The following is a 55,022-nucleotide window of genomic DNA, read 5'->3' as shown; positions in this document are numbered from 1 at the left end:
GTGCTGGACCTCGGCGCTGCTGCCCTGGACGACGTCGATGCCCCGGTCGTCGGTGGTCTCGGAGGTTTCGAGGGCGGCGATGTCGTCGGCGGAGAGGCCTCGGTAGGCCACGTCGATCTGGTCGTCGGCGAGGGCCTTGGCGAGGGCGGCGCGGTCGCCCCGGTAGAGCTTGAGGGTGACCGCGTCGCTCTTGCGCTTGGCGGTGCCGTGGTAGCCGGAGTTGGCGGAGAAGGTGGCCTCGGTCTCGCTGAGGGAGTCCAGCTTGTACGGGCCGGAGCCGGTGGCCTTGCCGTCGGTGCGCAGCGCGTCGGCGGGGTACTCGCGGTGGTCGACGATGGAGCCGGCGCCGGAGGCGATCTTGCTGGGGAAGGTGGCGTCGGGCACCTTGAGGCGGAAGACGACGGTCTTCTCGTCGGGGGTCTCGATGCTCTGGATGCTGGAGAGCAGGGGGGCCGGGCCGTTCGGGTCGGCGATCTTGATGGCCCGCTCGAAGGAGTACTTGACGTCCTCCGAGGTGAGCTTGTTGCCGTTGGAGAAGGTGAGGCCGTCGCGCAGGGTGCAGGTGTAGACCTTGCTGCCGGCGGAGAAGGCGCACTCCTCGGCGGCCTCGGGCTCGGGTTCGAGGCCGCCCTTGGGGAAGGCGAGGAGGGACTGGAAGACGTTGTTGAACAGCAGCCAGGAGCCGGGGTCGTAGCCGGCCGCCGGGTCGGTGGCGAGGATCTCGTCGGACATGCCGACGCGTATGCCGTCACCGGAACCGCCGGAGCCGCCGCCCTGTTCGGTGCCGCAGCCGCTGAGGAGGGCGGCGGACAGGCCGGCGGCGAGCGGGGCCGTCAGCCACTTGTTGTGTGCCTTCACAGTCGTGCCTCTTGATCTCTTGCCATGACCGGCCGCGCGGGCGCGCGGCCGGGACAACGAAGGGGTCAGGCGGTGCCGCGACCCAGTTCCCAGAGCAGCAGGTCGGAGGAGGTGTTGAGCGCGTACTCGACTCCGCTGAGGTCGTTGCGGGCGGCAACGTACTGCTTGCCCTGCCACAGGGGCAGGACGGGGACGTCCTCGGCGACGATCTTCTGGATCTGCGCGTAGACGGGGGCCGCGGCGGTGCGGTCGGCCTGGCGGCGCGAGCGCGGGATGAGCTGGTCGCGGACGACCTTGTTCACGTACGGGGTGTTGAGGAAGTTGTCGCTGTCCAGGAAGGGCGCGATGTAGTTGTCCGGGTCCGGGTAGTCGGGGAACCAGCCGAGACCGTAGACGGCGTAGTCGCCGCGCTTCTGGGCGGTGCGGAAGGTGGACCACTCGGCGCCCTTGACGGTGACGTCGAAGAGTTCGCTGGCGGTGAGCTGCTTGCCGAGCGCCTCGAACTCCTGGGCGGTCTCGGCGCCGTAGTGGTCGGTGGTGTAGTTCAGGGTGACCTTGACCGGGGTCTTGATGCCGGCCTTCTTGAGGATCTGGGCGGCCCGGTCGGCGTCGGGCTCGCCGTACGCGTCGAAGAAGGGGGTGGCGTGGCCGGTGATGCTGGAGGGGATCAGCGAGTAGAGCGGCTGGGCGGTGGGGCCGTAGACGAGGTTGACCAGGGCGCCCCGGTCGACGACGGCGGCCATCGCCTGGCGCACGGCCTTCTGCTCGACGGAGGGGGCCTTGGTGTTGAAGCCGAGGTAGCGGATCTCCAGGCCGGGGACCTCGACCATCTTGAGGCCCTCCTTGGGCTTCTCGGTGAGGTCCTTGATCTGCTTCTGCGACAGGGAGCGGGCCATCATGTCGATGTCGTCGCTCTCCAGGGCCTTGCCCATGGCGGTCGAGTCGGCGAAGGGGCGCAGTTCGACCTTGTCGTTGCGCGTGGTGATGTCGCCCTTGTAGTGCGGGTTCTTGGTGAAGACGAAGCGGTCGACCTTGTCGCCGTCGCGCTCGACCTTCATGGTGTACGGGCCCGAGCCGTCGACGTCGAAGCCGTCGCGGAGGGCGTCGACGGCGTACTTGTCCTTGCTGAGGATGCCGGCGACCGGGGTGGAGAGCTTGTACGGAAAGGTGGCGTCGGGGGTCTTGAGGTGGAAGACGATCCCGTCGGTGCCCTGGGTCTCGACGGTGTCGATGTTCGCGAGGAGGGCGGCCGTTCCGTTGTCCGACTTGATCTTCAGGACGCGCTCGATGGAGTACTTGACGTCCTCGGCGGTGATGGGGGTGCCGTCGGCGAAGGTGAGGCCGGAGCGGAGCGTGCAGCGGTAGCTCTCGCTGGCCTTGTCGGAGAAGGAGCAGTTCTCGGCCGCCTCGGGGACGGGCTCGCCGCCCTCCCGGGGCACGTGCAGCAGGGTCTGGACGGTCTGCCGCAGGACGTTCCAGGCGCCGGTGTCGTAGGCGTAGGCCGGGTCGAGCGGGGCGGGGGCGTCCTCGGTGGCGATGAACTGGTCCGTGGTGCCGACCACGATGGCCCGGTCGCCCTCGGATCCGCCGCAGGCGGCGAGCAGGGGGGCGAGCAGGCCGGCCACGGCCGGGAGCACCAGGGTCTTGCGGTTCATCGGGGACGATCTCCTCATCCGGCACTGGATTGCAGCGGTCTGTGACACTCCGCCGCCTGCCGCCCGGTCGGGGCGGGAGCGATCGGGCCGGGTGTTGCGATCGGTCCTGTGTTCACGGCGACTTGGGTGTGCGCCGGTGTACGCGGTTATGCGGCGAAGTACTCGCGAAAGATTAGTGGGCCGCGCCCCTATTGCCGGACCACCTCCGGGGGCGGGGGTAATCGCACAGTGATCATGAATGCGGGGGGTTCGATAGTCATGCGTCGGACGATGCGGACGGGCACGAGCGAATCGGGGCACATGGGGACGCCGAAACCGCGCATTCCGGGCCCCGGACGACGACAGGCCACCTGCCGTCCGGCACTCTGGGTGACCAACGTCACGCGGAGCCCTTTTCGGCAAATGGCCTGATCGTTTTCCCGGGGGAAAGCTCAGTGAAAGCTCAGATTCCCGTGATCAATGTGCGGAGAAAGGGCACGTCGACCTCTTCGAGGGAGCGCACGACGACCCGGCCCGGCGAGGGCGCGATCGGGGTGACGGAGGGCACGGCGACGACCCGGCAGCCCGCCGCCTCCGCCGCCGCGACGCCGGTCGCCGTGTCCTCGACGACGGCGCAGAGCGCGGGGTCGGCCCCGACCCCCCGGGCGGCCGCCAGATAGGGCTCGGGGTGCGGCTTGGTCCGTGCGACCTCGTCGCCCGCGACGGTGAGGGAGAAGCGGTCGCGGCCGAGCGAGGCGAGGACCCGGTCGATGATCCGGCGGTGCGAGGCGGAGACCAGGGCGGTGGGGATGGAGTGCCGGGCCAGCTCGGCGAGGAGCCGTTCGGCGCCGGGCATGAGCGGGACGCCCCGCTCGATGCGCTGCTCGAACTTCTCGTTGAGGAGGACGGTCAGCTCGGGGAGGGTGATGTCGGCGCCGGTGGACTCGATGAGGTAGCCGGCGCTGCGGGTCATCGGCCCGCCGACCACCACGTCCCGCCAGGCCTCGTCGAGCCGGTGCCCGAGGTCGGCGAAGACCTCGACCTCCGCGTCCCACCAGAAGCCCTCCGTGTCGACGAGGGTCCCGTCCATGTCAAGGAAGACCGCCTGGAGGGCGGAGCTGCCGTTCGTACGGAACAGGGACGCGGGAACCGTACTGGTCATCCGGCACACCTCCAGGAAGGGACGAGAAGGCCGGTCTTCCTCGCCGTGCGGGAGGAGGACCGGCCTGCTGGACGGACAAGTGTACGTCCCGATCACCGGAAACGCGCCCTTTTACGCGCCGGGCGGCGACGCCGGGTCAGCTCGCGGTCACCGTGCGTTGAAGTACTTCGCCTCCGGGTGGTGGATGACGATGGCGTCGGTGGACTGCTCGGGGTGGAGCTGGAACTCCTCCGAGAGGTGCACGCCGATGCGCTCCGGCCGCAGCAGGTCCGCGATCTTCGCGCGGTCCTCCAGGTCGGGGCAGGCGCCGTAGCCGAGGGAGAAGCGGGCGCCGCGGTACTTCAGCGCGAACATGTCCTCGACGTCGGCCGGGTCCTCGCCGGCGAAGCCCAGCTCGGAGCGGACGCGGGCGTGCCAGTACTCGGCGAGGGCCTCGGCGAGCTGGACGGAGAGGCCGTGGAGCTCCAGGTAGTCGCGGTAGGAGTCGGACTCGAAGAGCTTGGCGGTGGCCTCGCCGATCCTCGATCCGACGGTGACGACCTGGAGGCCGACGACGTCGGTCTCGCCGGACTCCTCCGGGCGGAAGAAGTCCGCGAGGCAGAGGCGGCGGCCCCGGCGCTGGCGCGGGAAGGAGAAGCGGGTGCGCTCGTTGCCGTCCTCGTCGAGGATGATCAGGTCGTCGCCCTTGGAGACGCAGGGGAAGTAGCCGTGTACGACGGCCGCCTCCAGGAGGTTCTCGGTGTGGAGGCGCTCCAGCCAGCCGCGCAGCCGGGGCCGGCCCTCGCTCTCGACCAGTTCCTCGTACGCCGGTCCGTCGCTGGCCCGGTTCTGCTTGAGGCCCCACTGGCCCTTGAAGAGGGCGCCCTCGTCGAGCCAGGACGCGTAGTCCTTGAGCGGGATGCCCTTGACGACGCGGGTGCCCCAGAAGGGCGGGGTCGGGACCGGGTTGTCGACGGCGACGTCGGAGCGGCCGCCGGGCTCCGGCTCGTCGATCCGCAGGGCCTCGGCGTCCCGCTTGGGGACCCGGCGCTGCTTGAGTTCGGGGAGGGAGGCTCCCGGGACTCCGCGCTTGACGGCGATGAGGGCGTCCATGAGGCGCAGGCCCTCGAAGGCGTCGCGGGCGTAGCGGACCTCGCCCTGGTAGATCTCGTGGAGGTCCTGCTCGACGTAGGCCCGGGTGAGGGCGGCGCCGCCGAGGATCACGGGGTACTTGGCGGCCAGCTCGCGCTGGTTGAGCTCCTCCAGGTTCTCCTTCATGATCACGGTGGACTTCACCAGGAGACCGGACATGCCGATGACGTCGGCGTTGTGCTCCTCGGCGGCCTCCAGGATCGCGGAGACGGGCTGCTTGATGCCGATGTTGACGACGTTGTAGCCGTTGTTGGACAGGATGATGTCCACGAGGTTCTTGCCGATGTCGTGGACGTCGCCCCGGACGGTGGCGAGGACGATCGTGCCCTTGCCCTCGGCGTCGGACTTCTCCATGTGCGGCTCCAGGTGGGCCACCGCGGTCTTCATGACCTCGGCGGACTGGAGCACGAACGGCAGCTGCATCTGGCCGGAGCCGAACAGCTCGCCGACCACCTTCATCCCGTCGAGCAGGATGTCGTTGACGATCTCCAGGGCCGGACGGGCCGTCAGGGCCTCGTCGAGGTCGGCCTCCAGGCCGTTCTTCTCGCCGTCGATGATGCGCCGCTTGAGGCGCTCGTCCAGGGGCAGGGCGAGGAGTTCCTCGGTCTTGCCGGCCTTCATCGACTTGGTGGTGGCGCCCTCGAAGAGGGCCATCAGCTTCTGCAGCGGGTCGTAGCCCTCGGCGCGCCGGTCGTAGATCAGGTCGAGGGCGGTGGTGACCTGTTCGTCGTCGAAGCGGGCGATCGGCAGGATCTTGGACGCGTGCACGATCGCCGAGTCCAGGCCGGCCTTCACGCACTCGTCGAGGAAGACCGAGTTGAGCAGGATGCGGGCGGCCGGGTTGAGGCCGAAGGAGATGTTCGACAGGCCCAGGGTGGTCTGGACGTCGGGGTGGCGGCGCTTCAGTTCGCGGATCGCCTCGATGGTGGCGATGCCGTCCTTGCGGGACTCCTCCTGACCGGTGCAGATCGTGAAGGTCAGGGTGTCGATGAGGATGTCCGACTCGTGGATGCCCCAGTTGCCGGTCAGGTCGTCGATGAGGCGCTCGGCGATGGCGACCTTGTGCTCGGCGGTGCGGGCCTGGCCCTCCTCGTCGATGGTCAGCGCGATGAGGGCGGCGCCGTGCTCCTGGGCCAGACGGGTGACCTTGGCGAAGCGGGACTCGGGTCCGTCGCCGTCCTCGTAGTTGACCGAGTTGATGACGGCCCGGCCGCCGAGCTTCTCCAGGCCGGCCCGGATGACCTCCACCTCGGTGGAGTCGAGGACGATCGGGAGGGTGGAGGCGGTGGCGAAGCGGCCGGCCAGCTCCTCCATGTCCGCGACGCCGTCGCGGCCGACGTAGTCCACGCAGAGGTCGAGCATGTGCGCGCCCTCGCGGATCTGGTCGCGGGCCATCTCGACGCAGTCGTCCCAGCGGGCCTCCAGCATGGCCTCGCGGAACTTCTTGGAGCCGTTGGCGTTGGTCCGCTCGCCGATCGCCATGTAGGAGGTGTCCTGGCGGAACGGCACGGTCTGGTAGAGCGAGGCGGCGCCGGGCTCGGGGCGCGGTTCGCGGGCGCCGGGGCTGAGGTCCCGGACCCGCTCGACGACCTGGCGCAGGTGCTCCGGGGTCGTACCGCAGCAGCCGCCGATGAGGGAGAGGCCGTAGTCCCGGACGAAGGTCTCCTGGGCGTCGGCCAGCTCGGCCGGCGACAGGGGGTAGTGGGCGCCGTCGGAGGTCAGGACCGGCAGGCCCGCGTTGGGCATACAGGAGAGCGGGATGCGGGAGTGCCGGGCGAGGTAGCGCAGGTGCTCGCTCATCTCGGCGGGGCCGGTGGCGCAGTTCAGGCCGATCATGTCGATGCCGAGCGGCTCCAGGGCCGTCAGGGCGGCGCCGATCTCGGAGCCGAGGAGCATGGTGCCGGTGGTCTCGACGGTGACGGACACGATCAGCGGCACGTCGGCGCCCAGGGCCTCCAGGGCGCGGCGGGCGCCGATCACGGAGGCCTTGGTCTGGAGGAGGTCCTGGGTGGTCTCCACGAGCAGCGCGTCGGCGCCGCCGGTCAGGAGGCCCTCGGCGTTCTGCTGGTAGGCGTCGCGCAGCAGGGTGTACGGGGCGTGGCCCAGGGTCGGCAGCTTGGTGCCGGGGCCGACGGAGCCGAGGACCCAGCGCTGGCGGCCGGTGGAGGCGGTGAACTCGTCGGCCACCTCGCGGGCGATGCGGGCGCCCGCCTCGGAGAGCTCGTGGACGCGCTCGGGGATGTCGTACTCGCCCAGGGCGGCGTGGTTGGCGCCGAAGGTGTTGGTCTCGACGCAGTCGACGCCGGCGGAGAAGTACTCCCGGTGGACCGAACGGACGATGTCGGGCCGGGTGACGTTCAGGATCTCGTTGCAGCCTTCGAGGTTCTGGAAGTCCTCGAGGGTGGGGTCCTGGGCCTGGAGCATGGTGCCCATGGCTCCGTCGGCGACGACCACCCGGGTCGCGAGTGCCTCGCGGAGGGCGGCGGCGCGGTTCCGGGCGTCTCCGGAGGCGGGGGCGCTCTCTCCGGGGACGGAGGCGGAAGGGGACGGCAGCGGGGCCATGGGCGATCTCCCTGGGATGCGACGGCTGTCGGCTTTGCACGCTCGGTGGAGGGTGCACGGAGCCAGCGTAACCGCGCTCGGGCCGGGGTGGACACGGCGTCCCAGGGGGCGGACGGCATCCTGTGTCCGGGGACTCCCGGTCCTGCCCCTCCTTGACCGACACTGTGGGATGTGACGCAAGGTCGGCATCGACCGATAGTGTTCAGCATTGTCGAACAGCGTGAGAGGGATAGGGGCCGGGCGATGGCTAAGAACATCCAGTCGCTTGAAAGAGCGGCGGCCATGCTGCGACTGCTCGCGGGCGGCGAGCGCCGGCTCGGTCTGTCCGACATCGCGTCCTCGCTCGGGCTCGCCAAGGGGACGGCCCACGGGATCCTGCGCACCCTCCAGGCGGAGGGCTTCGTGGAGCAGGAGGCGACCTCGGGCCGCTATCAGCTGGGCGCGGAGCTGCTGCGGCTCGGCAACAGCTATCTGGACGTGCACGAGCTGCGGGCGCGGGCCCTGGTCTGGACGGACGACCTGGCCCGGTCCAGTGGCGAGAGCGTGCACCTGGGGGTGCTGCACCAGCGGGGCGTGCTGATCGTGCACCACGTCTTCCGGCCGGACGACAGCCGCCAGGTCCTGGAGGTGGGGGCCATGCAGCCGCTGCACTCCACGGCCCTGGGCAAGGTCCTCTCGGCGTACGACCCGGTGGCGCACAGCGAGGTCGTCGAGGTCGAGCGGGAGGCGTTCACGCCCCGGACGACGACGGAGCTCGGGGAGTTCGAGAAGCTGCTCGACACGGTGCGGGCGCGGGGCTGGGCGGCGGACGTGGAGGAGACCTGGGAGGGCGTGGCGTCGGTGGCGGCGCCGATCCACGACCGGCGGCGGATGCCGGTGGGGGCGGTGGCGGTGACGGGCGCGGTGGAGCGGCTGCGTCCGGGCGGCGAGCTGCGTCCGGAGCTGGTGGCGGCGGTGCGGGACTGCGCCCGCGCGGTCTCCCGGGACCTGGGGGCCGGCCGCTTCTGAGCCCTCGGGGACCCCTCCGCACCCCTTTCCGACCCGCCGGTAACGATCGCGTTATCGGCGGGTTTTTCACTTCCCAGACCCTTGACGTGCTGTTAACCCCGGGGCAAAACTTCCGTTCACCGGTCGGCATTGCCGAACACCTAACGGCAATACGCGTTAGAGTGTGGCAGTGCCAAGGGCCGGCAACGCCCTCAACACGAGGGTGCGGACCATCGGAGGGACCCGTGGTTCGCCTTCCCCTGGACGAAGGACAAAGGAGTCGCGGGTGTCCAGCTCCGACATCTTCCTCGGCGAGACCATCGGTACCGCCGTACTCATCCTGCTCGGCGGCGGCGTGTGCGCCGCCGTCACGCTCAAGAGCTCCAAGGCCCGCGGCGCGGGCTGGCTCGCGATCACCTTCGGGTGGGGCTTCGCCGTCATGACGGCCGTCTACATGACGGCTTCCCTCTCCGGCGCCCATCTGAACCCCGCCGTCACGGTCGGCATCGCGATCAAGGACGGGGCCTGGGGCGACGTGCCCGTCTACTTCGCCGGCCAGATACTCGGCGCGATGATCGGCGCGGCGCTGGTCTGGGTGGCCTACTACGGCCAGTTCCGGGCGCACCTCACGGACCCGGAGACCATCGGCGAGAAGCCGATCGAGGGCCCCGGCCCGGTGCTCGGGATCTTCTCCACCGGCCCCGAGATCCGCAACACCTGGCAGAACCTGGCCACCGAGGTCATCGGCACCGTCGTGCTCGTGCTCGCCGTGCTCACCCAGGGCCTCAACGACAGCGGCAAGGGCCTCGGCGTCCTGGGCGCCCTGATCACCGCCTTCGTCGTGGTCTCCATCGGCCTCTCGCTCGGCGGTCCGACCGGCTACGCCATCAACCCGGCCCGCGACCTGGGCCCGCGCATCGTGCACGCCCTGCTGCCGCTGCCGAACAAGGGCGGCTCCGACTGGGGCTACGCCTGGATCCCGGTCGCCGGTCCGCTGATCGGCGGCGCCCTCGCCGCGGGTATCTACACCATCGCGTTCGCCTGAGCCGTCCTTCTTCCAGACTTCCCTTGGAGCACACCGTGACCGACGCCCACACCTCCGGCCCCTTCATCGCCGCCATCGACCAGGGCACCACCTCCTCCCGCTGCATCGTCTTCGACAAGGACGGCCGGATCGTCTCCGTCGACCAGAAGGAGCACGAGCAGATCTTCCCGAAGCCGGGCTGGGTGGAGCACGACGCCGCCGAGATCTGGACCAACGTCCAGGAGGTCGTCGCCGGCGCCCTGGAGAAGGCGGAGATCACCGCCGCCGACGTCAAGGCCATCGGCATCACCAACCAGCGCGAGACCACGCTGCTGTGGGACAAGCACACCGGCGAGCCCGTCCACAACGCCCTCGTCTGGCAGGACACCCGCACCGACGCCCTCTGCCGGGAGCTCGGCCGCAACGTCGGCCAGGACCGCTTCCGCCGCGAGACCGGCCTCCCCCTCGCCTCGTACTTCTCCGGCCCCAAGGTCCGCTGGCTGCTCGACCACGTCGAGGGCCTGCGCGAGCGCGCCGAGCGCGGCGACATCCTCTTCGGGACCATGGACTCCTGGGTCATCTGGAACCTGACCGGCGGCGTCGACGGCGGCGTGCACGTCACCGACGTCACCAACGCCTCCCGCACCATGCTGATGAACCTCCACGAGATGGCGTGGGACGAGCGCATCCTGCAGTCCATGGAGGTCCCGGCCTCCGTCCTGCCGGAGATCCGCTCCTCCGCCGAGGTGTACGGCACGGTCAAGGGCGGCGTCCTCGACGGCGTCCCGGTCGCCTCCGCGCTCGGCGACCAGCAGGCCGCCCTGTTCGGCCAGACGTGTTTCGCCGAGGGCGAGGCCAAGTCCACGTACGGGACCGGCACCTTCATGCTGATGAACACCGGCGAGAAGATCATCAACTCCTACAGCGGCCTGCTGACCACGGTCGGCTACCGGATCGGCGACGAGAAGCCGGTCTACGCCCTGGAGGGCTCGATCGCCGTCACCGGCTCCCTGGTGCAGTGGATGCGCGACCAGATGGGCCTGATCAAGTCCGCCGCCGAGATCGAGACCCTCGCGTCCTCGGTCGAGGACAACGGCGGCGCCTACTTCGTCCCGGCCTTCTCCGGCCTGTTCGCCCCGTACTGGCGCTCCGACGCGCGCGGTGTCATCGCTGGCCTCACCCGGTACGTCACCAAGGCGCACATCGCCCGCGCCGTCCTGGAGGCCACCGCCTGGCAGACCCGCGAGATCACCGACGCCATGACGAAGGACTCCGGTGTCGAGCTGACCGCGCTCAAGGTCGACGGCGGCATGACCTCCAACAACCTGCTGATGCAGACCCTCTCGGACTTCCTGGACGCGCCCGTCGTGCGTCCCATGGTCGCCGAGACCACCTGCCTCGGCGCCGCCTACGCCGCCGGCCTGGCCGTCGGCTTCTGGCCCGACACCGACGCGCTGCGCGCCAACTGGCGGCGGGCCGCCGAATGGACCCCCCGCATGGACGCCGACAAGCGCGACCGCGAGTACAAGAGCTGGCTGAAGGCCGTCGAGCGTTCCATGGGCTGGCTCGAAGACGAATCCGACGAGCAGTAAGAGCGAGCAGTAAGAGGAGTAAGCGACATGACCACCCTGCAGAGCGTCCCCGCCCTGGGGACGCGCCCGGCTGCCGGTTCCCTGCCGAGCCGCGCCGAGACCCGGGAACAGCTCTCCAAGGCGACGTACGACCTCCTGGTGATCGGCGGCGGCATCCTGGGCATCTCCACCGCCTGGCACGCCGCGCAGTCGGGCCTGCGGGTGGCCCTGGTGGACGCCGGCGACTTCGCCGGCGCCACCTCCTCCGCCTCCTCCAAGCTGCTCCACGGCGGACTGCGCTACCTGCAGACCGGCGCGGTGAAGCTGGTGGCGGAGAACCACTTCGAGCGGCGCGCGGTCTCCCGCCAGGTGGCCCCGCACCTCGCCAACCCCCTCACCTTCTACCTGCCCGTCTACAAGGGCGGCCCGCACGGCGCGGCCAAGCTGGGCGCGGGCGTCTTCGCGTACTCCGCCCTCTCGGCCTTCGGCGACGGCGTCGGCCACCTGCTCTCCCCCGCCAAGGCCGCGCAGGACGTGCCGGAGCTGCGGACCGACAACCTCAAGGCCGTGGCCGTCTACGGCGACGACCAGATGAACGACGCCCGGATGGCCCTGATGACGGTCCGCGCCGCGGTCGACGCCGGCGCCACCGTCCTCAACCACGCCGAGGTCACCGGTCTGCGCTTCACCCGCGGCCGGGTCACCGGCGCCGAGCTGAAGGACCGCACCAGCGGCGACGAGTTCGGCGTGAGCGCCCGTCTGGTCCTCAACGCGACCGGCCCGTGGGTCGACCACCTGCGGAGGATGGAGGACCCGAACGCGGCCCCCTCCATCCGCCTCTCCAAGGGCGCCCACCTGGTCCTGAAGCGGACCTCGCCGTGGAAGGCCGCGCTCGCCACCCCGATCGACAAGTACCGCATCACCTTCGCCCTCCCCTGGGAGGACATGCTGCTGCTCGGCACCACCGACGAGGAGTACGAGGGCGACCCCGGCCAGGTCGAGGTCACCGAGAAGGACACCGCCCAGATCCTGGACGAGGCCGCCTTCTCCATCCGTGACCAGCAGCTGTCGCGCGACCTCATCACCTACGCCTTCGCCGGTCTGCGGGTGCTCCCCGGCGGCCCCGGCGACACCTCCAAGGCCAAGCGCGAGACGGTCGTGACCGAGGGCCGCGGCGGGATGCTGTCGGTGGCCGGCGGCAAGTGGACGACCTTCCGGCACATCGGCCGCACGGTCATGAAGAAGCTGGAGCAGCTTCCGGGGCACCCGCTGGGCGAGGACTACGAGCCGGTGTCGGCGCTGCCGAAGCGGCTGCCGCTGCCCGGCATAGCCAACCCGAACGCGGTCGCCCACCGGCTGCTCGTCGACGGCCCGGCGCCCGGTCCGCGCATGGCCGCCGACACCGCCAAGCACCTGGCGACGCACTACGGCTCGCTCTCCTTCGAGATCGCCCGCATGGCGAACGAGAACCCGGAGCTGGCCCGCCGCATCCACCCGGACGCGCCGGAGATCTGGGCGCAGGTCGCCTACGCGCGCGACCACGAGTGGGCCGAGACGGCCGACGACGTGCTGCGCCGCCGCACGACGCTGACCATCCGCGGTCTGGCGACGGACGAGGTCCGCGCCGGGGTCGAGTCGATGCTGGGCGAGTAACTCGCCTTCCAGCGGGGGCGGTTCTCCTTCGGGGGGCCGCCCCTTCGGCGTGCCATATCGCGTCCACACGCCCGCAACACTCCGCGCGCAGAGTTGAAGCATGAAGTTTCAAGTGCTCACGATCGTCCACCACTCCCCGCACCCGCTCACCGGTGAACTGCTCTCCGCCGCGGACCGCTTGGAGCAGGTCGTCGCGCTCGGCGAGACCGCCGAACGGCTGGGCTTCGACGCGTACGCGGTCGGCGAGCGGCACGCGGGCGCGTTCCTCTCCTCGGCCCCGACCGTGCTGCTCGCCGCGCTCGCCGCCCGCACCACCCGGATCCGGCTCCTCACCGGCGTGACCGTGGTCGCGATCCTCGACCCGGTCCGGGTCGCCGAGGACTACGCCACCCTCGACCAGCTCTCCCGGGGCCGGCTCGAACTCGTCGTCGGCAAGGGCGCGGAGGCCGGCCACTTCGACCTCTTCGGCCTGGACGAGGAGCGGCAGTGGGACCTCCAGAAGGAGAAGTACGAGCTGCTCCGCCGGCTCTGGACCGAGGAGGGCGTCGACTGGGAGGGCGAGTTCCGGCCCGCCCTGAAGGGCGTGACCACGGTGCCGCGCCCGTACGCCGGTCCGCCCCGGATCTGGCACGGCTCGGCCACCAGCCTCAACTCCCCCGAGCTCGCGGCCAAGCACGGCGACCCGCTCTTCACCGCCAACGCGATCCAGCCCCGCGAGGCGTACGCGCGGCTCATCGCCCACTACCGCGAGAAGTTCGAGGAGTACGGGCACGACCCGGCCCACGCGCGCGTGGCGGCCGGTTCCGGCGGCCTGCTCATCGCCGACACCCCCGAGCAGGCGGTCACCCGCTACAAGGACCTGTACGAGGCGAGGATCCGGCAGAGCTTCCGGCCGCACCTGGAGGGGAAGGCCGGCTACAACACCCCGTTCCGCACGATCGAGGACGCCATCGCGGACGGCCCGCAGCTGATCGGCTCGCCGCAGCAGATCGTCGACAAGATCCTCGGCTACCACGAGCACTACGGGCACGACCTCCAGTCCGTCACGGTCGACGCCTTCGGGCAGTCGACGGCCGAGCAGGCCGAGACGCTCCAGCGGTTCGCCGAGGAGATCGCGCCGGTGGTCCGGAGGGAGGCGCCCAGCACGCTCTGGGAGGAGTGACCCCGCCGTGTGCGGAGGCGAGTTCCTGGGTAGTCGATCAAGGCCGCACGGGTTTTCGGGGATGTCCGGAGGCTGCGGACGGACCGCCGGAAAGCCGTAAGGTTGGTCCGTACGACAGGAACTTCGTGAAGGAGGCGCTGGGTGATCGAGCTCGAGGGGGTGCCCGAGCTGATCGACCCGGTCATGGTGGCCGCGTTCGAGGGCTGGAACGACGCCGGGGACGCCGCCTCCACCGCGGTCGATCACCTGGACCGGGAGTGGAAGGGCGAGGTGTTCGCGGCGCTCGACGCCGAGGACTACTACGACTTCCAGGTGAACCGGCCCACGGTCTTTCTGGACAACGGCGTGCGGAAGATCACCTGGCCGACGACCAGGCTCTCCGTGGTCCGGGTGGGCGGCGACAAGCCCCGTGACCTGGTGCTCGTGCGCGGGATCGAGCCCTCGATGCGCTGGCGCTCCTTCTGCAACGAGCTGCTCGCCTTCGCGCACGAGCTGGGCGTGGAGATGGTGGTGATCCTGGGCGCGCTGCTCGGCGACACCCCGCACACCCGGCCGGTGCCGGTCAGCGGAGTGACCTCCGATCCGGACCTGGCGCGCACGATGGACCTGGAGGAGACCCGGTACGAGGGCCCGACGGGCATCGTGGGCATCCTCCAGGAGGCGTGCACGCACGCGGGCGTGCCGGCGGTCAGCCTGTGGGCGGCGGTGCCGCACTACGTGTCGCAGCCGCCGAACCCGAAGGCGACGCTGGCGCTGCTCAACCGTCTGGAGGACCTGATCGGGCTGCGCATCCCGCTGGGCGAGCTGCCCGAGGACGCGCGGGCCTGGCAGCTGGGCGTGGACCAGCTGGCCGCCGAGGACAGCGAGGTCGCCGAGTACGTGCAGACCCTGGAGGAGGCGCGGGACACCGCGGAGCTTCCGGAGGCGTCCGGCGAGGCGATCGCCCGCGAGTTCGAGCGGTACCTGCGGCGGCGCGAGCCGGGCGCGGGGCCCGGGCCCGGGGTGGCGACGGAGGGCGGGGACTCCCCGTTCCTGCGGGACCCCGGCAGCGGCCGCACCCGCCCGCCGAAGCCGGAACAGCCGGGACCGGAGTCGGTCCCGGGCGCGGAGCCGGTTCCGGGTCCGGAGGGCGGCGAGGGTTCTTCCGGTGAGAACCCGCCCGGCGAGGCCGCGTCCGAGGAGGCCCCGTCCGAGGAGAATCCATCCGGCGAGAACCCGCCCGGCGCGAGCCCGGAGCGCGGCGAGGACCCGGAGGACGGGAACGGCTCCGCCACGTAACGAGCGGTCAGCAGTACGGGAGGGGCGTCCGGAACCGGGCGCCCCTCCCTCGTGCCGTCACGTCGTGCGGACCTCTCCGAGGCCCTACAGGGCGACGCCCAGGAGCGCGTCGACGGTGCGGGAGACGAGTCCGGGCGCGGAGTCGTCGGTGCCCCCCTCGGCCTCCTGGAGCGCGGCCCAGCGGTCGACCGCGGCGAGCGCGGCCGGCGCGTCGAGGTCGTCGGCGAGGGCCTCGCGGACCTCCTCGACGAGCGCGTCGGCGGACGGCCCGTCGGGGCGGGAGACGGCGGCGCGCCAGCGGCCGAGGCGCTCCACGGCGTCCTGGAGGACCTGGTCGGTCCACTCCCAGTCGGCGCGGTAGTGGTGGGAGAGGAGCGCGAGCCGGACGGCGGCCGGGTCGACGCCGTCGCGGCGCAGCTTCGAGACGAAGACCAGGTTGCCCCGGGACTTGGACATCTTCTCGCCGTCGAGGCCGACCATCCCGGCGTGGACGTACGCCTTGGCCATCGGGAACTCGCCGGTGAGGGCCTGGGCGTGCGAGGCGCCCATCTCGTGGTGCGGGAAGATCAGGTCGGAGCCGCCGCCCTGCACGTCGAAGCCCATGCCGAGGTGGTCGAGGGCGATGGCGACGCACTCGATGTGCCAGCCGGGGCGGCCCGCGCCGAGGCTGCCGCCGTCCCAGCTCGGCTCGCCCTCGCGGGCGGCCATCCAGAGCATCGGGTCGAGCGGGTTCTTCTTGCCGGGGCGCTCGGGGTCGCCGCCGCGCTCGGCGGAGAGGTGGCGCATCAGCTCCGCGTCGTAGTGCGAGACCCCGCCGAAGTGCGGGTCGGCGTCGACGGAGAAGTAGACGTCGCCGTCGAGCTCGTAGGCGGCGCCGGAGTCCCGCAGGCGCTCGACGAGCGGGACGATGCCCGGTATGGCCTCGACCGCGCCGATGTAGTGCTTCGGAGGCAGCATCCGCAGGGCGGTCATGTCCTCGCGGAAGAGGGCGGTCTCGCGCTCGGCGAGGCCGACCCAGTCGACGCCGTCGCGGATCGCGCGCTCCAGGAGGGGATCGTCGACGTCCGTCACGTTCTGGACGTAGTGGACCTGCCGCTTGGTGTCGAGCCACACGCGCTGGACGAGGTCGAACGCGTTGTAGGTCGCCGCGTGACCCATGTGGGTCGCGTCGTACGGGGTGATGCCGCAGACATAGATGCGGGCGACGGGGCCGGGGACGAGGGTGACTCGTCCGCCGGTCGCGGTGTCGTGGATCCGGAGGTCGCGGCCCTTGCCGGGAAGGGCGGGGACCTCAGAAGCGGGCCAGGCATACATGACCCGAGCGTAACCGGACAGGTGTTCCGGATACGAACCGGATCCGGGATCTTGACCGATTAGGCGGTCTTGCGGGGCGAATGCACGCGTGCGTACCCCTGGGGGGTGCCTTTTCCAGGGGCGCGGCTTGGCCGAAACCTTTCGGTCGAACCTCTGGGACGCCGGAGCCGTACGGGACCGGAAGCGGGCCCCGGGACAGCGGTTCTCAGACAGGCGGCCAGGGGATGGCGGGCCACAGGCCCGAGGGCTCCGGGTGGCGTCCGGCCGTCCGCAGGGCCGCCACGCGGGCGCGTACCGCCGTCACCTCGGCGGCGGTGAGCAGTTCGGCCAGTCGGGTGGCGAGCGGCGCCCCGGGCGCCAGGTCCCGGTCGAGGCGGGCGAGGACCTCGACCGCCTCGGCGGGCAGCTCCTCGCCCGCCCATCCCCACAGCAGGGTGCGCAGCTTGTCCTCGACGTGGAAGGTGACCCCGTGGTCGATGCCGTACAGGTGACCGCCGGGGGCCGGCAGCAGGTGGCCGCCCTTGCGGTCGCCGTTGTTGATGACGGCGTCCAGGACGGCGAGCCGCCGCAGCCCGGGGGTGTCGGCGTGGACGAGGAGGGCGGTGCGGCCCTCGCCGACCTCGGCCTCCCCGACGGCCTTCCAGCCCTCCCCCGGCTCCTCGTCTTCGGTGAGGGCCAGGAGCCGCGCCCCGGGGTCGGCCTCGATCCACAGCTGGACCATGCCCTCCCCGTGCGGGCCGTCGCGGAGCACGGTCGGCGGGACGAGGCCCCAGCCGGTGGCCTCGGAGACCTCGTACGCGGCGACCTCGCGCCGGGCGAGGTTGCCGTCGGGGAAGTCCCACAGCGGCCGCTCCCCCGCGACCGGCTTGTAGACGCAGGCCGCCTCCAGGCCCTCGTGGGCGACGGAGCAGTACAGCACGGCGTTGGAGGCCTCGCGGATCCTTCCGCGTACGGTCAGCTCACCGCGGGCGAGCAGTTCCGCGCCCGGCAGGGTCTGGGGGCTGCTGCTCATGCTCCGCGGCGGTATCCGTTCTGGCGGGGGCAGACGTGCCCCTCGGGGTCGAGCGGCAGGCTGCACAGCGGGCACGGCGGGCGGCCGGCGTTGACGACGTCCAGGGCCCGCTTGGCGAAGGCCCGGGCCTGGGCGCCGCTGAGGCGGACCCGGAGCATCGGCGGGCCGTTCTCCTCGTCCTGGAGCAGCCGCTCCTCGGCCTCGGCGAGGTCCTCCTCGGAGTCCGCGTCGAGCTCCACGAGGGCCTGCGCCTCGACGATCATGCGCTGTTCCTCGCCGTCCCAGGCGAGCGCCATGGTGCCGACCCGGAACTCCTCCTCGACGGGCGCGTCGAGGGGGGCGGTGTCCGCGATCTCGGCGGGGGCGACGGCGGGCACGGGCGCGTTGCCGCCGGTGCGCCGCACGACCTCGTCGAGGAGTTCGTCGATGCGCTCGGCGAGGGCGGCGACCTGCATCTTCTCCAGGGCGACGCTGGTGACCCGGCCGCCGGCGGACGCCTGGAGGAAGAACGTACGGCGGCCAGGCAGCCCGACCGTACCGGCCACGAAACGCTCCGGTGGGTCGTAGAGGAACACCTGACGGGACACGTTCCCGGCTCCCTTGAGTCTCGACGGTCGTACTACAACGGCGCGTCCACCCTACTGCGCGAAGGGATCACGGTGCGCCCGCACCACCACCGACCTCGGCCGTCCCGGCGCCTCCGGGGTGCTCGCGGGGGGCGAATCCGGCGAAGTCCCCCGTGTCGCCGAGCCGGAGGAGGAAGGGACGCACGCGCGTGTAGCGGATGACGGTGACCGAGCAGGGGTCGACGTGGACGCGCTGGAAGAGGTCGAGGTGGAGGCCGAGGGCGTCGGCCACGAGCGACTTGACGATGTCGCCGTGCGAGCACATGAGGTAGCAGGCGTCCTCGCCGTGCTCGGCCTCGATCCGCGCGTTCCAGTCCCGTACGGCCTCGACGGCGCGGTTCTGCATGGCGCGCATGGACTCGCCGCCGGGGAAGGCGGCGGCGGAGGCGTGTGCCTGGACGACCTCCATCAGGGGCTCGTCGTTGAGCTCGGCGAGCTTGCGGCCCGACCAGTCGCCGTAGTCGCACTCGTTGATCCGGTCCTCGACGTGCAGCGGGAGGTCCGGGCGGGCGTCGAGGAGGGGGCGCAGGGTCTCCCGGCAGCGCTGGAGGGGGCTGGAGACGGCGGCGGCGAGCGGGACGTCCGCGAGGCGGCCGGGGAGGGCGGCGGCCTGCGCGGCCCCGCGCTCGTCGAGCGCGATCCCGGGCGTGCGCCCGGCGAGGACCCCGGAGGTGTTGGCGGTGGAGCGTCCGTGCCGGACGAGGATCAACGTGGCCATGGCGGCCAGCCTAGGGGGTGTCTTGTCGATCGGGCCGGATCAGGGAGCGGGGTCCGGTGCCGTGCATCGCAAGGCGGAGGAGGGAGTCGACGCGGAGCGTCGGCGAGTGACGACAACGCGGCGAGGTGCGGTGCCGGGCGCCGCGAGCCCGGCCCGATCGACAAGACACCCCCTAGGGGGTGCCCGGCGCGGACCCGGCGGCTCGGGGGACGTCGGTACGCGCGCGTGGGCGATGCGCGGCCGGGGCACGCGCGTGTAGGCGCGGGGATGCCGGTCGAGCAGGGCCTCGGTCGTCGGGTGGGCGAGCACGCGCGCGTGGGCGCGGGGATGCCGGAGGCCCGCGCGGGTCGTACACATGCATGGCCCGGCCGTTCGGGGGGAGAATGCGCCCCGTGATCGTGGACTCTGCCATCTACCGGGACGGGCACCGCATGGACGGCCCCGCCGACCTCTCCGACGCCCTGGAGGAGGCGCGGTCGACGGGTGACGACGCGTTCCTGTGGGTGGGGCTGCACGAGCCCACGGAGGAGGAGTTCGACCACGTCGCCTCGGAGTTCGCGCTGCACCCGCTGGCCGTCGAGGACGCCCTGAAGGCCCACCAGCGGCCCAAGCTGGAGGTCTACGACGACTCGCTCTTCATGGTGCTCAAACCGGTCGTGTACGAGCCGGAGAGCGACCGGGTCTCCTCGGGCGAGCTGATGCTGTTCGTGGGCGACTCGTTCGTGGTCACGGTCCGGCACGGCGAGGGGGCCCCGCTGGCGGAGGTGCGCCGGCGCCTGGAGGCCGACCCGGAGGTCCTGAAGCACGGGCCCACGGCGGTCCTGTACGCGGTGAGCGACGCGATCGTGGACCACTACCTGGAGATCGCGGGCGAGCTCCAGGTGGACCTGGAGGAGCTGGAGGCGGACGTCTTCGCGCCCAGCGGGGACGCGGCCTCCAACACGGCGGCGCGGATCTACACGGCGAAGCGGCAGGTCCTGGAGTTCCGCCGGGCCAGTGGTCCGCTGGCCGGTCCGATGGCCCGGCTCACGACCGGTTCGGTGCCGTTCGTGAACGAGCACTCCCAGCCGTTCTTCCGGGACGTCAACGACCACCTGATGCGCTCCAACGAGCAGGTGGAGGGCCTGGACCGGCTGCTGTCCGACGTGCTCTCGGCCCATCTGGCGCAGATGGGGGTGCGGCAGAACGACGACATGCGGAAGATCTCGGCGTGGGCGGCCATGGCCGCGGTCCCCACCATGGTCGCGGGGATCTACGGCATGAACTTCGAGCACATGCCGGAGCTGCGTTGGGGAATGGGGTACCCGGCGGTGATCCTGGTGATGACGGGCATCGTCGTCGTCCTGTACCGGATGTTCAAGCGGCGCGGCTGGATGTAGGGCCCGTCCCGCCGCGCCGGTCGTCGGCTCAGAAGGCGGGGGCGGGGGTCGCCGGGCCTCCGAGGGCGTCGAGCCGCTCGGGCGTCCTGAGGTCGATCATCTTGTGCCACCCGGCGAGGCGCTCGTACGCGTACATGCCTTGGATGCCGGCGGCGAGGGCCAGGGCCTTGGGCTTCGGCCACTCCAGGATGCGGCCCATGTGGCGCATCACGGCGAGGCTGACGTCGCGGTAGACCTGGATCTCGACGAGGGCGGACTCGCGCAGGGTCCGCTGGATCAGCCGGCCGTGGCCCAGGCGGGCGAGCCGGAGCAGTTCCTCGTGGCAGTAGGCGAGGTGGTTCGCCTCGTCGTTGTCGATCATGTGGATGGCCTTGCCCAGTTCGGGGTGGTCCCCGAAGTACGTGACGAGCATGTCCATCTGGTCGGCGGCCCGCTGCTCGGTGACCCGGCTGTGGGCGAGGTAGACGATGATGTCCCGCTCGGTCAGCGGTTCGTCGCGGCGGAGCTTGTCGTGCGCGAGGCCGATGCCGCGCTGTTCGAGCAGCATCGTGTAGTCGGTGTCGGGGGGCACCGGGACGGGTTCGAGGCCGCGCTTCTTCATCAACGCGTTGAAGATCCGGCCGTGCTTGTCCTCGTCGGCGCCGTGCCGGACGATCTTGGGCGCGAGTTCGCGCATCCCGGGGGCGACGAGGGCCGCAATCCGGGCGTTCTCCCAGCCGCCCTGGGTCTCGCCGCTCGCCGCGATGGAGCAGAAGAGCCGGAAGGACTCGTCGTTGTCGATGATTTCCTGGAACAGGCCCTTGGCCGTGAGCATCGCCGCCACCTCCGTGCGGACGTTCGCACTCCGGTACGTCCGGGGAGCACCCCGTCCGGGGAGAACGAGTCAAGTCCGGTCCGGGACGGCGGGCAACACGGGGGCGGGCGGGACTCGGCCGAAAGAGTGACCCCCGGGGGCGTAACCAGGGGCCCTCCGCAGCCGTTGTGCTGCGTGACGGCCGTGGCGGGGAAGACCCCCGAGCCCCCACCACGGCCGCAGACCTCTCCGGTGGCTCCGTGCGGGACGTCCCGTACGGAGCCACCGGCGCGTCACGCGAGTCCGGCCCGCTCCAGCGCCTCGACGCCCGCCCGCAGGGCGGCCACCCGCTCGTCCAGGGTGAAGCCGGCCGGGGCGACGGTGAGGGTGGTGACCCCGGCCGCCGCGTAGGCCGCCATCCGGTCCGCGATCCGCTCGACGGAGCCGAGCAGGGTGGTCCGGTCGATCAGCGAGTGCGGCACGGCGGCCGCGGCGCCCGTCTTGTCGCCGGCCAGGTACTTGTCCTGGACCTCGGCGGCCTCCTTCTCGTAGCCCATGCGCCGCGCGAGCTGGTTGTAGAAGTTCTGCTTGCGGCTGCCCATGCCGCCGACGTACAGGGCGGTGTACGGGCGGAACACGTCCGCGAGCGCGTCGACGTCGTCGCCGAGGGCGAGCGGCACGGTGGGACAGACGTCGAAGCCGTCCATGGTCAGGCCGGCCTTCTCGCGGCCCGCGCGGATGTGCCGCAGGGCCGTATCCTCCAGGTGGTCGGCGGAGGGGAAGATCAGCAGGGCGCCGTCCGCGATCTCGCCGGTCTGCTCCAGGTTCTTGGGGCCGATCGCCGCGATGTAGAGCGGGATGTGCTCGCGCTGCGGGTGCACGGTGAGCTTGAGGGGCTTGCCGGGGCCGTCCGGGAGCGGGAGGGTCCAGTGCTCGCCCTCGTAGCTCAGGCGCTCGCGGGTCATGGCCTTGCGGACGATCTCGACGTACTCGCGGGTCCGGGCGAGCGGCTTGTCGAACTTCACGCCGTACCAGCCCTCGGAGACCTGGGGTCCGGAGACGCCGAGGCCGAGGCGGAAGCGGCCGCCGCTGAGCGAGTCGAGGGTGGCGGCGGTCATCGCCGTCATGGCGGGCTGCCGGGCCGGGATCTGCATGATCGCGGAGCCGACGTCGATCCGCTCCGTCTTCGCCGCGACCCAGGCGAGGACGGTGGGCGCGTCGGAGCCGTAGGCCTCGGCGGCCCAGCAGACGTCGTACCCGAGGCGGTCCGCCTCCTGCGCGACGGCGAGGTTGTCGCCGTCCATACCGGCGCCCCAGTAGCCGAGGTTGATGCCGAGCCGCATTCCACACACCCCTTACCCATCGGTAACGTCTCTCTGGGCCGGACTCTAGCGCGCGGTCGGCGCCTCCGACAGGACGTGGTTGTCCACAGGCTCTCTCCGCGCGCTGCCCCGGCCAGTAATCTCGCGCCCATGGAGCAGAGGCATCTCGGACGTACGGGCCTGCGCGTGTCGCGCGTCGGACTCGGCACCCTCACCTGGGGCCGGGACACCGACGAGCACGACGCCGCCGAGCAGCTGAAGGCGTTCTGGGACGCCGGCGGGACGCTGGTGGACACCGCCGACGTGTACGGCGGGGGCGAGGCGGAGTACCTGCTCGGCCGCCTCATGGAGCGGCTCGTGCCCCGGCAGGACCTCGTCCTGTCGACCAAGGCGGGCAGCGTCCCCGATCCCGACCGGCGCACGGACGGCTCGCGCGGCCACCTGCTCGCCGCGCTCGACGCCTCCCTCGCCCGGCTCGGCACGGACCACGTGGACCTGTGGCAGCTGCACGCCTTCGACCCGCACACGCCCCTGGAGGAGTCCCTCCAGGCGCTCGACATCGCCGTGCGCAGCGGACGGGCCCGGTACGCGGGCGTGGCGAACTTCTGCGGCTGGCAGCTCGCCAAGGCGGGCACCTGGCAGCTCGGCGGGGACCGGACCCGGCTCGCGGGCGCGCAGCTGGAGTACTCGCTGCTCCAGCGGGGCGTGGAGCGCGAGGTGCTGCCGGCCGCCCTGGACCTCGGGATCGGGCTGCTGCCCTCCTCGCCGCTGGGGCGCGGCGTCCTGACGGGGAAGTACCGGAACGGGACGCCGTCGGACTCGCGGGGCGCGTCGGAGCGGATGGCGCCGTTCGTGGAGCCGTACCTGGACGACGCGGCGAGCCGGATCGTGGACGCGGTGACGACGGCGGCCGACGGCCTCGCGACGACCCCGCTCCACGTGGCGCTCGCCTGGGTCCGCGACCGGCCCGGGGTGACCGCCCCGATCGTCGGCGCGCGCACGGCGCGCCAGCTCGCGGCCGCTCTGTCGGTGGAGACCCTTAGTCTTCCTGACGAGATCTGTCGGGCGCTGGACGACGTGTCGGCGCCCGTGCACCGCTATCCGGATCACGACTGGAGCACCTTGTGACCGAGCCTTCCGGGGAGACCGCGCCCGAGGCCCCCGAGGACGTGGAGCCCACCGCGGACGTGGAGCCCACCGAGGACGTACGGGAGGGGACCGGGGCGGCCGAGGCCGCCGGGGGGACCGGGGAGACCTCCGAGAAGCCGGACGGGGGCGGGGACGCCGACGACGCCGACGCGCCCGGGGAGGCTGACACACCCGGGGAGACCGATGCGCCCGGGGAAGCCGACGTGCCCGGAGAGACCGGCGCGCCCGGGTTGAGCGAGGCGCAGGCCGAGCTGGCCGCGCAGCGGGAGCTGCGGGCGAGGATCGAGGCGCGGAAGGCCGGGAAGGACGGCCCGGTGGTGGCCGGCGCCAAGCTGAGCGGCACCGCGGCGGACCTCCTCGCGGCGGTCCGGGCCGTGGAGGGCGGCGCGGCCAAGGGCAGTGCCTTCTACGAGGCCGCCGAGCCGGTGCCCGGACCCTCCGCCCCCGGACCGGCCCCGGTGGCCGCCCCCCGGCCCCCCACACCGGACCGGACGACGGTCCCGGCCCCCGGCACCACGGCCGCCGTCCGCGAGGTCCTCGCGCGGGGCGGCGCCCCGGAGGCGCTGGCCGGGCAGGTGGCCGCCGCGCTCGGCGAGGGCGCGGCGACGGCGCTGGCCGACGACCCCTGGCAGCTCCTCGCGGTGGCGGGGGTGCGGCCGGAGCAGGCCGACGGCTTCGCGCGGGCGCTGCTCGGCCCCGACTGCGGCCCCGGCGACCCGCGCCGGACGGTCGCCCTCACCGTGTGGATCCTGGAGCGGGCCGCGCTCCGGGGGGACACCGCCCTGGAGGCCGGGGCGGTGCGCGCCGGGCTCGCCGCGCACTCCGTGCCCGACCCCGACGAGGCGATCGGGACGGCGGTCTCCGAGGGCGCGGTCCTCCTCTTCCAGGAGGAGCGGGAGGCCCCGGAGGAGACGGCGGAGGACGCAGAGGAGCCCGGCGGGGGCGGGGAGAACGGCGAGCGCGGAGAGGAGCCGCCCGCGCTGCTCGGCCTCGACCGGTACGCGCTCGCGGAGGAGAGCCTCGCGGAGGGTCTCGCCCGTCTCGTCAGGACGGCCACGGCCGACGCCTGGGAGGGCTCCGAGCTCGCACGCGCCGCCGGGGCCCACGGCCTCGTCCTGCACACCGGCGGCGAGGCCGCCCGCGCCGAGCCGGTGGCGCTCGCCGCGGCGGCCCGCGAGCGGGGCCTGCGCGCCCTGGTCGCGGTCCACTCCGACGAGGGGCGGCGCGCGCTCGGCGCCCCGGGGACGGAGGCCGTGACGGTCGCCGCCCTGCTGTCCGGGGCGGCCGGACCGGGCCGGGACGAGGACGGCGCCTTCGCCCTGGACCTCCTGGTGGTGCTGGACGCGCCGCAGCTGGACGTGGAGACGGCCGCGATCCTCGTGGAGTCGCTGCCGGACGGCTGCCGTCTGGTCCTGAGCGGCGACCCGGAGGTCCTCGGGGCGCCGGGCGCGGGCCGGGTCTTCGCCGACGCGCTCGCGGCCCGGGTGTGCCCCCGGATCGCCTCGCGCGTCCCCGACCCGGGGCCGCTCGGCGAGCTGGTGTCGGGCATCGGCGCCGGCGAGCTGAACCAGGTCGAGGCGCCCGGCAAGGAGATCGTCATCGTCCCGGTGCGGGACGCGGGCGAGGCCGTGCACCGCACCGTCCAGCTGGTGGCCGACTCGGTGCCCCGGGCGTTCGGGGTGCCGCCGGAGCGGACGCAGGTCGTCACGGTCGGCCACGGCGGCTCGGCGGGCACGCGCGCGCTGAACGCGGCCCTCAAGCAGCGGCTCAACCCCGGGCCCGGCCGGTTCGGCGGCTACGACCCCGGGGACCGGGTGGCGTACGCGCCCGTGCCCGGGCGGACGGTCACCGGCACGGTCCTGTCGGCCGACGCCGAGGGCCTGCGGCTGCGGTGCGGGGACGACGAGGTCCTCGTACCGAAGGAGCGGGTGGAGCCGGCGCTGCGGCACGGCTGGGCGCTCACCGCGCACCAGGCGGCCGGGACGCGCTGGCCCGCGGTGGTCGCGGTGCTGCCCGGGGACGCGGCCGGGGGTCTGAGCCGGTCCTGGGTGTACACGGCCTTCGGCCGGGCGGAGCGCCATCTGTCGGTCGTGCACGGGGTGGACCAGGCGCTGCCGCGCGCGGTGGCCGAGGGGGTGGCCCCGGAGCGCACGACACGGCTGCGGCCGCTCCTGGAGGCGCTGCTCGCCGCCTCCGAGGAGTAGGGAGCAGGAAGAACGGCGGGAGGGCCGGGACGCCTCGTACGGCGTCCCGGCCCTCCCGTGTCTCCGTCCCGTGTCTCCGTGCCGGCCCGGGGGGTCAGGCCCGGGTCCTCCCGGACGGGCCGCGGCCGTCACCGTCGTGGCCGTCGTCCCCGTCCGCGTCCGCGTCCTCGTCCTCGTCGAAGACGGCGCTGACGTCGAAGCGGCAGACGATCCGCTCCGGATCGGCGTGCTCGAAGGGGGCGTTGAGCCACTCCCCTGGTTCGGGGAGTTCGTCGGCCGCGACGACCCAGAGCGTGGAGTCGCCCTCCTCCAGGCCGAAGTCCTTGTGCCGGGAGGCGATCTCGTCCGGTTCGTACTCGCCGAAGAGCACGCCGAGCGCGGCGAGGGGCGAGACCCCGGCCTTGGCGGCCGCCCCGGTGACGTCCTCGCCGCCTCTCTGGGCGACGCGGCGGGCCTGGGCGAGCAGGCGCCGGGGCTCCGCCACGGCGTAGTCGCGGCGGATCAGGAGGCTGAGGGCGTGGGGCTCGTCGGGCCCGGTGTACGGCGGCAGGGAGCCGTCCGCACCGGGGATCTCGAAGGGGGTGACCTCGTCGTAGTGGTCGTAGAGGAGTTCGTCGTAGGTCTCGGCCGCCGAGGCCAGGGCGTTGAAGGCCTCGTAGACGGCCGGGTCGTCGTCCCCCGTGCGGCGTTCGACCGCCGCGAGGTGACGGTCCAGTGCGGCTTTGACCGCCTCGGCGGCGGCACGTACCTCGGCAGCGGTGGGCTGCGCAGCATCAGACATGGGACAGACGCTATCCGTACCGGGGCCGTGCCCGCACAATAGATGCGATGCCGGAATACGAATTTGTCGACGTGTACGTGCCGCGCGGTGTCTCCCGCAAGGAGGCGACGCGGCTGCTGACCGATCATGCCGAGTACGGACACTGGGAGTTGGACCGTCTGAGCCTGCACCGGGACGGGAGCCGCAGAGTGCGGCTGAAGCGGCGGATCATCCGCCAGGTCAGGGCGACCTGGTAGCCGGGAGAGCGACGAGAAGGGGCCCCGCGGTGTGCGGGGCCCCTGTGCGTGGCGCGTGTCACACGGCCTCGGGCCGTACGCCGGTCCTGCGGGCGGCGCGGCCCGGAACGGCGCGGTCCCAGGCGGCGCGGTCTCAGGCGGCGCGGCGGGCGCGGCGGTAGATCAGCGAACCGGCGAGCAGCAGTCCGGCGCCGGCACCGGCGGGGGCGATCACGCCGAGCGGTCCGGAGCCGGTCTCGGCGAGCTCCTCGACGGCCCGGGGCGGCGCCACGACGTGCGTGCCGGGGGTGTTCGACCCGCCGTCGGTGCCGGGGGGCTCGGGGGTCTCGGGAGTGCCCGGGGTGCCCGGATTCCCGGGGTTCCCCGGGTTCTCCGGAGTGCCGGGGTTCCCGGGGTGCGTCGGCTCGACGCCGTTGCCGCAGTCGTTGCCCGCGACCGGGTTGAGGAGCCCGACGACCGAGACGCTGTTGCCGCAGGCGTTCACCGGGACGTCGATCGGCACCTGGACGTTGTTGCCGGAGCCCACGCCGGGCGAGCCGCTGGTGTGGCCCCCGGCGGAGGAGCCGCCGCCGGGCTTGCCCGGCTTCCCGGAGTCGGAGACGTTGGCGCACTTGTTGCCCATCGCCGGGTTCAGCAGCCCGACGACGCTGACGGTGTTCCCGCAGGCGTTCACCGGCACGTGCACCGGGACCTGGACGGAATTCCCGGACGCGACGCCCGGGGAATTCGTGGCCGCACCGTTCGCACCGGAGTCGGCGTGCGCATAACCGCCGCCGACCGCGGCGAAGACGCCGCCGGCGGCCGCAACGGTGATGAGGCCCTTGCGCGTGACCTGTCGCATAGCTTGTTCCCTGCCTGCTCGGCTTCGAAGAAGTGCCACCGGGCGAAGGGCCCGGGGCGGAAATGGCCACCGGCCCCGGAGTGCATGGCACGCACTCCGGGGCCGGACCGGCTCACGCCCTCAGGGGGCGGGGCACAGCGTCAGGCGTTGACGCAGGTGTTGCCGAAGGCGGGGTTCAGCAGGCCGATCACGGAGACCGTGTTGCCGCACAGGTTCACGGGAACGTGAACCGGCACCTGGACGACGTTGCCCGAGAGGACACCGGGGGAACCGATGGCCGCACCCTGGGCACCCGCGTCGGCAACGGCCATGCCCGCACCCGCGAGAACGAGACCGCCAGTGGCAGCCGCAGCAGCGACGACCTTCTTGATCATTATTCCTCCTAGTTGGCAATGCGGCCCCAGCCGCGGACCGCACACCTGTAACGAGGGGGAAGGGTGGGGGCTACGAGCCCCCGGGTTCATTCACTCTTTTCGGGCAAAGGCAAACGCGCGGACGAATTCGGCGCACATCGGCGGCGGGCGGTCTCAGCAGGCGTCCAGGAAGCGGTCCAGGACGCGGGCGCCGAACTTGAGGCCGTCGACCGGGACCCGCTCGTCCACGCCGTGGAACATGCCGGCGAAGTCGAGCTCCGGCGGCAGCTGGAGCGGGGCGAAGCCGAAGCAGCGGATGCCGAGGTCGTCGAAGGACTTGGCGTCGGTGCCGCCGGAGAGCATGTACGGCACGGCGCGGGCGATCGGGTCCTCGGCGCGCAGGGCCAGCTGCATGGCGTCCACCAGGGCGCCGTCGAAGCTGGTCTCCAGGGCCTTGTCGCCGTGCACGTCCTCGCGCTTCACCCGGGGGCCGAGGATCCGGTCGAGGTCGGCCAGGAACTCCTGCTCGTACCCGGGCAGGAAGCGGCCGTCGACGTGCGCCGTGGCCTGGCCGGGGATCACGTTCACCTTGTAGCCGGCGCCGAGCATGGTCGGGGCGGCCGAGTTGCGCAGGGTGGCGCCGATCATCTTGGCGATGCCGCCGAGCTTGGCGAGGGTGGCGTCCATGTCCTCGGGGTCGAGCGGGGTGCCCAGGGCGTCCGAGAGCTCGTCCAGGAAGGACCGGACGGTCTTGGTGACCCGCACGGGCCACTGGTGGCGGCCGAGGCGGCCCACGGCCTCGCAGAGCTCGGTGATGGCGTTGTCATTGTTGGTCATCGAACCGTGGCCCGCGGTGCCCTCGACGGTCAGCCGCATCCAGTGCATACCCTTCTGGGCCGTCTCCACCAGGTACAGCCGCAGGTTCTCGTTGACCGTGAAGGAGAAGCCGCCGACCTCGCCGATCGCCTCGGTGACCCCCTCGAAGAGGTCCCGGTGCTCGTCGACCAGGTACCGGGCGCCGTAGGTGCCGCCGGCCTCCTCGTCGGCGAGGAAGGCGAGGACGACGTCGCGCGGGGGCTTGCGGCCGCTGCGCAGCCGGTCCCGCACGACCGCGAGGGTCATCGCGTCCATGTCCTTCATGTCGACGGCGCCCCGGCCCCAGACGCAGCCGTCGGCGATCTCCCCGGAGAAGGGGTGGTGGGTCCAGTCCTCGGCGTTGGCCGGGACGACGTCGGTGTGGCCGTGGATCAGCAGGGCGGGCCGCGACGGGTCCTCGCCCTCGATCCGGGCGACGGTGGAGGCCCGGCCGCGGTGCGACTCGACGACCTTCGGTTCGAGGCCGACCTCGGCGAGCTTCTCCGCGATGTACTCCGCCGCCGCCCGCTCGCCCGGCCCCGAGTGGTCGCCGTAGTTGCTGGTGTCGATGCGGATGAGGTCGCGACAGAGGTCGACTACCTCGTCCTCGCCGCGGACGCTCCCGGCCGTGTTCGACTCGCTCACGCTGCTTCCTCCCACTACGTGCCCCACGTGATTGCTGGTGGTCTCCCCCCATCCTCCCGCGCGGCCCCCTCACGACCCAAGGCCGCCCGCCGACCGTCATGCGCCCGTCACATGCCGGGGGCCGTACCGGGCCGCCGGGGGTGGTGATCGACCACCTCGAATGTTTGCTATGGTTTTCCTCGTCGGAAGGGCCCAGCGGCCAGGAAGACAGACACCTTGTCCGGGTGGCGGAATGGCAGACGCGCTAGCTTGAGGTGCTAGTGCCCTTTATCGGGCGTGGGGGTTCAAGTCCCCCCTCGGACACCACACGGAGTCCCGGTCGAGATCTTCTCGGCCGGGACTTTCGCATGGGCGCGCGGGCGCGTGCGTAAGGACGGCCACGAGGCGGAGCGGTGAGACGCAGGAGCAGGCCCCCGGTGGCGCCGCTGCCCCAGCGGGACGGAATCGATCCCGTGCGGGTGCGGCTGCCGGAGGATCCGGAGGGTGCCTGGGCGACCGTGCGGGACCATCTGGTGGAGCGGTACGGGGCGGCCGTGGGGGTCGGGCGGGTCGAGGAGATGCTGCGGGCGGGGCGGTTCGTCGGGACCGACGGGCCGGTCGCCGGGGACGAGCCGTACGCCGTGGGGCGGTGGCTCTGGTTCCACCGGGACTTCCCGCCGGAGACTCCGGTGCCCTTCGGGGTCGGGGTCGTGTACCGGGACGAGCGGATCGTGGTGGCCGACAAGCCGCACTTCCTGGCGACGATGCCCCGGGGGCGGCACGTCACGGAGACCGCGACGGCGCGGCTGCGCCGGGACCTGGGGCTGCCCCGGCTGCAGGCCGCGCACCGGCTCGACCGGCTGACGGCGGGGCTCGTCCTCTTCGTCGTGCGGGAGGAGGACCGGGGGGCGTACCAGACGCTGTTCCGGGACCGGGCCGTGCGCAAGGAGTACGAGGCGGTGGCGCCGTACGACCCGGCGGTGGGGCTGCCGGTGACGGTGCGGAGCCGGATCGAGAAGGAGCGCGGGGTGATGGCCGCCCGGGAGGTGCCGGGCGAGCCGAACGCCGAGAGCCGGATCGAGCTCCTGGCGCACGCGGGCGGGCTCGGCCGGTACCGGCTGGTGCCGGTGACCGGGCGGACGCACCAGCTGCGGGTGCACATGAACGCGCTCGGGCTGCCGATCCTGCACGATCCGGTCTATCCGGTGGTCCGTGAGGACGGGCCGGAGGACTTCGGGCGGCCGCTGCACCTGCTGGCGCGGACGCTGGAGTTCACCGACCCGTTCTCGGGCCGCGCGGTGCGCTTCGAGAGCCGGCTGCGGCTCAGTGGCCCCGGCTGATCCACTCCTGGAGGTGGGGCGCCTCGGCGCCGACGGAGGTGGTGCCGCCGTGGCCGGTGCGCACCACCGTCTCCGGCGGCAGGGCGAGGAGCTTGTCCCGGATCGAGTCGACGATCGTGGGGAAGTCCGAGAAGGACCGGCCGGTGGCGCCGGGGCCGCCCTGGAAGAGGGTGTCGCCGGTGAAGACCGTGCCGAGCTCCGGCGCGTACAGGCTGACCGCTCCCGGGGCGTGGCCCGGGGTGTGCAGGACCGTGAGGTCGGTGCCGGCGATAGTGAGGACCTGGCCGTCGGCGAGGTCGCCGTCCGGGCTGTGGTCGGGGTGGGTCTGCTTCCACAGCGGCAGGTCGGCGGGGTGGAGCAGGATGCGGGCGCCGGTGGCGGCCGCGAGCGCCGGGGCCGCGTCCACGTGGTCGTTGTGGGCGTGGGTGCAGACGATGGCGCGCAGGATGCGTCCGTCGAGCGCGTCGAGGATGGCCCCGGCGTCGTGGGCGGCGTCGATGACGATCGCCTCGGTGTCGTCTCCGACGATCCAGACGTTGTTGTCGACGTCCCAGGTGCCGCCGTCGAGGCTGAAGGTGCCGGAGGTGACGAGGTGGTCGATCCGGGCGGCCATCACAGCACCACCACCGAGCGCAGGACGTCGCCCTCGTGCATCCGGGCGAAGGCCTTCTCGACCTCGCCGAGGCCGATGGTCTCGGTGACGAAGGCGGCGAGGTCGATACGGCCCTGCCGGTGGAGGTCGACGAGCATCGGGAAGTCCCGGGAGGGCAGGCAGTCGCCGTACCAGGAGGACTTGAGCGCGCCGCCGCGGCCGAAGACGTCCAGGAGGGGCAGTTCGAGCTTCATCTCGGGGGTGGGGACGCCGACGAGGACGACGGTGCCGGCGAGGTCGCGGGCGTAGAAGGCCTGCTGGTACGTCTCCGGGCGGCCGACGGCCTCGATGACGACGTCGGCGCCGAAGCCGCCGGTGAGTTCGCGGATCGCCTCGACGGGGTCGGTGGAGCGGGAGTTGACGGTGTGGGTGGCGCCCATCGTCTTCGCCGTCTCCAGCTTCCGGTCGTCGATGTCGACGGCGATGATCTTCGCGGCTCCGGCGAGGCGGGAGCCGACGACCGCCGCGTCGCCGACGCCTCCGCAGCCGATGACGGCGACGGTGTCGCCGCGCCCGACGTTCCCGGTGTTGATCGCGGCGCCGATGCCGGCCATGACGCCGCAGCCGAGGAGGCCCGCGACCTCGGGGGCGACGGCGGGGTCGACCTTGGTGCACTGGCCGGAGGCGACGAGGGTCTTCTCGGCGAAGGCGCCGATGCCGAGGGCCGGGGAGAGCTCGGTGCCGTCGAGCAGGGTCATCCTCTGCTTCGCGTTGTGGGTGTCGAAGCAGTACCAGGGGCGGCCGCGCAGACAGGCGCGACAGTTTCCGCACACGGCCCGCCAGTTGAGGATCACGAAGTCGCCGGGGGCGACGTCGGTGACGCCCTCGCCGACCGACTCGACGATTCCGGCGGCCTCGTGGCCGAGGAGGAAGGGGAACTCGTCGTTGATGCCGCCCTGCTTGTAGTGGAGGTCGGTGTGGCAGACGCCGCACGCCTGGATCTTCACGACGGCCTCGCCGGGGCCGGGATCGGGGATCACGATCGTCTCGACCCGTACCGGTTCGTTTTTGCCGGGGGCGATGACCCCCTGGACGTGCTGCGGCATCGCGAACTTCCTTCTCTGCGAACGGATCTTGTAAGGCTCCTGCGTACCACTATCTCCTGACAAAAGGCGAGACCCCCGCAGGCCGTGCCTGCGGGGGTCCTGTGACGGTACGTCAGTCGCGCGGGGTCGCGGCGGTGTCGCGGACCCGGCGGCGGACCAGGAACCAGCCGCCGACGAGCGCGGCCGCGATGAGCGGCAGGCAGTTCACGGTGGTGCGGCTGATGCCCTCGTCCATCCACATGAGGACGAGGACGGAGCCGAGGAAGAGGAGGGTGACGATCTGGGTGTACGGGGCCCAGGGCAGCCGGTAGCCGGGACGGGTGAGCAGGCCCTGCCCGGCCCGGCGCCAGAACAGCAGCGAGCAGACCATGATCATGGCCCAGGTGCCGATGATGCCGACCGAGGCGAAGTTGAGGACCAGTTCGAAGGCCTCGCCGGGCATGACGTAGTTGAGGGCGACGCCGAGGACGCCGAAGGCGGCGGTGAGCAGGATGCCGCCGTAGGGGACGCCGCCCTTGTTCATGACGCCGGTGAAGCGGGGCGCGGAGCCGGCGAGCGACATGGAGCGCAGGATGCGGCCGGTGGAGTACAGGCCCGAGTTGAGGCTGGAGAGGGCGGCGGTGAGGACGACGAGGTTCATCACGCCGGCGGCGCCGGGGATGCCCAGCTTGTCGAAGACGGTGACGAAGGGGCTCTGGTCGCCGGAGTAGGCCGTGTACGGCAGGAGGAGGGCGAGCAGGACGACGGAGCCGACGTAGAAGAGGCCCACGCGCCACATGATCGAGTTGATCGCCTTCGGCATGATCTTCTCGGGGTTCTCGGTCTCGCCGGCGGCGACGCCGCACAGCTCGACGGAGGCGTAGGCGAAGACGACGCCCTGGATGAGCAGCAGCATGGGCATCATGCCGTGGGGGAAGACGCCGCCGTTGTCGGTGATGTTGCCGAGGCCCGGGGTGTGGCCGCCGACGTCGTGGGAGGTCACGACGAGGAAGATGCCGACCAGCATGAAGGCGACCAGGGCGGCGACCTTGACGATGGCGAACCAGAACTCCATCTCGCCGAAGTACTTCACGGAGATGAGGTTGGCGGCGAGGACGACCGCGAGGGCGATCAGGGCGAGGATCCACTGCGGGACGTCGCTGAACATCGACCAGAAGTGGGCGTAGGTGGCGGCCGCGGTGATGTCGGCGACGGCGGTGGTCGACCAGTTGAGGAAGTAGAGCCAGCCGGCCGTGTAGGCGCCCTTCTCGCCCATGAACTCGCGCGCGTAGGAGACGAAGGCGCCGGAGGAGGGGCGGTAGAGGACCAGTTCGCCGAGGGCGCGGACCACGAAGAAGGCGAAGACGCCGCAGACGGCGTAGGCGATGAAGAGGGAGGGCCCGGCCTGGGACATGCGGCCGCCGGCGCCCAGGAAGAGCCCGGTGCCGATGGCGCCGCCGATGGCGATCATGTTGATGTGCCGGGACTTGAGGTCCTTGCGGTATCCGGCGTCGCCGGCGTCGACGTGGGGGGTGGCGGCCGTGGGCCCGCCGGATGCCGCCGGTGCGGCGGACAGCGGGTCGGCCGCCGTGACGCGGTCACTCATGGAGTTGTTCGCCTTCGTGAGGGGGGCTGTGCGGTACCCGGTCGCACCCGGTGGGGGGTCTCCCCGGTACGACCAGCGCACATCCTCACGGCACGGGGCGGTGACTGACTGTGGCGCATGTCACTGAACGCCCATATTTGAGCTAGTTCAGAGCTTGCGTCCGGTCGTCAGGGCGCGAGGACGTCCAGCTCCTGGAGGGCGCCGACCGCGATCTGGCGGGTCAGCTCCTCGGCGCGGGCCGCGTCCCGTTCCCGTACGGCCTCGGCGACCTGGACGTGGAGGGTGACGGCGGCCGGGTCCGGGTCCTCGAACATCACGTGGTGGTGGGTGCGGCCGGTGAGGACCTCGGCGACGACGTCTCCGAGGCGGGCGAACATCTCGTTGCCGGAGGCGTTGAGGACGACCCGGTGGAAGGCGATGTCGTGGACGAGGTACTCCTCCAGGCGCCGGCCGCGCGAGGTGGCGACCATGCCGAGGGCCTCCTCGGTGAGTTCGCGGCACTGCTCGGGGGTGGCGTTGAGGGCCGCGAGTCCCGCGGCGACGGGCTCGACGGCGGAGCGGAGCACGGTGAGCGAGCGGAGCTGGCGGGGGCGGTCGGCGCCGGCCAGGCGCCAGCGGATGACCTGGGGGTCGTACACGTTCCAGCGCGCGGTGGGGAGCACGGTCACGCCGACGCGGCGGCGGGACTCGACCAGGTGCATGGACTCCAGGACCCGGACGACCTCGCGGACCACGGTCCGGGAGACGTCGAAACGCCGGGCGAGTTCGTCGGTGCGCAGCACGGTGCCGGGCGGGTACTCCCCCGCGGTGATCGCGAGGCCCAGGGTGGCCAGGACGTGGGAGTGGAGCCCCTGGGCCTGTGTCGTCATGGGGATCAGCCTATGCGGGTACGCGGGGGTGGACACAGCCGGAGCGGGAGCCGGAGCGGGTCCCGGAGCAAGATCCGGATTCAAAAGTACGACTTTTATGTCACAGTCTCTTGAATACGTCGTACCCAATGGGTTTCATGAGCGCGACGGACAACGGAATCGATGTCGAAGAAGACAGCGAGGCACCCCATGAGCACCCCACCCCAGGCCCCTCCCGTCGTCGTCGTGATGGGCGTCGCGGGGACCGGCAAGACCACCATCGGTCCGCTGGTCGCCGAGGCCCTCGGCCTTCCCTACGCCGAGGGCGACGACTTCCACCCGGCGGCGAACGTGGCCAAGATGTCGGCCGGCGTCCCGCTGGACGACGAGGACCGGGGGCCCTGGCTGGACGCCATCGGGGCGTGGGCGCACGGCCGGGCCGGGCTCGGCGGCGTGGTGAGCAGCTCCGCGCTGAAGCGGGCGTACCGGGACCGGCTGCGTGCCGCCGCGCCCGGCGTCGTCTTCCTGCATCTGACCGGCGACCGGGAGCTCATCGAGGGCCGGATGGCCGCGCGCAAGGGGCACTTCATGCCGACGGCGCTGCTCGACTCCCAGTTCGCCACCCTGGAGCCGCTCCAGGACGACGAGGCCGGCGTCGCCGTCGACGTGTCCGGCACCCCCGAGGAGATCACCGCCCGCGCCGTCGCCGCACTGCGCGGCCGGACCGGCTGACCCCCTCCACCCCCTTCTCTTCCCCTCTCCTGCCCGTACGAAGGACACCACCGTGACCAGTCTCAGCGTCGAGATCCTGGCAGCGGACGCCGCCGAACCGATCACCTCGGCAGGCAACGCCCAGCTCGGAATCGCCGTGCTCGCCGGCATCGCCGTCATCGTCCTGCTCATCACCAAGTTCAAGCTGCACGCCTTCCTGGCGCTGACCATCGGGTCCCTCGCGCTCGGCGCCTTCGCGGGCGCGCCGCTCGCGGACACCATCAAGTCCTTCACCGCGGGCCTCGGCAGCACCGTCGCCGGCGTGGGCGTGCTGATCGCCCTCGGCGCCATCCTCGGCAAGCTGCTCGCGGACTCCGGCGGCGCGGACCAGATCGTCGACACGATCCTGGCGAGGGCGAGCGGCCGGGCCATGCCGTGGGCGATGGTGCTCATCGCCTCCGTGATCGGCCTGCCGCTCTTCTTCGAGGTCGGCATCGTGCTGCTGATCCCGGTGGTGCTGCTGGTCGCCAAGCGCGGCAACTACTCCCTGATGCGGATCGGCATCCCGGCCCTCGCCGGCCTCTCCGTGATGCACGGCCTGATCCCGCCGCACCCCGGCCCGCTCGTCGCGATCGACGCCGTCGGCGCCAACCTGGGCGTCACGCTCGCCCTCGGCCTCGTCGTCGCGATCCCGACCGTGATCATCGCCGGTCCGCTCTTCTCCCGGTACGCGGCCCGCTGGGTGGACATCCCGGCTCCCGAGAACATGATCCCCACGCGTCCCTCCGAGGACCTGGAGAAGCGCCCCGGCTTCGGCGTCACCGTCGCGACCGTGCTGCTGCCGGTCGTCCTGATGCTGGTGAAGGCGCTCGTCGACATCGTCGTGGACGACCCGGAGAACGGCGTCCAGAAGGTCACCGACGTCATCGGCTCGCCGCTGATCGCGCTGCTCGCCGCCGTCATAGTCGCGCTCTTCACGCTGGGCCGGGCGGCCGGCTTCACCAAGGAGCGGCTGTCCTCGACCGTCGAGAAGTCCCTCGCCCCGATCGCGGGCGTCCTGATGATCGTCGGCGCGGGCGGCGGCTTCAAGCAGACCCTGATCGACATCGGCGTCGGCCAGATGATCCTGGACTTCTCCAAGAGCTGGTCCATCCCGGCCCTGCTGCTCGCCTGGCTGATCGCGGTCGCGATCCGGCTCGCGACGGGCTCCGCGACGGTGGCGACGATCTCGGCGGCGGGTCTGGTGGCTCCGCTGGCGGAGGGCATGTCGACGGGCGAGACGGCGCTGCTGGTCCTCGCGATCGGCGCCGGTTCGCTCTTCTTCAGCCACGTCAACGACGCCGGGTTCTGGCTGGTGAAGGAGTACTTCGGCATGAACGTCGGCCAGACGATCAAGACCTGGTCGGTAATGGAGACGATCATCTCGGTCGTGGGCATCGTGTTCGTGCTGCTGCTGTCGCTGGTGTTGTAGCGGCGTCGCCGGAAACGAACGGTGGGGGCCGGTCACGGCTGACAGACTGTCGGCCATGACCGGCCCCCACGCGCTCAAGCCCTTCCTGCTCGCCTTTCCCGGCCCCCTGCGGGACCGGCTCGTCGCGGCGGTCCTCTCCGGCGAGAAGACCGCCACGACCGGGCTCCTCCTGGAGTACGAGGCCGAGAACGAGGACCTGCCCGAGGTCGGCGAACGCTCGGCGGTCATCGACTCGGACGGCCGCGAGGTGGCGGTCGTGGAGATCACGGAGGTCCAGGTCCTTCCCCTGCGCGACGCGGACCTCCGCCTGGCCCTCGGCGAGGGCGAGGGCTACCGCTCGGTCGCGGAGTGGCGCGCGGGCCACGAGGACTTCTGGCACGGCGAGGAGATGCGGGAGGCACTGGGGGACCCGGAGTTCGTCGTGGACGAGGAGACGGTGCTGGTGGTGGAGTGGTTCCGGGTGGTGGAGGTGCTCCGGGAGGCCTGACCGCCCTCGCCGCCGTACTCTCGGCCCGCCGCACCTGCCGTCGTGCTCCCTGTCAGCCCGCTGCCCTCGCCGCCGTACTCCTCCTCAGCCCGCTGCCCCCGCCTCCGTACTCCTCCTCAGCCCACCGCCCTCGCCGCCGCACGGCCCGCCGCGCGGCCCGAGAAGATGCAGCCGCCGAGGAAGGTGCCTTCGAGGGAGCGGTAGCCGTGGACGCCGCCGCCGCCGAAGCCGGCCGCCTCGCCCGCCGCGTAGACGCCCTCCAGGGGGGTGCCGCCCTCCGTCAGGACGCGGGAGTCGAGGTCGGTCTCCAGGCCGCCGAGGGACTTGCGGGTGAGGATGTTGAGGCGCACGGCGATCAGCGGGCCCGCGCCGGGGTCCAGGATGCGGTGCGGGGTCGCCGTGCGGATGAGCCGGTCGCCCAGGTACTTGCGGGCGCCCCGGATCGCCGTGACCTGGAGGTCCTTGGTGAAGGGGTTGGCGATCTCGCGGTCGCGGGCGGTGATCTCGCGGCGCAGGGCGGCCTCGTCGATCAGCGGCTCGTCGGTGAGCGCGTTCATGCCCCGGACGAGGGCGGAGAGGTCCTTCTCGACGACGAAGTCGACGCCCTTGTCCATGAAGGCCCGGACGGGGCCGGGCACGTCCGCCCGGGCCCGGCCGATGACGTCGCGGACCGACTTGCCGGTCAGGTCCGGGTTCTGCTCGGAGCCCGAGAGGGCGAACTCCTTGCCGATGATCTTCTTGTCGAGCACGAACCAGGTGTGGTCGTACCCGGTCCGCGTGATGTGTTCGAGGGTGCCGAGGGTGTCGAAGCCGGGGAAGAGCGGCACGGGCAGCCGCTTGCCGGTGGCGTCGAGCCAGAGGGAGGACGGGCCGGGCAGGATGCGGATGCCGTGGCGGGCCCAGACGGGGTTCCAGTTCTCGATGCCCTCGGTGTAGTGCCACATCCGGTCGCGGTTGATGTGGCGGGCGCCGGCCTTCTCGGCGATGCCGAGCATGAGGCCGTCCACGTGCGCGGGGACGCCGGAGAGCAGCTTGGCGGGCGGGGTGCCGAGGCGGGCGGGCCACTGGGCGCGGACGAGGTCGTGGTTGCCGCCGATGCCGCCGGTGGTGACGATCACGGCCTGGGCGCGCAGTTCGAAGGAGCCGGCGACCCCGCGTCCGCTCGCGGTGCCCCGGGCGGCGGTGGAGGGTTCCAGGATCTCGCCGGTGACGGTGTCGACGGCTCCGGCGGTGCGGCCGAGGCCGGTGACGCGGTGGCGGAAGCGGAGCTGGACGAGGCCCCGGGCGACGCCCTCGCGGACCTTCCGCTCGAAGGGGGCGACGAGGCCGGGGCCCGTACCCCAGGTGATGTGGAAGCGGGGGACGGAGTTGCCGTGCCCGGTGGCGTCGTAGCCGCCGCGCTCGGCCCAGCCGACGACGGGGAAGAACCGCACCCCGCGCGCGTGGAGCCAGGCGCGCTTCTCGCCGGCCGCGAAGTCGACGTACGCCTCGGCCCACTTCCTCGGCCAGTGGTCCTCGGTCCGGTCGAAACCGGCGGTGCCGTACCAGTCCTGGAGGGCGAGGGCGTGGCTGTCCTTGACGCGCATCCGGCGCTGTTCGGGCGAGTCGACCAGGAAGAGGCCGCCGAAGGACCAGTGGGCCTGGCCTCCGAGGGACTGTTCCGGTTCCTGGTCGAGGAGGATCACGGAGCGGCCGGCGTCGACCAGCTCGGCGGTGGCGACGAGTCCGGCGAGACCGGCCCCGATCACGATCACATCAGCGTCATAGGACATGGACCGCATCTTGGATACACCGGTGTATCGAGTCAACCGTTCGGACGCGCGGTTTCGCCGGGCGGGTTTGTTTGGATGGCCGCATGAGTTCCGCTGAAGAGATTCTCGACGTCGTCGACGAGCAGGACCGGGTGATCGGGCGGGCCCCGCGCGGCGAGGTGTACGCGCGGGGGCTGATCCACCGCTGCGTCTTCGTCCGGGTCCGGGACGCCGGGGGCAGGGTCTTCGTGCACCGCAGGACGCCCACGAAGCTGGTCTTCCCCTCCATGTACGACATGTTCGTCGGCGGTGTCGTCGGCGCCGACGAGTCCTACGACGAGGCCGCGCTGCGCGAGGCCGAGGAGGAGCTGGGGGTACGGGGGCTCCCCCGCCCCGAGCCGGTGCTGCGCTTCCTGTACGACTCCGGGGGCGTGGCCGGGAAGTGGTGGTCGGCGGTGTACGAGGTCCGCTGCGACCTGCCGGTGGACCCGCAGGTGGAGGAGGTCGCCTGGCACGCCTTCCTGACGGAGGACGAGCTGGCCGCGCGGCTGGGCGAGTGGGAGTGGGTGCCGGACGGGCTCGCCGCGTATGAGCGGCTGCGGGCGGAGGGTGAGGGGCGGGGCGCTGAGGCGCGGGGCTGAGGGGCGGGGCTGAGGGTCCGGTCCTGCGCGTGCGAGTGGTTGCGGACGGACGCGGTGGGGCGGGGCCGAGGGCTTGGCCCCCGCGCGTGCGGGCGGACGCGGCGGAACGAGCGGGGGCCGAGAGTCCGGTTCCGCGCGTACGAGCAGCTGCGGGCGGACGCGGTGGGGGCGAGGCCGGGGGTCCGGTCCCGCGTGCGCGGGCGGCCGTGAGTGCGGTGGGACGGAGGCCCCGAGGCCCGGTCCCGGAGGGGGTCCGCGCGTCGGGCGGTGTGATGATCAGGCCGTTAGGGTGCACGTGTGAGCGATTTCGTGCAGAGTCTGCGGCTCTGGTTCGCGCCGCAGCGGATCCGGGACGAGGGGGACACCCCCGACTACCGCTTCTCCCTGGCCAACGAACGGACCTTCCTCGCCTGGATCCGGACCGCGCTCGCCCTGGTCGGCGGCGGCTTCGCCGTCGACCAGTTCCTTCCCGACCTGCGCTGGGGGGTGCGGGTCGGGCTCGCGCTCGCGCTGCTCGCCGCCGGGGTGCTGTGCGCCCTGCGCGCGGTGAACCACTGGATCCGCTGCGAGCGCGCGATGCGGCGCGGCGAGGACCTTCCGGCGTCCCGGTTCCCGGCGGTGCTCAGCCTCGTGGTGGCCGTGGTGGCGCTGGCGATGGTGGTGGTCGTGCTCTTCGGCTGGGCCGGGTAGTGGAGGGGGCGCCGGACGGGGTGGTGACCCGGGATCCCGGGCTCCAGCCGGAGCGGACCCGGCTCGCCTGGCGGCGCACCACGCTCTCCTGCACGGTCGTGGCGGTCCTCGCCGTCAAGCTGGCCGTCCAGGACGAGACCACGCTCAGGGGGCTGGCCGGACTCGCCCTCTCCGCCCTCGCGTGGCTCCTGTTCCTGGTGGTGGCCCACCGCCGGATCCGTTCCCTGGGCGCGGCCCGGCCGCGCCCGCTCACCCACCGGGGCGCGCTGCTCGCCGCCCTGTGCACGATCGGTCTCGCCTTCTTCGGGGTGGCGCTGATCTGGTGAGCCCGGCGGGGCCCTCGTAAGGGAAGCCGTAGGGGAAGACGTGGGGGAAGACACGGACGCGGTCGATCTTCCGAACCAGGACGAGAAGGGCGTATCGGACTAGCCTGGAAAGGTCAGCCGCTCCCTCACAGAGGCCATGTGATGACCGTTCTCCACCACGAACACCCCACGCACGCCCACGCCCACGGTCCGGACTGCGGCCACCGGGCGGTGGACCACGGGGACCACGTCGACTACGCGCACGACGGGCACCTGCACCGCGAGCACTCGGGCCACTGGGACGAGTGCGAGCCGGCCGGTCACGTCTCCCACGAGGCCCACGCGCACGAGCACGGGCCCGACTGCGGTCACCCGTCGGTGACGCACGGCGACCACCTCGACTACGTGCACGACGGACACCGGCACGCGGCGCACGACGGACACTGGGACGACCACTGATCCGGTGAACGAACCCGCTCCTCCTTCCCCCGGCCCGGGGCCGACTGGCACTCTTCCCCCCTGTCAGGTCCGGCTCTCACCCGGGGGATTCCCTTGTCTTCCACCGACCCCTACGTGGTCACCCTCGCCCCGAACGTCCACGCCTTCGTCCAGCCCGACGGGGGCTGGTGCCTGAACAACGCCGGTTTCCTCGGCGACGCGGGCGAGTCGCTGCTCGTCGACACCGCCGCCACCGAACGGCGGGCCCTGCTGCTGCGCGAGGCCGTCCTCGCCGCCGGGCTTCCGCTGCCGGGGACCGTCGTCTCCACCCACCACCACGGGGACCACACCTACGGGAACGGGGTGTTCGCCCCCGAGGCGCGGATCGTCGGGCACGAGAACTGCCGGACCGAACAGCTCGCGGCCGGACACCAGCTCCATCTGATCTGGCCGCAGACGGACTTCGGCCGGGTCGACGTCCTGCCGCCGTCCGTCACGTACACCGACCGGCTGACGCTGCACGTCGGCGGGATCGAGGTGCGGGTGCTCCACCCGGGCGCCGCGCACACCACGGGCGACTCGATCGTGCACCTCCCGGAGCAGGGGGTGGTCTTCACGGGCGACCTGGTCTTCCACGGCGGGACGCCGTTCCTGCCGATGGGCTCGCTCGCCGGCTCGCTGCGCGCGCTCGCCCTGCTGCGCTCGCTCGACGCGCCGACGGTGGTGCCGGGGCACGGGCGGGTGACCGACCCCTCCGCGTACGACGCGACGGAGCGGTACCTGCTGTGGGTGCGGGAGCTGGCCGCCGAGGGGTACGCCAAGGGGGAGACGCCCCTGGAGACGGCGCGGCGGGCGGAGCTCGGCGAGTTCGCCGCGTGGCGGGAGAGCGAGCGCCTGGTGGCGAACCTGCACCGGGCCCACGCGGAGCTGGCGGGCCTGCCGGAGGGGCACCCGCTCGACCCGGTGGCGGTCTTCGGCGACATGGCGGCGATGAACGGCGGGGTGCCGGTGGCCTGTCACGCCTGAGCCGTACGGAGGGCGTGCGCCGGGGCACCCCTCGGCGCACGCCCTCCGCGCGTCCGGCGAGCACGCCCAGGGCGCGTCCGGCGGGCGCGTCCGGCAGGCGCGCGGAGGGCACGTCCGGGGAGTGTGGCGGACACCCCTCTGGACGACATACCGACTGGTCGGTCATCATGAGGGCCGACCGCAGCCGACCCGGAGGTACGCCCGATGAGCTCCGCCCCTGACCCGCAGTCGACGACGCGGGAGGCGACCCCACCGGGTCTCGACCCCGAGCGGCTGCGCCGTTTCCTCGACCGCGAGCGGCCCGGTCTGGTGGCCGGACCCCTCGAAGCCCGGCTGATCGAGGGCGGCCGGTCGAACCTGACGTACGCGGTGACCGACGGCACCCCCACCGGCCGCTGGGTCGTCCGCAGGCCCCCGCTCGGCCACGTCCTGGCCACCGCCCACGACATGCGGCGCGAGCACCGGGTGATCAGCGCCCTGGACGCGACGGACGTGCCCGTGCCCGGGACGGTCCTGCTCTGCGAGGACGAGTCGGTGCTCGGCGCGCCCTTCTACGTCATGGAGTTCGTGGAGGGGACCCCGTACCGCTCGGCCCGCGAGCTCGCCCCGCTGGGCCCCGAGCGCACCCGCGCCGCCGTCCTCGGTCTGGTCGACACCCTGGTCGACCTGCACGCCGTGGACCCCGGCGCGGTCGGGCTCGGGGACTTCGGGCGGCCCGAGGGCTTCCTCGACCGGCAGCTGCGGCGCTGGGGCAAGCAGCTCGACGCCTCGCGCGGCCGCGAGCTGGCCGGGATCGACGAACTGCACGCCGCCCTCGGCCGGGAGCTGCCGGCGTCTCCGCCGCCCACCGTGATCCACGGCGACTACCGGCTCGACAACGTCCTCGTCGGCCCCGACGACCGGATCCGGGCCGTCCTGGACTGGGAGATGTCCACGCTCGGCGACCCGCTCACCGACCTCGGCCTCCTCGTCATGTACAGCACCCCGCTGGACCTGCCGGGCTCCCCCATCTCCACGACCGCCTCGGCCGCCGGGCACCCGGGCGCCGCCGAGCTGGCCGAGCGCTACGCGGCCCGCTCGGGCCGCGACACCTCCGCCCTCGCCTGGTACACGGCCTTCGCCTGGTTCAAGCTCGCCGTGATCCTGGAGGGCATCCACTACCGCTACACCCTCGGCCAGACGGTCGGCGCCGGGTTCGACCGCATCGGCGAACTCGTCCCCGTCTTCATCGAGCACGGCCTGACCACCCTTCAGGAGGGCTGACCCCCATGGACTTCGCCTACGACGCGCGCACCGAGGAGCTGCGCGCGAAGCTGCTCGCCTTCATGGACGAGCACGTCTACCCGGCCGAGGCCGTCGCCGAGGAGCAGCGGGCCCTGCTCGCCTCCCCGTGGGACACCCCGGCGGTGGTCGAGGAGCTGAAGGCCGAGGCCGAGCGGCAGGGCCTGTGGAACCTCTTCCTTCCGGACGTGGAGTACGGGGCGGGGCTCACCAACCTCCAGTACGCGCCGCTCGCCGAGATCACCGGCCGCAGCCCCCAGCTGGCCCCGACCGCCCTCAACTGCGCCGCCCCGGACACCGGGAACATGGAGCTGCTCGCCCAGTTCGGCGACGAGGCGCAGAAGAAGCAGTGGCTGGAGCCGCTGCTCGCGGGCGAGATCCGCTCGGCGTTCGCGATGACCGAGCCCGAGGTGGCCTCCTCCGACGCGACCAACATCGAGACCCGGATCCGGCGGGACGGCGACTCGTACGTGATCGACGGGCGCAAGTGGTACATCTCCGGGGCGATGAACCCCGACTGCAAGGTCTTCATCGTCATGGGCAAGACCGACCCCGACGGCACCGACCTCCGCCGCCAGCAGTCGATGGTCCTGGTGCCGCGCGACGCCCCGGGCGTCGAGGTCCGGCGCGCGATGCGGGTGTATGGGTACGAGGACCACTACCACGGCGGCCACGCCGAGGTGGTCTTCGATGGCGTGCGCGTCCCGGCGGCGAACCTGGTGGGCGAGGAGGGCGGCGGCTTCGCCATCGCGCAGGCCCGGCTCGGCCCCGGCCGCATCCACCACTGCATGAGGCTGATCGGCATGGCGGAGCGGGCCGTGGAGCTGATGTGCCGGCGCGCGGCCTCCCGTACCGCCTTCGGCAAGCCGCTCGCCCGGCAGGGCGTCGTGCAGAACTGGATCGCGGACGCCCGGGTGACGATCGAGCAGCTGCGGCTGCTGGTCCTCAAGACGGCGTGGCTCATGGACACCGTCGGCAACCGGGGCGCGCACACCGAGATCCAGGCGATCAAGATCGCGACCCCGCGCGCGGTCGTCGACATCATCGACAAGGCCGTGCAGCTGCACGGCGCGGGCGGGGTGTCGCAGGACTTCCCGCTGGCCGAGCTGTGGGCGGCGGCGCGGACGCTGAAGCTGGCGGACGGGCCGGACGAGGTGCACCAGCGGTCGCTGGCGCACCGGGAGCTGAAGAAGTACCTGTAGCCGTCGCGGCCGACCGCACCCCCAGGGGGTGCGGTCAGGGGCGCAGGGCCCGGAGCAGCAGGTCGGCGAGGTGTCCCGCGACCTGCTGGGGGCTGAGGGGGCCGTCCGGGCGGTACCAGGTGGACAGGTGGTGCACGGACCCGAAGTGGTAGTCGACCACCAGGTCGGCGGGGGTCGCGGAGGAGAACACCCCGGACTTCTGACCCTCCTCGATCAGGGCCCGGAACCGCTCGTGGTAGCGGCGCCGCTCGGCCCGCACCCGCTTGTTCTTCTCCGGGCTCAGGTGGTGCATGGAGCGGAAGAAGATCGAGGCGTCGTCGAGGTTCTCGATGGTGGTGACGACGACGTCGGCGGCGGCGTCGCGCAGCCGCTCCTCCACGGGCGCGTCGGCGTCGGCGAAGGCGTCGAGCCGCTCCTGCTGGAGGCGCAGGACCCGGGAGTAGACCTCCTGGAGGAGGTCCTCCTTGGAGCCGAAGTAGTGGTAGAGGGCGCCCTTGGTGACCCCGGCGGCCTCGACGATCTCCTGGACGGAGGTGCGGTCGTAGCCCTGCTCCGCGAAGAGCCGGGTGGCGGCGGCGAGGAGCCTCTGGGGGACGGGGGTGCCGCTCCCGTCCGTCGTCCTGGCCATGCTCCGCCGCCTTCCTTCGTCCTGCTCCGGTGATCGTTTTCGGTCGCGGGAACGCGTTCCCGCCAGGTAGATCTTCCCATCCGCCGGGGACTACGGCTGACGGGAGCCCGTCTCCCAGGTCCGCTGGACGTGGTTCATGGTGCCGAGCCAGCGCTCGGGATCGGTGGCCCGGTTGCGGTAGTAGCCGGCGACCTCGGGGTGCGGCAGCACGAGGAAGCGGTCGGCCCCGACGGCGTCGATCAGGGCGTCCGCGACGTCCTCGGGCTCGATGGCGGTGGGGGCGAGGACCAGCTCGCCCGCGCTCCCGGCGGCGGTGAGCATGTCCGTGCGGACGCCCTGCGGGCAGATGGCGTGGACGGAGAGGCCGCGGTGCCGGTAGGTGAGGGAGAGCCACTCGGCGAAGGCGTACGCGCCGTGCTTGGAGACGCTGTACGGCGCCGCGCCGATCATGGTGAGGAGTCCGGCGGCGGAGACGGTGGAGACGAAGCGGCCGCTGCCGCGCTCCAGCCACTCCGGGAGCAGGGCCCGGGCCGCGCGGACGTGGGCCATGACGTTGACGTCCCAGGCGGCGGCCCAGACGTCCTCGTCGGCGAAGGCGTCGCCGGGCGAGGAGAGCCCGGCGTTGGCGCACCAGACGTCGACGGCGCCGCCGAGGGCCTTGCGGGCCTCGTCGACGACGGCGGAGGCGTCCCCGGGGACGGCGACGGCCCCGATCTCGGCGGCGACGGCCTCGGCCCGGTCGGCGTCGAGGTCGTTGACGACGACGCGGGCGCCTTCGGCGGCGAAGCGGCGGGCGAGGGCGGCGCCGATGCCGCCGCCCGCGCCGGTGACGACGACGCCGGCGTCCAGGAGGGCGGCCGCGGCCTTCGCCGCCCCCGCGCTCGGAGCCGTATCCGCATTCACGTCCGTACCCGTGCCCGTGTCCGCGCCCATGTCTGGACCCACCTCTCCGCGACTCTCCGGATGCTCCGGCTTCTCCGGCCTTCCCGGGACGACGACCCCGGCAGACTAACCGGTCGGTATGCCGGGTGGGAAGGGTCGGCGGAGGGTGGGCGGCGGAGGGCCCCTCCCGCACGCCTCGTTCCCACGGGCCACCGGGCGCGCTAGCGTGCGTGCCCCTGTCATGCGCCCCGGCCGGGGCCGCGATCGAGGAGGTTCGCGCATGGGTCTGTCGCGACGGAGTCTGCTGGCCGCCGGAGGCGCCCTGGGGGCGGTGGCGGCGACCGCGTCCCCCGCCACCGCCGGGACACCGGGCCGGGAGACGGGAGCTCCGGGGCGGGAGACCGGGGCTCCGGACCGGGAGGACAGGCGGCGCCGGGTGCGGACCGGCTTCGAGCGGCTCGCGGCGGACGGGTACGCGGCGCTCGTCGGGCAGCGGGTCGGCGTCGTCACCAACCCGACCGGCGTGACCCCCGACGCCCGCCACCTCGTGGACGTCATGCACGCCGACGAGCGGGTCGACCTGATCGCCGTCTTCGGCCCCGAGCACGGCTTCCGGGGTACCGCCCAGGCCGGCGGCTCGGAGGGCCGGTACGACGACCCGGCGACCGGGCTGCCCGTCTACGACACGTACCTGAAGAGCGGGCGGCCGCTCGCGGACGTCTTCACCGCCTCCGGGGTGGACACGGTCGTCTTCGACATCCAGGACGCCGGCGCGCGCTTCTACACCTACATCTGGACGCTGTACGACTGCATGGAGGCCGCCGCCCTCGCCGGGAAGCGGTTCGTGGTCCTGGACCGGCCGAACCCGGTGACCGGGCGCGCGGCGCTCGGGCCCGTCCTGGACCGGGCGTTCGCCACCTTCGTCGGGCGCGAGCCGATCGCGCAGGCGCACGGCATGACGGTGGCCGAGCTGGCGCTGCTCTTCAACGGCGAGTTCCTGGCCGCGCCCGTCGCCCTGGAGACCGTGCGGATGACGGGGTGGCGGCGGACGGACTTCTTCGACTCGACGGGGCTGCCCTGGGTGCCGCCGAGCCCGAACATGCCGACGCCGGAGACCGCGCTCGTCTACTCCGGCACCTGTCTCTTCGAGGGCACGAACCTCTCCGAGGGCCGGGGCACCACCCGCCCCTTCGAACTCCTCGGCGCCGAGGGGATCGACCGCCGGTGGGCGGAGGCGGCGAACGCGCTCGGCCTGCCCGGGGTCCGCTTCCGCGAGGCCTACTTCGCGCCGACCTTCTCCAAGTTCCAGGGGAGGACGGTGGGCGGGGTGCAACTGCACGTCCACGACCGGGAGTCCTTCGACCCGGTACGGACCGGGATCGGGCTCCTGGTCACCGCCCGCCGCTCGTGGTCCGGCTTCGCCTGGCGGCCGGACCACTGGATCGACAAGCTGACCGGTTCGACCCGGGTGCGGACCCTGATCGACGCGGGCGCGGACACGGACGAGGTCGTCGGGGCGTGGCAGGCGGACCTGAAGGCCTTCCGGGCGGTGCGGAGGCAGTACCTGCTCTACCGCTGAGGGCCGCCCCGGGAAGGGGGTTGTCCCCCGTGTTCCGAGGGGGTGGGCGGGAGGCGGCGGAAGGGGGCGGGCGGGATGTCCCGGCGGCGTCCCGCCGACCACGCTGGTCCCATGCGTACCGTCACCCTTCCTAAGTCCTCCTTACGGCGCCGCCTCTCCGTCGGCGGGCTGCTGCTCGCCGTCTGTCTCGGCGCCCTCGCCCCGGCCCCGGCGGGCGCGGCTCCCCCGGGCGCCGGCGCTCCGGCATCCGTCACCGACCCGGCGCGCGAACTCGCCCGCTCCGCCCACCCCCTGACCGATCTGCGGCCGCTCGACCGGATGATCGGCTCCGCCACGGTCGTCGGCGTCGGCGAGGCCACCCACAGCTCGGCGGAGTTCTTCACCGCCAAGCACCGGATCTTCCAGCACCTGGTGGAGGAGAAGGGGTTCACCACCTTCGCCCTGGAGGCCAACTGGTCCACGGGGCTCCTGATCGACGCGTGGGTGCGCACCGGCCGGGGCGACATCGAGGCGATCATGCGGGACGAGTTCCAGGAGTCGTACCGCCTCTGGAACACGGAGGAGTACCTCGACCTGTTCCGCTGGATGCGGGAGCACAACCGGCTCCACCCCGAACGCCAGGTGCGCTTCATGGGGAACGACCTCGGGTACGCGGGCCCGAACCTGTTCGACGCCGTCACCGCGTACGTCTCCCGCACCCGTCCGGCGCTCCTGCCCCGCTTCCGGGAGCTGTACCGGGAGTCGCGACCCACGGCCGGGGTCGAGGAGTGGATGAAGGGGTACCTGGACCGGCCGCTCGCCGAGCGGCGCCGGATGGCCGGCGACGTGAACCGGGCCCTCGCCCTCCTGGAGCGGCAGCGGCCGGGCCCGGGCGCCGGGGCGCGGGAGGCGCACGCCTGGGCCGTGCAGCACGCGCGCGCGATCGCCCAGGTCGGCACCGAGTACGCGCACGACTTCGCGACGCCCGAGGGGGTCGCGGCGGCCATGCTCCACCGCGACCGGGTCATGGCGGAGAACACCGTGTGGTGGCAGCGCAGGACCGGGCACCGCATCCTGCTCTCCGCGCACAACGGGCACGTGGGGTACGTGACGCCGGAGCCGGACCAGTACCCGCGCCTCCAGGGCGCCTTCCTGCGGGACCTGCTCGGCCGGGACTACGTGAGCGTGGGCGCCTCCTTCGGGCGGGGGTCCTTCCACGCGCACGACACCGGGGCGCCGGGCGAGCCGCTGCGGGTCTTCACCGTCGGCCCGCTCGGGCCGGACAGCGGCGCCCACACCCTGGACCGGGTCGCGTCCGAGCCGTTCTACCTGGACCTGCGGCGGACGACCCCGACGGCCCGCGACTGGCTGGGGACGCCCCGGCAGACGCGGCACATCGGCACCGCCTATCCCTGGCCCGGCGCCGTCGTGCCCCTCCGGCTCTCCGCCTCGTACGACCTCCTGGTCCACTTCCCCCGGGTCTCGGCGGCGCGGCTGCGCTGATCCCCCGCCGCCGGGTCCGGGAGCCACCGGAGGCGACGGTTCCGATCCGCCCCGAGGGCCCCTCCCGCCCCACTGATGGCTGCCATCCGCATTTCGATGGAACACAGAGGGCCTCCCGTTCGTCCCTCTGATACCGCGGAAGGACCAGCGACGGAGGTGGCGGGAGATGGCCGGTTTCCGGAGTCTCGCGAGACAGGTGCGCGATCCGGGGTGCGACACGGCGCTGCGCAGGTACTCCCTGCGCAAGTGCCTGGAGCGGTTCGCCCCGTACGGGCACCGCGCGACCTGGGACCATCTGTGCCGCAGGCACAGGTTCGGGCCCGAGGACCGGGAGCTCGACCCGGGGCGCCTCGTGGCGGCGCTCGACGAACTGGAGGAGGCGCGGGCCGTGTGGCTCGCGTACGAGGAGAGGTTCGCCGCCCGGCGGCGGCGCGAGAAGCACGAGGGGCTGCGCCGGCCCGGCGCGCTCGACGACTGGCACCGGCGGGTCTGGGGCGGCAACGGCGTGGTCCGGTGCGGGGATCCCGAGGTGCATCCGTCGGACCCGCTGCCCGAGGTGCTGCGGCGGCTGATCACGGCCCTGGAGCGCGGCCCGGGCGAGGCGTGTCCGGTGTGCGCGGGGCCCAGGATCGAGTGGGCGGGGCCCGGCGACCGGTACGAGCCGTGGCACGGCCCGGTGTGCGCCGACTGCGGCGTGGGCGTCCCGCGGACGGTGCTCACCTCGGGCGCCCTGGCCCGGGCCCGCGCCGACCGGGGCCGGCGGCTGGCGTCGGCGGCGTGACCCTCCGGGGCGTGGGGGCCGGGAGGCCCCGGAGCGCCCCGTACACCTGCCCGGGCGGCCCCGCTCCCCGTGCGGCCCCTACGCCTCGTCCCCCTCCGGTGCCGGGCGGCGGACCGGGAGGAGGCGGGAGCCCGCCATCCGCTCGCCGAAGACGTCGTCCGGGTTGGACAGGACGCAGGTCTCCAGGGAGAGGCAGCCGCAGCCGATGCAGTCCGTCAGGTGGTCGCGGAGGCGGCCGAGCTGCTGGATGCGCGCGTCGAGTTCGGTGCGCCAGGCCGCCGAGAGGCGGGCCCAGTCCTCGTTGGTGGGCGTGCGCTCCTCGGGGAGCCGGGCGAGCGCCTCGCGGATGGTGGCCAGGGGGATGCCGACCCGCTGCGCGGCACGGACGAAGGCGACCCGGCGGAGGGTGTCGCGGCCGTAGCGGCGCTGGTTCCCGCTGGTGCGGCGGCTGTTGATGAGTCCCTTGGACTCGTAGAAGTGCAGGGCGGAGACGGCGGCCCCGCTGCGGGCGGAGAGCTGGCCGACGGTGAGCTCGTGGATCTTCTCTGGAATCTGCGGCACTCCGCGACCCTACGGGAACCGACCCGCCGTCCGGCCGGGCGTTGACAGCGGACCGTCCGCACCACAAAGCTGAGCAAGCGCTTGGACAGCGCGACCGGCGCGTGCGGGGGCGTCCGGGGAAGGCGTGACGAGAGGGAGCAGGGACATGGCCGAGCCGAGGATCTTCACCTCCGCCGAGGAGCTGCGCGCGGGAGTCGGCGAGCAGCTGGGGCACAGCGACTGGCTGGAGGTCGACCAGAAGCGGATCGACCTCTTCGCGGAGGCCACCGGCGACCACCAGTGGATCCACGTCGACCCGGAGCGCGCGGCCGCAGGGCCGTTCGGCACGACCATCGCGCACGGCTATCTGACGCTGTCGCTGCTGCCGGTGTTCGTGCCGCAGGTCCTCGCGGTCGAGGGCGTGCGGATGGGCATCAACTACGGCACGGAGAAGGTGCGTTTCCCGGCGCCCGTGCCGGTCGGCTCGCGGCTGCGCGCCACGGCCGTCCTGGCGAAGGTCGAGGAGGTGTCCGGCGGCGTGCAGGTGACGGCGGCGGTGACCGTGGAGCGCGAGGGCTCCGAGAAGCCGGTCTGCGTGGCCGAGTCGGTCTCCCGCTACTACTTCTGAGCGCCGACCATCCTGAGGACGAGGTCGGCGTAGAGCGTGCCGACCTCGTCGGGCGTCCGGCGGCCCTGGGTGGTGAACCAGCGCGAGACGTCGATGCAGAGGGACAGCACGGCGACCGTGGTGCCGGGCACGTCGGGGACGTCGAACTCCCCGGCCGCCACGCCCTCGTTGATGATCCGGCGCACGGCCGCGTCGGACTCGCGGCGCAGCTCCACGATCTCGGCGCGGTGCTCGGGACCGAGGGCGTCGAGCTCGTACTGGACGACGCGGGCGGTCGTGTGCCGCTCGGCGTGCCAGCGGACGAAGGAGCGGACGGCGTCGGCGAGCCGCTCGGCCGCCGTGCCCCCGCCGTCGGCGGCGGCCCGCAGGATCTCCAGGGCCCTGTCGTGACCGATCCGGCTGATCCGGTGGAGCAGCTCTTCCTTGGTCTTGTAGTGGATGTAGAGCGCGGCCGGGCTCATCCCGGCGCGGCCGGCGATGTCCCGGGTGGTGGTGGCGTGGTAGCCGCGCTCGGCGAACGCCTCGACGGCGGCCACCAGCAGCCGCCGTGCCGCCTCGGGCGTGACCTCGCCCCAGGGCACGTCCTCGCCCCCGGGGGTCTCCTCCGCCGCGCTCATCCCACACTCCTCTTCGGTCCCCGTCAGCACGGACACCATACAACGAGGGTGAGCAAGCGCTTAGATCCACCGGAGGCGGCGGACGGGTCCGGCCCCGGGTTCAGAGCTTCTGGAAGGGGTCGTGCTCGGCGAGGAGCTTCTCCAGGCGGGCCTGGTCCACGCGGCTGACGATCTGGCCGGCCTCCTGGCGGTCGCGGACGACCTTGGCCAGGGTGAAGGCCGAGGTCGTGAGGTAGAGGACCGAGACGGCGAGGAAGGCGCGCACCCAGGCGCTGGCGTCGAGCTGATAGACGCCGATGGCCACGGCCGCGATCGCGATCCCGAAGGAGATGACGGCCTGCATGTAGTAGGCGGCGGTGTTCTGCTGCTTGACCGGTGTGTCGCTCATGCCCGACAGCATCGGACGGATGTGGCCCCCGCCACATCCGTCCGCGTACTCATTCCCCGTACTCAGGGCCCCGGGCTCGGGGACTCGGGCCCAGGGAATCGGACCCAGGGGCCCGGGCTCAGGGGCTCAGAAGGCCGAGATGCCGGTGAGCGCCCGGCCGATGATGAGCTTCTGGATCTGGCTGGTGCCCTCGTACAGGGTCATGACGCGGGCGTCGCGGACCAGCTTGCCGACCGGGTACTCGTCGATGTAGCCGTAGCCGCCGAAGACCTGGAGGGCGTTGTTGGCGGCGCGGACGGCGGCCTCGGAGGCGAACAGCTTCGCCCGGGAGGCGGCGGTGGCGAAGTCCAGGCCGCGGTCGATCAGGTCGGCGACCCGCCAGGTGAGCAGCCGGGCGGCCTCCACGTCGACGGAGATGTCGCTGATCAGCTCCTGCACCAGCTGGTACGAGGCGATCGGCTTTCCGAACTGCTCGCGCTCCCCGGCGTACCGCAGGGCCGCGTCGAGGGCGGCCTGCGCGATCCCGACGCAGCCGGCGGCGACCGACATGCGCCCCTTGGCGAGGGCGGACATGGCGACGGCGAAGCCCTTGCCCTCGGGGCCGAGCATCGCGGCGGCCGGGACGCGGACGCCCTCCAGGACCAGTTCGGCGGTGGCCTGGCCGCGCAGGCCGAGCTTGCCGTGGACGGGACGGCGGGTGAGGCCGGGGGCGTCGGCGGGGACGAGGAAGGCGGAGACGCCCCTGTGGCCGGGGGTGTCGTTCGTGCGGGCGAAGAGCAGCACGACGTCGGCCCAGGTGCCGTTGGTGATGAACATCTTGGTGCCGTCGACGACGTAGTCGTCGCCGTCCCGGACGGCCCGGGTGGCCAGGTTCCCGGCGTCGGAGCCGGTGCCGGGCTCGGTGAGGCCGAAGCAGCCGAGCGCCTCGCCGGAGGCGAGCCGGGGCAGCCACGCCCGCTTCTGCTCCTCGCTCCCCCAGGAGGCGATCGTCTTGGCGACCAGGCCCAGGGAGACGGAGACGATGCCGCGCACGGAGGAGTCGCCGCGCCCCAGCTCCTCGGTCACCAGGCAGTACGCGAGGTGGTCGCCGCCCGAACCGCCGTACTCCTCGGGGATCGTCAGGCCGAGGAAGCCGACGGCGCCGAGCTTCTTCACGATCCCCCGGTCCACCTCCTCAGCGCGGTCCCACGCGGTGGCGTGCGGGGTCACCTCCCGGGCGACGAAGTCCTCGGCGAGCCGCCGTACGGCCTCCTGCTCCTCGCTCAGCGCCAGATCCACCGTGCCACCTCACCCGTCCGACCGCGGTCGCTTTAATTACCACTGCTAGTTTTCGAAGCGCAGGCCTACTATGTGCGCCATGGCCCGACCGCGCAAGCCCCTGCTCAGCCGAGACCGCATCGTCGAGACGGCGGGCGCGCTGGTCGACGCGGAGGGCCTCGCCGCGCTCTCCACCCGCAGGCTCGCGGCCGAACTCGGGGTGAGCGGGCCCTCGCTCTACAACCACTTCCGCACCAAGGACGAGATCCTCGACGCGGTCGCGGACGCGGTGAGCGCCAAGATCGACCTGTCGATGTTCGCGGCGGACGACCCCCGTGACTGGCGGACGGCGCTGCACGACTGGGCGGTCTCCTACCGGGCCGCCCTCGCCGACCACCCGCACATCGTCCCGGTCCTCGCCCAGGGGCCCGGCCGCCGCCCGGCCGGGCTGCGGGTCGCGGACGCCGTCTTCGGCGCGATGGTCCGCGCGGGCTGGCCCCCGGCCCAGGCGACGTACATCGGTGCCCTGATGCGGTACTTCGTCACCGGCTCCGCCCTCGGCTCCTTCGCCCGCGGCTTCGTCGACGACGAGACGGCCTACGACCCCGCCGCGTACCCCCACCTCGGGCAGGCCCACCTGCTCGCGGAGCGCCGCCGGCAGGTCGACGAGGGCGCCTTCGAGACGGGCCTGCGGGCGCTCCTCGACGGCCTCGCCGGACAGTACGCGTCCCGGGTGGCCGGCTCCCGTGACGCTTCGGCCGCCGCCGAAGGGTGAGTGCGGCAACCTGGGGGCATGGCAGCCAGTGACCTCGCCGCGTTCGCGGCGCTCTTCGCGGACGAGAGCCGCGCCGCTTTCCTGCTCGCCCTGCTCGACGGGCGGGCCTGGACCGCCGGGGAACTCGCCCGGCACGCCGGGGTGGCGCCGTCCACCGCGAGCGAGCACCTCGGGAAGCTGGTCGGGGGCGGGCTGCTCGCGGAGGAACGGCAGGGCAGGCACCGGTACGTGCGGCTCGCCGGTCCCGGGATCGCGCACCTGGTCGAGGAGCTGGCCGCCCGGTCCGGTCCGGCGGTGCCCGCGCGGCCCCGCTCGCTGCGGGAGGCGAGTGCCGGGGAGGCGATGGCCCGCGGCCGGACCTGCTACGACCACCTCGCCGGGCGGCTCGGCATCGCGATCACCGAGGCGTTGACGGCGCGGGGACTGCTGCGCCAGGACGCCGGGTTCGCGCTCACGGACCGGGGCCTGGCGTGGTTCGGCGAGCAGGGCATCGCCCTCGTACGGAAGGGGCGGCGGCCCGTCGCGCGCGGCTGCCTCGACTGGACCGAGCGCCGGCCGCACCTGGCGGGGGTCGCGGGTGCCGCGCTCTGCCGCCACGCGCTCGACGCCGGATGGTGCGTGCGCATCGGGTCCGGGCGGGCCGTGAAGGTGACCCCGGCGGGCGAGGACGCGCTGCGGGCGTGCCTGGGGATCGCGCCGGGGGCGCTGCGGTGACGGTCCCGGCCGCCGCGCGGGGTTCCGCCGGACCTCAGTCCGCCCACT

At 72.7% G+C, this 55,022-nt stretch carries 53 protein-coding genes and 1 tRNA gene (2 of these 54 only partly in view); 28 read left to right on the top strand and 26 right to left on the bottom strand.

What is annotated here, in order from left to right; all coding sequences use genetic code 11:
* The 4 genes from ACIQD7_RS23575 to metH form a co-directional block, all read right to left on the bottom strand.
* On the bottom strand, positions 1-858 hold the 5' portion of the coding sequence (locus ACIQD7_RS23575; RefSeq protein ID WP_402444012.1) for an ABC transporter substrate-binding protein. 726 nt of this gene lie to the left of the window's left edge; 858 of the gene's 1,584 nt are visible here — the first part of the coding sequence; its start codon is at positions 856-858; the stop codon falls past the left edge of the window.
* 65 nt (positions 859-923) lie between these two features.
* Positions 924-2,513, bottom strand: coding sequence for an ABC transporter substrate-binding protein (locus tag ACIQD7_RS23570; protein ID WP_161372155.1), 1,590 nt, complete (start codon positions 2,511-2,513; stop codon positions 924-926).
* A 442-nt stretch (positions 2,514-2,955) separates the two neighbouring features.
* Positions 2,956-3,654, bottom strand: coding sequence for an HAD family phosphatase (locus ACIQD7_RS23565; RefSeq protein WP_121828655.1), 699 nt, complete (start codon positions 3,652-3,654; stop codon positions 2,956-2,958).
* A gap of 147 nt (positions 3,655-3,801) precedes the next feature.
* Positions 3,802-7,347: a methionine synthase gene (gene metH / locus ACIQD7_RS23560; RefSeq protein ID WP_402444010.1), complete on the bottom strand. Its 3,546-nt coding sequence runs from the start codon at positions 7,345-7,347 to the stop codon at positions 3,802-3,804.
* A gap of 243 nt (positions 7,348-7,590) precedes the next feature.
* On the opposite strand from metH, the gene ACIQD7_RS23555 reads away from it, so the two are divergent.
* From ACIQD7_RS23555 to ACIQD7_RS23530, 6 genes are all read left to right on the top strand, one after another.
* Positions 7,591-8,355, top strand: coding sequence for an IclR family transcriptional regulator (locus ACIQD7_RS23555; RefSeq protein ID WP_402444008.1), 765 nt, complete (start codon positions 7,591-7,593; stop codon positions 8,353-8,355).
* 265 nt (positions 8,356-8,620) lie between these two features.
* A complete protein-coding gene (locus tag ACIQD7_RS23550; RefSeq protein ID WP_121828652.1) occupies positions 8,621-9,379 on the top strand; it encodes an MIP/aquaporin family protein in 759 nt (252 codons plus the stop codon).
* A gap of 35 nt (positions 9,380-9,414) precedes the next feature.
* On the top strand, positions 9,415-10,950 hold the full coding sequence (gene glpK, locus ACIQD7_RS23545) for a glycerol kinase GlpK (protein WP_121828700.1): 1,536 nt from the start codon (positions 9,415-9,417) through the stop codon (positions 10,948-10,950).
* Positions 10,951-10,977: 27 nt separating this feature from the next.
* A complete protein-coding gene (locus ACIQD7_RS23540) occupies positions 10,978-12,582 on the top strand; it encodes a glycerol-3-phosphate dehydrogenase/oxidase (protein WP_161372153.1) in 1,605 nt (534 codons plus the stop codon).
* 100 nt (positions 12,583-12,682) lie between these two features.
* Positions 12,683-13,744 carry an LLM class flavin-dependent oxidoreductase gene (locus ACIQD7_RS23535; RefSeq protein ID WP_402444005.1) on the top strand — a complete coding sequence of 354 codons (1,062 nt, stop codon included), beginning with the start codon at positions 12,683-12,685 and terminating at the stop codon, positions 13,742-13,744.
* A gap of 141 nt (positions 13,745-13,885) precedes the next feature.
* Entirely contained in the window at positions 13,886-15,022 is a 1,137-nt protein-coding gene (locus ACIQD7_RS23530; RefSeq protein WP_402444003.1) for a PAC2 family protein, read from the top strand.
* An 84-nt stretch (positions 15,023-15,106) separates the two neighbouring features.
* Here ACIQD7_RS23530 and mshC read toward each other — a convergent pair whose 3' ends face one another.
* The 4 genes from mshC to ACIQD7_RS23510 all read right to left on the bottom strand — a co-directional run bounded on the left by mshC (position 15,107) and on the right by ACIQD7_RS23510 (position 18,692).
* Positions 15,107-16,336, bottom strand: a complete 1,230-nt coding sequence (gene mshC, locus ACIQD7_RS23525; RefSeq protein WP_402444001.1) for a cysteine--1-D-myo-inosityl 2-amino-2-deoxy-alpha-D-glucopyranoside ligase — start codon at positions 16,334-16,336, stop codon at positions 15,107-15,109.
* A gap of 205 nt (positions 16,337-16,541) precedes the next feature.
* Positions 16,542-17,348, bottom strand: a complete 807-nt coding sequence (locus ACIQD7_RS23520; protein WP_121828647.1) for an SCO1664 family protein — start codon at positions 17,346-17,348, stop codon at positions 16,542-16,544.
* The gene (locus tag ACIQD7_RS23515) at positions 17,345-17,935 is read right to left on the bottom strand and encodes a DUF3090 domain-containing protein (protein WP_121828646.1); all 591 of its coding nucleotides are present in this window, start codon (positions 17,933-17,935) and stop codon (positions 17,345-17,347) included. The genes ACIQD7_RS23520 and ACIQD7_RS23515 overlap by 4 nt, the downstream gene beginning before the upstream one ends.
* A gap of 67 nt (positions 17,936-18,002) precedes the next feature.
* Complete coding sequence (locus ACIQD7_RS23510) at positions 18,003-18,692, bottom strand: histidine phosphatase family protein (protein ID WP_402443998.1); 690 nt, start codon at positions 18,690-18,692, stop codon at positions 18,003-18,005.
* A 383-nt stretch (positions 18,693-19,075) separates the two neighbouring features.
* Between ACIQD7_RS23510 and corA the strand changes: the two genes are divergently transcribed.
* Positions 19,076-20,071, top strand: a complete 996-nt coding sequence (corA, locus tag ACIQD7_RS23505) for a magnesium/cobalt transporter CorA (protein WP_161372151.1) — start codon at positions 19,076-19,078, stop codon at positions 20,069-20,071.
* 28 nt (positions 20,072-20,099) lie between these two features.
* On the opposite strand, the gene ACIQD7_RS23500 is transcribed toward corA, so the two are convergent.
* Together ACIQD7_RS23500 and ACIQD7_RS23495 are read right to left on the bottom strand one after the other, a co-directional pair.
* On the bottom strand, positions 20,100-20,885 hold the full coding sequence (locus ACIQD7_RS23500; RefSeq protein WP_402443996.1) for a ferritin-like domain-containing protein: 786 nt from the start codon (positions 20,883-20,885) through the stop codon (positions 20,100-20,102).
* 272 nt (positions 20,886-21,157) lie between these two features.
* On the bottom strand, positions 21,158-22,207 hold the full coding sequence (locus tag ACIQD7_RS23495) for an LLM class F420-dependent oxidoreductase (RefSeq protein ID WP_121828642.1): 1,050 nt from the start codon (positions 22,205-22,207) through the stop codon (positions 21,158-21,160).
* A 129-nt stretch (positions 22,208-22,336) separates the two neighbouring features.
* Here ACIQD7_RS23495 and ACIQD7_RS23490 point away from each other — a divergent pair, with 129 nt between their 5' ends.
* Complete coding sequence (locus tag ACIQD7_RS23490; protein ID WP_402443993.1) at positions 22,337-23,314, top strand: aldo/keto reductase; 978 nt, start codon at positions 22,337-22,339, stop codon at positions 23,312-23,314.
* Complete coding sequence (locus ACIQD7_RS23485) at positions 23,311-25,539, top strand: helix-hairpin-helix domain-containing protein (RefSeq protein WP_402443991.1); 2,229 nt, start codon at positions 23,311-23,313, stop codon at positions 25,537-25,539. Before ACIQD7_RS23490 ends, ACIQD7_RS23485 begins: the two co-directional genes overlap by 4 nt.
* 94 nt (positions 25,540-25,633) lie before the next feature.
* On the opposite strand, the gene ACIQD7_RS23480 is transcribed toward ACIQD7_RS23485, so the two are convergent.
* A complete protein-coding gene (locus ACIQD7_RS23480; protein ID WP_402443989.1) occupies positions 25,634-26,320 on the bottom strand; it encodes a hypothetical protein in 687 nt (228 codons plus the stop codon).
* A gap of 47 nt (positions 26,321-26,367) precedes the next feature.
* Between ACIQD7_RS23480 and ACIQD7_RS23475 the strand changes: the two genes are divergently transcribed.
* Positions 26,368-26,556 carry a DUF5703 family protein gene (locus tag ACIQD7_RS23475; protein WP_015032473.1) on the top strand — a complete coding sequence of 63 codons (189 nt, stop codon included), beginning with the start codon at positions 26,368-26,370 and terminating at the stop codon, positions 26,554-26,556.
* Positions 26,557-26,689: 133 nt separating this feature from the next.
* Here ACIQD7_RS23475 and ACIQD7_RS23470 read toward each other — a convergent pair whose 3' ends face one another.
* The 3 genes from ACIQD7_RS23470 to ACIQD7_RS23460 form a co-directional block, all read right to left on the bottom strand.
* The gene (locus ACIQD7_RS23470; protein ID WP_402443987.1) at positions 26,690-27,397 is read right to left on the bottom strand and encodes a chaplin; all 708 of its coding nucleotides are present in this window, start codon (positions 27,395-27,397) and stop codon (positions 26,690-26,692) included.
* 140 nt (positions 27,398-27,537) lie between these two features.
* Entirely contained in the window at positions 27,538-27,771 is a 234-nt protein-coding gene (gene chpH, locus ACIQD7_RS23465) for a chaplin ChpH (protein ID WP_030218232.1), read from the bottom strand.
* Positions 27,772-27,924: 153 nt separating this feature from the next.
* Complete coding sequence (locus tag ACIQD7_RS23460) at positions 27,925-29,250, bottom strand: M20/M25/M40 family metallo-hydrolase (protein WP_121831669.1); 1,326 nt, start codon at positions 29,248-29,250, stop codon at positions 27,925-27,927.
* Positions 29,251-29,468: 218 nt separating this feature from the next.
* Here ACIQD7_RS23460 and ACIQD7_RS23455 point away from each other — a divergent pair.
* Positions 29,469-29,556, top strand: a tRNA-Leu gene (locus ACIQD7_RS23455).
* 86 nt (positions 29,557-29,642) lie between these two features.
* On the top strand, positions 29,643-30,569 hold the full coding sequence (locus ACIQD7_RS23450; RefSeq protein ID WP_402443985.1) for a pseudouridine synthase: 927 nt from the start codon (positions 29,643-29,645) through the stop codon (positions 30,567-30,569).
* Here the strand turns inward: ACIQD7_RS23450 and ACIQD7_RS23445 are convergent.
* The 4 genes from ACIQD7_RS23445 to ACIQD7_RS23430 all read right to left on the bottom strand — a co-directional run bounded on the left by ACIQD7_RS23445 (position 30,553) and on the right by ACIQD7_RS23430 (position 34,721).
* Positions 30,553-31,182 carry an MBL fold metallo-hydrolase gene (locus tag ACIQD7_RS23445; RefSeq protein ID WP_402443983.1) on the bottom strand — a complete coding sequence of 210 codons (630 nt, stop codon included), beginning with the start codon at positions 31,180-31,182 and terminating at the stop codon, positions 30,553-30,555. The genes ACIQD7_RS23450 and ACIQD7_RS23445 overlap by 17 nt on opposite strands.
* The gene (locus ACIQD7_RS23440) at positions 31,182-32,267 is read right to left on the bottom strand and encodes an S-(hydroxymethyl)mycothiol dehydrogenase (RefSeq protein WP_121831672.1); all 1,086 of its coding nucleotides are present in this window, start codon (positions 32,265-32,267) and stop codon (positions 31,182-31,184) included. Before ACIQD7_RS23440 ends, ACIQD7_RS23445 begins: the two co-directional genes overlap by 1 nt.
* Positions 32,268-32,379: 112 nt before the next feature.
* Positions 32,380-33,852, bottom strand: a complete 1,473-nt coding sequence (locus ACIQD7_RS23435) for an amino acid permease (RefSeq protein ID WP_402443981.1) — start codon at positions 33,850-33,852, stop codon at positions 32,380-32,382.
* Positions 33,853-34,019: 167 nt separating this feature from the next.
* Entirely contained in the window at positions 34,020-34,721 is a 702-nt protein-coding gene (locus ACIQD7_RS23430) for a FadR/GntR family transcriptional regulator (RefSeq protein WP_121831674.1), read from the bottom strand.
* Between the two features lie 189 nt (positions 34,722-34,910).
* Between ACIQD7_RS23430 and ACIQD7_RS23425 the strand changes: the two genes are divergently transcribed.
* Genes ACIQD7_RS23425 through ACIQD7_RS23415 form a run of 3 tightly spaced genes read left to right on the top strand, consistent with a single transcriptional unit; the run spans position 34,911 to position 37,369 of the window.
* Positions 34,911-35,432 (top strand): gluconokinase, encoded by a 522-nt coding sequence (locus tag ACIQD7_RS23425; RefSeq protein WP_402443979.1) that lies wholly within the window; start codon positions 34,911-34,913, stop codon positions 35,430-35,432.
* A gap of 52 nt (positions 35,433-35,484) precedes the next feature.
* Positions 35,485-36,882 carry a gluconate:H+ symporter gene (locus ACIQD7_RS23420; protein WP_121831676.1) on the top strand — a complete coding sequence of 466 codons (1,398 nt, stop codon included), beginning with the start codon at positions 35,485-35,487 and terminating at the stop codon, positions 36,880-36,882.
* A 55-nt stretch (positions 36,883-36,937) separates the two neighbouring features.
* Positions 36,938-37,369, top strand: a complete 432-nt coding sequence (locus ACIQD7_RS23415; protein WP_121831677.1) for an ASCH domain-containing protein — start codon at positions 36,938-36,940, stop codon at positions 37,367-37,369.
* 116 nt (positions 37,370-37,485) lie between these two features.
* Here the strand turns inward: ACIQD7_RS23415 and ACIQD7_RS23410 are convergent, their stop codons facing one another.
* Complete coding sequence (locus tag ACIQD7_RS23410; protein ID WP_402443978.1) at positions 37,486-39,141, bottom strand: FAD-binding dehydrogenase; 1,656 nt, start codon at positions 39,139-39,141, stop codon at positions 37,486-37,488.
* Between the two features lie 83 nt (positions 39,142-39,224).
* Here ACIQD7_RS23410 and ACIQD7_RS23405 point away from each other — a divergent pair, with 83 nt between their 5' ends.
* The 7 genes from ACIQD7_RS23405 (at position 39,225) to ACIQD7_RS23375 (ending at position 44,703) form a co-directional block, all read left to right on the top strand.
* Positions 39,225-39,761: an NUDIX domain-containing protein gene (locus ACIQD7_RS23405; protein WP_402443976.1), complete on the top strand. Its 537-nt coding sequence runs from the start codon at positions 39,225-39,227 to the stop codon at positions 39,759-39,761.
* A gap of 297 nt (positions 39,762-40,058) precedes the next feature.
* Positions 40,059-40,451 carry a YidH family protein gene (locus ACIQD7_RS23400; protein ID WP_402443975.1) on the top strand — a complete coding sequence of 131 codons (393 nt, stop codon included), beginning with the start codon at positions 40,059-40,061 and terminating at the stop codon, positions 40,449-40,451.
* Between the two features lie 23 nt (positions 40,452-40,474).
* Entirely contained in the window at positions 40,475-40,777 is a 303-nt protein-coding gene (locus ACIQD7_RS23395; protein WP_402443973.1) for a DUF202 domain-containing protein, read from the top strand.
* 141 nt (positions 40,778-40,918) lie between these two features.
* The gene (locus ACIQD7_RS23390; RefSeq protein ID WP_161373503.1) at positions 40,919-41,215 is read left to right on the top strand and encodes a hypothetical protein; all 297 of its coding nucleotides are present in this window, start codon (positions 40,919-40,921) and stop codon (positions 41,213-41,215) included.
* A 93-nt stretch (positions 41,216-41,308) separates the two neighbouring features.
* A complete protein-coding gene (locus ACIQD7_RS23385; RefSeq protein ID WP_402443970.1) occupies positions 41,309-42,220 on the top strand; it encodes an MBL fold metallo-hydrolase in 912 nt (303 codons plus the stop codon).
* A 204-nt stretch (positions 42,221-42,424) separates the two neighbouring features.
* Positions 42,425-43,483, top strand: coding sequence for a phosphotransferase family protein (locus ACIQD7_RS23380; RefSeq protein ID WP_402443968.1), 1,059 nt, complete (start codon positions 42,425-42,427; stop codon positions 43,481-43,483).
* Between the two features lie 5 nt (positions 43,484-43,488).
* Positions 43,489-44,703, top strand: coding sequence for an acyl-CoA dehydrogenase family protein (locus ACIQD7_RS23375; RefSeq protein ID WP_402443966.1), 1,215 nt, complete (start codon positions 43,489-43,491; stop codon positions 44,701-44,703).
* Positions 44,704-44,737: 34 nt separating this feature from the next.
* Here ACIQD7_RS23375 and ACIQD7_RS23370 read toward each other — a convergent pair whose 3' ends face one another.
* The gene (locus ACIQD7_RS23370) at positions 44,738-45,331 is read right to left on the bottom strand and encodes a TetR/AcrR family transcriptional regulator (RefSeq protein ID WP_121831685.1); all 594 of its coding nucleotides are present in this window, start codon (positions 45,329-45,331) and stop codon (positions 44,738-44,740) included.
* 90 nt (positions 45,332-45,421) lie between these two features.
* The gene (locus ACIQD7_RS23365; RefSeq protein WP_402443964.1) at positions 45,422-46,264 is read right to left on the bottom strand and encodes an SDR family oxidoreductase; all 843 of its coding nucleotides are present in this window, start codon (positions 46,262-46,264) and stop codon (positions 45,422-45,424) included.
* Between the two features lie 229 nt (positions 46,265-46,493).
* Between ACIQD7_RS23365 and ACIQD7_RS23360 the strand changes: the two genes are divergently transcribed.
* From ACIQD7_RS23360 to ACIQD7_RS23350, 3 genes are all read left to right on the top strand, one after another.
* The gene (locus tag ACIQD7_RS23360; protein ID WP_402443962.1) at positions 46,494-47,792 is read left to right on the top strand and encodes an exo-beta-N-acetylmuramidase NamZ domain-containing protein; all 1,299 of its coding nucleotides are present in this window, start codon (positions 46,494-46,496) and stop codon (positions 47,790-47,792) included.
* A gap of 111 nt (positions 47,793-47,903) precedes the next feature.
* A complete protein-coding gene (locus tag ACIQD7_RS23355) occupies positions 47,904-49,274 on the top strand; it encodes an erythromycin esterase family protein (RefSeq protein WP_402443960.1) in 1,371 nt (456 codons plus the stop codon).
* Between the two features lie 166 nt (positions 49,275-49,440).
* Positions 49,441-50,055, top strand: a complete 615-nt coding sequence (locus ACIQD7_RS23350; RefSeq protein ID WP_351973628.1) for a hypothetical protein — start codon at positions 49,441-49,443, stop codon at positions 50,053-50,055.
* A gap of 78 nt (positions 50,056-50,133) precedes the next feature.
* Here the strand turns inward: ACIQD7_RS23350 and soxR are convergent, their stop codons facing one another.
* Positions 50,134-50,616, bottom strand: coding sequence for a redox-sensitive transcriptional activator SoxR (soxR, locus tag ACIQD7_RS23345; RefSeq protein ID WP_402443958.1), 483 nt, complete (start codon positions 50,614-50,616; stop codon positions 50,134-50,136).
* A 145-nt stretch (positions 50,617-50,761) separates the two neighbouring features.
* On the opposite strand from soxR, the gene ACIQD7_RS23340 reads away from it, so the two are divergent.
* Positions 50,762-51,223, top strand: coding sequence for a MaoC/PaaZ C-terminal domain-containing protein (locus tag ACIQD7_RS23340; RefSeq protein ID WP_391166244.1), 462 nt, complete (start codon positions 50,762-50,764; stop codon positions 51,221-51,223).
* Here the strand turns inward: ACIQD7_RS23340 and ACIQD7_RS23335 are convergent.
* The 3 genes from ACIQD7_RS23335 to ACIQD7_RS23325 all read right to left on the bottom strand — a co-directional run bounded on the left by ACIQD7_RS23335 (position 51,214) and on the right by ACIQD7_RS23325 (position 53,506).
* Positions 51,214-51,840 (bottom strand): TetR/AcrR family transcriptional regulator, encoded by a 627-nt coding sequence (locus ACIQD7_RS23335; protein ID WP_402443955.1) that lies wholly within the window; start codon positions 51,838-51,840, stop codon positions 51,214-51,216. The genes ACIQD7_RS23340 and ACIQD7_RS23335 overlap by 10 nt on opposite strands.
* Positions 51,841-51,940: 100 nt before the next feature.
* Positions 51,941-52,228, bottom strand: a complete 288-nt coding sequence (locus ACIQD7_RS23330) for a YiaA/YiaB family inner membrane protein (RefSeq protein WP_121833444.1) — start codon at positions 52,226-52,228, stop codon at positions 51,941-51,943.
* 126 nt (positions 52,229-52,354) lie between these two features.
* The gene (locus tag ACIQD7_RS23325; RefSeq protein ID WP_402443953.1) at positions 52,355-53,506 is read right to left on the bottom strand and encodes an acyl-CoA dehydrogenase family protein; all 1,152 of its coding nucleotides are present in this window, start codon (positions 53,504-53,506) and stop codon (positions 52,355-52,357) included.
* 79 nt (positions 53,507-53,585) lie between these two features.
* Here ACIQD7_RS23325 and ACIQD7_RS23320 point away from each other — a divergent pair, with 79 nt between their 5' ends.
* Together ACIQD7_RS23320 and ACIQD7_RS23315 are read left to right on the top strand one after the other, a co-directional pair.
* Entirely contained in the window at positions 53,586-54,260 is a 675-nt protein-coding gene (locus ACIQD7_RS23320; protein ID WP_121833439.1) for a TetR/AcrR family transcriptional regulator, read from the top strand.
* 18 nt (positions 54,261-54,278) lie between these two features.
* Positions 54,279-54,974: an ArsR/SmtB family transcription factor gene (locus ACIQD7_RS23315; protein ID WP_402443950.1), complete on the top strand. Its 696-nt coding sequence runs from the start codon at positions 54,279-54,281 to the stop codon at positions 54,972-54,974.
* 34 nt (positions 54,975-55,008) lie between these two features.
* Here ACIQD7_RS23315 and ACIQD7_RS23310 read toward each other — a convergent pair whose 3' ends face one another.
* A protein-coding gene (locus tag ACIQD7_RS23310; RefSeq protein ID WP_402443948.1) for a hypothetical protein crosses the window boundary here: on the bottom strand, positions 55,009-55,022 show its final stretch. 898 nt of this gene lie beyond the right edge of the window; 14 of the gene's 912 nt are visible here — the last part of the coding sequence; its start codon lies off the right edge, out of view; it ends in the stop codon at positions 55,009-55,011.

This window comes from Streptomyces sp. NPDC093071, from assembly GCF_044754545.1.
GTDB lineage: Bacteria > Actinomycetota > Actinomycetes > Streptomycetales > Streptomycetaceae > Streptomyces.
Note: the sequence above shows the minus strand (reverse complement) of the source record. Positions and strands in the feature narration are given on the sequence as shown.

What these genes read in the sequence shown, in the direction of transcription:
- ACIQD7_RS23320 (WP_121833439.1), top strand. Translation starts at nt 53,586, where the DNA reads ATGGCCCGACCGCGCAAGCCCCTGCTCAGCCGAGACCGCATCGTCGAG.
- ACIQD7_RS23355 (WP_402443960.1), top strand. Translation starts at nt 47,904, where the DNA reads ATGCGTACCGTCACCCTTCCTAAGTCCTCCTTACGGCGCCGCCTCTCC.
- ACIQD7_RS23510 (WP_402443998.1), bottom strand. Translation starts at nt 18,692, where the DNA reads ATGGCCACGTTGATCCTCGTCCGGCACGGACGCTCCACCGCCAACACC.
- ACIQD7_RS23335 (WP_402443955.1), bottom strand. Translation starts at nt 51,840, where the DNA reads ATGAGCGCGGCGGAGGAGACCCCCGGGGGCGAGGACGTGCCCTGGGGC.
- ACIQD7_RS23330 (WP_121833444.1), bottom strand. Translation starts at nt 52,228, where the DNA reads ATGAGCGACACACCGGTCAAGCAGCAGAACACCGCCGCCTACTACATG.
- metH (WP_402444010.1), bottom strand. Translation starts at nt 7,347, where the DNA reads ATGGCCCCGCTGCCGTCCCCTTCCGCCTCCGTCCCCGGAGAGAGCGCC.
- ACIQD7_RS23380 (WP_402443968.1), top strand. Translation starts at nt 42,425, where the DNA reads ATGAGCTCCGCCCCTGACCCGCAGTCGACGACGCGGGAGGCGACCCCA.
- ACIQD7_RS23475 (WP_015032473.1), top strand. Translation starts at nt 26,368, where the DNA reads ATGCCGGAATACGAATTTGTCGACGTGTACGTGCCGCGCGGTGTCTCC.
- ACIQD7_RS23565 (WP_121828655.1), bottom strand. Translation starts at nt 3,654, where the DNA reads ATGACCAGTACGGTTCCCGCGTCCCTGTTCCGTACGAACGGCAGCTCC.
- ACIQD7_RS23415 (WP_121831677.1), top strand. Translation starts at nt 36,938, where the DNA reads ATGACCGGCCCCCACGCGCTCAAGCCCTTCCTGCTCGCCTTTCCCGGC.
- corA (WP_161372151.1), top strand. Translation starts at nt 19,076, where the DNA reads ATGCGCCCCGTGATCGTGGACTCTGCCATCTACCGGGACGGGCACCGC.
- ACIQD7_RS23570 (WP_161372155.1), bottom strand. Translation starts at nt 2,513, where the DNA reads ATGAACCGCAAGACCCTGGTGCTCCCGGCCGTGGCCGGCCTGCTCGCC.
- ACIQD7_RS23500 (WP_402443996.1), bottom strand. Translation starts at nt 20,885, where the DNA reads ATGCTCACGGCCAAGGGCCTGTTCCAGGAAATCATCGACAACGACGAG.
- ACIQD7_RS23405 (WP_402443976.1), top strand. Translation starts at nt 39,225, where the DNA reads ATGAGTTCCGCTGAAGAGATTCTCGACGTCGTCGACGAGCAGGACCGG.
- ACIQD7_RS23535 (WP_402444005.1), top strand. Translation starts at nt 12,683, where the DNA reads ATGAAGTTTCAAGTGCTCACGATCGTCCACCACTCCCCGCACCCGCTC.
- chpH (WP_030218232.1), bottom strand. Translation starts at nt 27,771, where the DNA reads ATGATCAAGAAGGTCGTCGCTGCTGCGGCTGCCACTGGCGGTCTCGTT.
- ACIQD7_RS23410 (WP_402443978.1), bottom strand. Translation starts at nt 39,141, where the DNA reads ATGTCCTATGACGCTGATGTGATCGTGATCGGGGCCGGTCTCGCCGGA.
- ACIQD7_RS23445 (WP_402443983.1), bottom strand. Translation starts at nt 31,182, where the DNA reads ATGGCCGCCCGGATCGACCACCTCGTCACCTCCGGCACCTTCAGCCTC.
- ACIQD7_RS23540 (WP_161372153.1), top strand. Translation starts at nt 10,978, where the DNA reads ATGACCACCCTGCAGAGCGTCCCCGCCCTGGGGACGCGCCCGGCTGCC.
- ACIQD7_RS23360 (WP_402443962.1), top strand. Translation starts at nt 46,494, where the DNA reads ATGGGTCTGTCGCGACGGAGTCTGCTGGCCGCCGGAGGCGCCCTGGGG.
- ACIQD7_RS23430 (WP_121831674.1), bottom strand. Translation starts at nt 34,721, where the DNA reads ATGACGACACAGGCCCAGGGGCTCCACTCCCACGTCCTGGCCACCCTG.
- ACIQD7_RS23370 (WP_121831685.1), bottom strand. Translation starts at nt 45,331, where the DNA reads ATGGCCAGGACGACGGACGGGAGCGGCACCCCCGTCCCCCAGAGGCTC.
- ACIQD7_RS23435 (WP_402443981.1), bottom strand. Translation starts at nt 33,852, where the DNA reads ATGAGTGACCGCGTCACGGCGGCCGACCCGCTGTCCGCCGCACCGGCG.
- ACIQD7_RS23350 (WP_351973628.1), top strand. Translation starts at nt 49,441, where the DNA reads ATGGCCGGTTTCCGGAGTCTCGCGAGACAGGTGCGCGATCCGGGGTGC.
- ACIQD7_RS23480 (WP_402443989.1), bottom strand. Translation starts at nt 26,320, where the DNA reads ATGTCTGATGCTGCGCAGCCCACCGCTGCCGAGGTACGTGCCGCCGCC.
- ACIQD7_RS23490 (WP_402443993.1), top strand. Translation starts at nt 22,337, where the DNA reads ATGGAGCAGAGGCATCTCGGACGTACGGGCCTGCGCGTGTCGCGCGTC.
- ACIQD7_RS23425 (WP_402443979.1), top strand. Translation starts at nt 34,911, where the DNA reads ATGAGCACCCCACCCCAGGCCCCTCCCGTCGTCGTCGTGATGGGCGTC.
- mshC (WP_402444001.1), bottom strand. Translation starts at nt 16,336, where the DNA reads ATGTATGCCTGGCCCGCTTCTGAGGTCCCCGCCCTTCCCGGCAAGGGC.
- ACIQD7_RS23555 (WP_402444008.1), top strand. Translation starts at nt 7,591, where the DNA reads ATGGCTAAGAACATCCAGTCGCTTGAAAGAGCGGCGGCCATGCTGCGA.
- ACIQD7_RS23340 (WP_391166244.1), top strand. Translation starts at nt 50,762, where the DNA reads ATGGCCGAGCCGAGGATCTTCACCTCCGCCGAGGAGCTGCGCGCGGGA.
- ACIQD7_RS23315 (WP_402443950.1), top strand. Translation starts at nt 54,279, where the DNA reads ATGGCAGCCAGTGACCTCGCCGCGTTCGCGGCGCTCTTCGCGGACGAG.
- ACIQD7_RS23365 (WP_402443964.1), bottom strand. Translation starts at nt 46,264, where the DNA reads ATGGGCGCGGACACGGGCACGGGTACGGACGTGAATGCGGATACGGCT.
- ACIQD7_RS23375 (WP_402443966.1), top strand. Translation starts at nt 43,489, where the DNA reads ATGGACTTCGCCTACGACGCGCGCACCGAGGAGCTGCGCGCGAAGCTG.
- ACIQD7_RS23495 (WP_121828642.1), bottom strand. Translation starts at nt 22,207, where the DNA reads ATGCGGCTCGGCATCAACCTCGGCTACTGGGGCGCCGGTATGGACGGC.
- ACIQD7_RS23470 (WP_402443987.1), bottom strand. Translation starts at nt 27,397, where the DNA reads ATGCGACAGGTCACGCGCAAGGGCCTCATCACCGTTGCGGCCGCCGGC.
- ACIQD7_RS23520 (WP_121828647.1), bottom strand. Translation starts at nt 17,348, where the DNA reads ATGAGCAGCAGCCCCCAGACCCTGCCGGGCGCGGAACTGCTCGCCCGC.
- ACIQD7_RS23390 (WP_161373503.1), top strand. Translation starts at nt 40,919, where the DNA reads ATGACCGTTCTCCACCACGAACACCCCACGCACGCCCACGCCCACGGT.
- ACIQD7_RS23440 (WP_121831672.1), bottom strand. Translation starts at nt 32,267, where the DNA reads ATGCCGCAGCACGTCCAGGGGGTCATCGCCCCCGGCAAAAACGAACCG.